Source organism: Stenotrophomonas sp. GZD-301, assembly GCF_049310345.1.
GTDB lineage: Bacteria > Pseudomonadota > Gammaproteobacteria > Xanthomonadales > Xanthomonadaceae > Stenotrophomonas.
In genome coordinates this window covers 54895-109206 of the sequence record NZ_JBMOWY010000028.1, presented here as the reverse complement: position 1 = coordinate 109206, position 54312 = coordinate 54895, and the positions used below count along the sequence as shown (strand labels likewise).

Annotated in this window: 54 protein-coding genes and 9 tRNA genes (2 of these 63 cut by a window edge); 29 read left to right on the top strand and 34 right to left on the bottom strand. The window is 68.1% G+C overall.

From position 1 onward, the window contains the following. Together ACO6VK_RS07785 and ACO6VK_RS07780 are read left to right on the top strand one after the other, a co-directional pair. Positions 1-2791 carry the 3' portion of an error-prone DNA polymerase gene (locus tag ACO6VK_RS07785; RefSeq protein ID WP_422506318.1) on the top strand. 311 nt of this gene lie to the left of the window's left edge, so 2791 of the gene's 3102 nt are visible here — the last part of the coding sequence; its start codon lies beyond the left edge, outside the window; the stop codon is at positions 2789-2791. 141 nt (positions 2792-2932) lie between these two features. Beyond that, positions 2933-3439 carry a hypothetical protein gene (locus ACO6VK_RS07780; protein ID WP_422506317.1) on the top strand — a complete coding sequence of 169 codons (507 nt, stop codon included), beginning with the start codon at positions 2933-2935 and terminating at the stop codon, positions 3437-3439. Here the strand turns inward: ACO6VK_RS07780 and ptsJ are convergent. After that, positions 3406-4728, bottom strand: coding sequence for a transcriptional regulator PtsJ (gene ptsJ / locus ACO6VK_RS07775; protein WP_422506316.1), 1323 nt, complete (start codon positions 4726-4728; stop codon positions 3406-3408). The genes ACO6VK_RS07780 and ptsJ overlap by 34 nt on opposite strands. Positions 4729-4786: 58 nt before the next feature. Between ptsJ and ACO6VK_RS07770 the strand changes: the two genes are divergently transcribed. Genes ACO6VK_RS07770 through ACO6VK_RS07760 form a run of 3 tightly spaced genes read left to right on the top strand, consistent with a single transcriptional unit; the run spans position 4787 to position 6503 of the window. Further along, the gene (locus tag ACO6VK_RS07770; protein ID WP_422506315.1) at positions 4787-5569 is read left to right on the top strand and encodes a YggS family pyridoxal phosphate-dependent enzyme; all 783 of its coding nucleotides are present in this window, start codon (positions 4787-4789) and stop codon (positions 5567-5569) included. Next, the gene (locus ACO6VK_RS07765) at positions 5566-6270 is read left to right on the top strand and encodes a glutamine amidotransferase (protein WP_422506314.1); all 705 of its coding nucleotides are present in this window, start codon (positions 5566-5568) and stop codon (positions 6268-6270) included. The genes ACO6VK_RS07770 and ACO6VK_RS07765 overlap by 4 nt, the downstream gene beginning before the upstream one ends. Next, positions 6267-6503 carry a hypothetical protein gene (locus ACO6VK_RS07760; RefSeq protein ID WP_422506313.1) on the top strand — a complete coding sequence of 79 codons (237 nt, stop codon included), beginning with the start codon at positions 6267-6269 and terminating at the stop codon, positions 6501-6503. The genes ACO6VK_RS07765 and ACO6VK_RS07760 overlap by 4 nt, the downstream gene beginning before the upstream one ends. 24 nt (positions 6504-6527) lie before the next feature. Here ACO6VK_RS07760 and ACO6VK_RS07755 read toward each other — a convergent pair whose 3' ends face one another. Further along, positions 6528-7430, bottom strand: coding sequence for a LysR substrate-binding domain-containing protein (locus ACO6VK_RS07755; RefSeq protein ID WP_422506312.1), 903 nt, complete (start codon positions 7428-7430; stop codon positions 6528-6530). A gap of 99 nt (positions 7431-7529) precedes the next feature. Between ACO6VK_RS07755 and ACO6VK_RS07750 the strand changes: the two genes are divergently transcribed. Further along, positions 7530-7709 (top strand): hypothetical protein, encoded by a 180-nt coding sequence (locus ACO6VK_RS07750; protein WP_422506311.1) that lies wholly within the window; start codon positions 7530-7532, stop codon positions 7707-7709. A 24-nt stretch (positions 7710-7733) separates the two neighbouring features. Here the strand turns inward: ACO6VK_RS07750 and ACO6VK_RS07745 are convergent, their stop codons facing one another. The 3 genes from ACO6VK_RS07745 to ACO6VK_RS07735 form a co-directional block, all read right to left on the bottom strand. Further along, a complete protein-coding gene (locus tag ACO6VK_RS07745; RefSeq protein WP_422506310.1) occupies positions 7734-9911 on the bottom strand; it encodes a hypothetical protein in 2178 nt (725 codons plus the stop codon). Between the two features lie 90 nt (positions 9912-10001). After that, positions 10002-10289: an AzlD family protein gene (locus tag ACO6VK_RS07740; RefSeq protein ID WP_422506309.1), complete on the bottom strand. Its 288-nt coding sequence runs from the start codon at positions 10287-10289 to the stop codon at positions 10002-10004. Positions 10290-10297: 8 nt separating this feature from the next. Next, on the bottom strand, positions 10298-11023 hold the full coding sequence (locus tag ACO6VK_RS07735) for an AzlC family ABC transporter permease (RefSeq protein WP_422506308.1): 726 nt from the start codon (positions 11021-11023) through the stop codon (positions 10298-10300). A gap of 130 nt (positions 11024-11153) precedes the next feature. Between ACO6VK_RS07735 and ACO6VK_RS07730 the strand changes: the two genes are divergently transcribed. After that, the gene (locus tag ACO6VK_RS07730) at positions 11154-11618 is read left to right on the top strand and encodes an Lrp/AsnC family transcriptional regulator (RefSeq protein ID WP_422506307.1); all 465 of its coding nucleotides are present in this window, start codon (positions 11154-11156) and stop codon (positions 11616-11618) included. A 15-nt stretch (positions 11619-11633) separates the two neighbouring features. On the opposite strand, the gene ACO6VK_RS07725 is transcribed toward ACO6VK_RS07730, so the two are convergent. After that, positions 11634-12029 carry a RidA family protein gene (locus ACO6VK_RS07725; protein WP_422506306.1) on the bottom strand — a complete coding sequence of 132 codons (396 nt, stop codon included), beginning with the start codon at positions 12027-12029 and terminating at the stop codon, positions 11634-11636. A 113-nt stretch (positions 12030-12142) separates the two neighbouring features. Here ACO6VK_RS07725 and ACO6VK_RS07720 point away from each other — a divergent pair, with 113 nt between their 5' ends. Together ACO6VK_RS07720 and ACO6VK_RS07715 are read left to right on the top strand one after the other, a co-directional pair. Further along, a complete protein-coding gene (locus tag ACO6VK_RS07720) occupies positions 12143-13087 on the top strand; it encodes a LysR substrate-binding domain-containing protein (RefSeq protein WP_422506347.1) in 945 nt (314 codons plus the stop codon). Between the two features lie 36 nt (positions 13088-13123). Continuing rightward, entirely contained in the window at positions 13124-13495 is a 372-nt protein-coding gene (locus ACO6VK_RS07715; RefSeq protein ID WP_422506305.1) for a hypothetical protein, read from the top strand. Positions 13496-13501: 6 nt separating this feature from the next. Here ACO6VK_RS07715 and ACO6VK_RS07710 read toward each other — a convergent pair whose 3' ends face one another. Then, positions 13502-13840, bottom strand: coding sequence for a hypothetical protein (locus tag ACO6VK_RS07710; RefSeq protein ID WP_422506304.1), 339 nt, complete (start codon positions 13838-13840; stop codon positions 13502-13504). A 185-nt stretch (positions 13841-14025) separates the two neighbouring features. Between ACO6VK_RS07710 and ACO6VK_RS07705 the strand changes: the two genes are divergently transcribed. Further along, on the top strand, positions 14026-15150 hold the full coding sequence (locus tag ACO6VK_RS07705) for a sensor histidine kinase (RefSeq protein WP_422506303.1): 1125 nt from the start codon (positions 14026-14028) through the stop codon (positions 15148-15150). Then, the gene (locus ACO6VK_RS07700) at positions 15147-15929 is read left to right on the top strand and encodes a LytR/AlgR family response regulator transcription factor (protein ID WP_422506302.1); all 783 of its coding nucleotides are present in this window, start codon (positions 15147-15149) and stop codon (positions 15927-15929) included. Before ACO6VK_RS07705 ends, ACO6VK_RS07700 begins: the two co-directional genes overlap by 4 nt. An 11-nt stretch (positions 15930-15940) precedes the next feature. Here the strand turns inward: ACO6VK_RS07700 and map are convergent, their stop codons facing one another. Further along, entirely contained in the window at positions 15941-16708 is a 768-nt protein-coding gene (map, locus tag ACO6VK_RS07695; RefSeq protein WP_422506301.1) for a type I methionyl aminopeptidase, read from the bottom strand. Continuing rightward, positions 16705-16917 carry a ParD-like family protein gene (locus ACO6VK_RS07690; protein ID WP_017357149.1) on the bottom strand — a complete coding sequence of 71 codons (213 nt, stop codon included), beginning with the start codon at positions 16915-16917 and terminating at the stop codon, positions 16705-16707. Before ACO6VK_RS07690 ends, map begins: the two co-directional genes overlap by 4 nt. Before the next feature lie 134 nt (positions 16918-17051). Here ACO6VK_RS07690 and ACO6VK_RS07685 point away from each other — a divergent pair, with 134 nt between their 5' ends. Further along, positions 17052-17435, top strand: coding sequence for a hypothetical protein (locus ACO6VK_RS07685; protein ID WP_422506300.1), 384 nt, complete (start codon positions 17052-17054; stop codon positions 17433-17435). A 16-nt stretch (positions 17436-17451) separates the two neighbouring features. On the opposite strand, the gene ACO6VK_RS07680 is transcribed toward ACO6VK_RS07685, so the two are convergent. The 7 genes from ACO6VK_RS07680 to ACO6VK_RS07650 all read right to left on the bottom strand — a co-directional run bounded on the left by ACO6VK_RS07680 (position 17452) and on the right by ACO6VK_RS07650 (position 26691). Further along, positions 17452-18354, bottom strand: coding sequence for a cation diffusion facilitator family transporter (locus ACO6VK_RS07680; RefSeq protein WP_422506299.1), 903 nt, complete (start codon positions 18352-18354; stop codon positions 17452-17454). A gap of 28 nt (positions 18355-18382) precedes the next feature. Beyond that, positions 18383-20671 (bottom strand): Orn/Lys/Arg decarboxylase N-terminal domain-containing protein, encoded by a 2289-nt coding sequence (locus ACO6VK_RS07675; RefSeq protein ID WP_422506298.1) that lies wholly within the window; start codon positions 20669-20671, stop codon positions 18383-18385. 21 nt (positions 20672-20692) lie between these two features. After that, complete coding sequence (gene adiC / locus ACO6VK_RS07670; protein ID WP_422506297.1) at positions 20693-22042, bottom strand: arginine/agmatine antiporter; 1350 nt, start codon at positions 22040-22042, stop codon at positions 20693-20695. A 51-nt stretch (positions 22043-22093) separates the two neighbouring features. Further along, positions 22094-23527, bottom strand: coding sequence for a DcaP family trimeric outer membrane transporter (locus tag ACO6VK_RS07665; protein WP_422506296.1), 1434 nt, complete (start codon positions 23525-23527; stop codon positions 22094-22096). Positions 23528-23886: 359 nt separating this feature from the next. Next, complete coding sequence (dsbG, locus tag ACO6VK_RS07660) at positions 23887-24708, bottom strand: thiol:disulfide interchange protein DsbG (protein WP_422506295.1); 822 nt, start codon at positions 24706-24708, stop codon at positions 23887-23889. A 39-nt stretch (positions 24709-24747) separates the two neighbouring features. Then, positions 24748-25551: a redoxin family protein gene (locus ACO6VK_RS07655; protein ID WP_422506294.1), complete on the bottom strand. Its 804-nt coding sequence runs from the start codon at positions 25549-25551 to the stop codon at positions 24748-24750. Between the two features lie 75 nt (positions 25552-25626). Next, positions 25627-26691 (bottom strand): GlxA family transcriptional regulator, encoded by a 1065-nt coding sequence (locus tag ACO6VK_RS07650; protein ID WP_422506293.1) that lies wholly within the window; start codon positions 26689-26691, stop codon positions 25627-25629. A 224-nt stretch (positions 26692-26915) separates the two neighbouring features. Between ACO6VK_RS07650 and ACO6VK_RS07645 the strand changes: the two genes are divergently transcribed. The 9 genes from ACO6VK_RS07645 to ACO6VK_RS07605 all read left to right on the top strand — a co-directional run bounded on the left by ACO6VK_RS07645 (position 26916) and on the right by ACO6VK_RS07605 (position 28654). After that, positions 26916-27314 carry a heavy metal-responsive transcriptional regulator gene (locus tag ACO6VK_RS07645; protein WP_422506292.1) on the top strand — a complete coding sequence of 133 codons (399 nt, stop codon included), beginning with the start codon at positions 26916-26918 and terminating at the stop codon, positions 27312-27314. Between the two features lie 149 nt (positions 27315-27463). Further along, a tRNA-Ala gene (locus tag ACO6VK_RS07640) sits at positions 27464-27539 on the top strand. Positions 27540-27592: 53 nt separating this feature from the next. Further along, a tRNA-Glu gene (locus ACO6VK_RS07635) sits at positions 27593-27668 on the top strand. A gap of 145 nt (positions 27669-27813) precedes the next feature. Further along, positions 27814-27889 (top strand) — tRNA-Ala (locus ACO6VK_RS07630). A 50-nt stretch (positions 27890-27939) separates the two neighbouring features. After that, a tRNA-Glu gene (locus ACO6VK_RS07625) sits at positions 27940-28015 on the top strand. Between the two features lie 124 nt (positions 28016-28139). Beyond that, positions 28140-28215 (top strand) — tRNA-Ala (locus ACO6VK_RS07620). A 48-nt stretch (positions 28216-28263) separates the two neighbouring features. Beyond that, positions 28264-28339, top strand: a tRNA-Glu gene (locus ACO6VK_RS07615). A gap of 114 nt (positions 28340-28453) precedes the next feature. Next, positions 28454-28529 (top strand) — tRNA-Ala (locus ACO6VK_RS07610). A 49-nt stretch (positions 28530-28578) separates the two neighbouring features. Beyond that, positions 28579-28654, top strand: a tRNA-Glu gene (locus ACO6VK_RS07605). A gap of 62 nt (positions 28655-28716) precedes the next feature. Here ACO6VK_RS07605 and ACO6VK_RS07600 read toward each other — a convergent pair. Next, complete coding sequence (locus tag ACO6VK_RS07600) at positions 28717-29133, bottom strand: GNAT family N-acetyltransferase (protein WP_422506291.1); 417 nt, start codon at positions 29131-29133, stop codon at positions 28717-28719. A gap of 104 nt (positions 29134-29237) precedes the next feature. Between ACO6VK_RS07600 and ACO6VK_RS07595 the strand changes: the two genes are divergently transcribed. Beyond that, the gene (locus tag ACO6VK_RS07595) at positions 29238-30194 is read left to right on the top strand and encodes an SOS response-associated peptidase family protein (protein ID WP_422506290.1); all 957 of its coding nucleotides are present in this window, start codon (positions 29238-29240) and stop codon (positions 30192-30194) included. A gap of 20 nt (positions 30195-30214) precedes the next feature. Here ACO6VK_RS07595 and ACO6VK_RS07590 read toward each other — a convergent pair whose 3' ends face one another. Then, the gene (locus tag ACO6VK_RS07590) at positions 30215-30595 is read right to left on the bottom strand and encodes a response regulator (protein WP_422506289.1); all 381 of its coding nucleotides are present in this window, start codon (positions 30593-30595) and stop codon (positions 30215-30217) included. Positions 30596-30720: 125 nt separating this feature from the next. Between ACO6VK_RS07590 and ACO6VK_RS07585 the strand changes: the two genes are divergently transcribed. From ACO6VK_RS07585 to ACO6VK_RS07575, 3 genes are all read left to right on the top strand, one after another. Continuing rightward, a tRNA-Leu gene (locus tag ACO6VK_RS07585) sits at positions 30721-30807 on the top strand. A gap of 171 nt (positions 30808-30978) precedes the next feature. Continuing rightward, positions 30979-31365, top strand: coding sequence for a hypothetical protein (locus ACO6VK_RS07580; RefSeq protein ID WP_422506288.1), 387 nt, complete (start codon positions 30979-30981; stop codon positions 31363-31365). Between the two features lie 130 nt (positions 31366-31495). Further along, positions 31496-31765 (top strand): hypothetical protein, encoded by a 270-nt coding sequence (locus tag ACO6VK_RS07575; protein ID WP_422506287.1) that lies wholly within the window; start codon positions 31496-31498, stop codon positions 31763-31765. 24 nt (positions 31766-31789) lie between these two features. On the opposite strand, the gene ACO6VK_RS07570 is transcribed toward ACO6VK_RS07575, so the two are convergent. The 11 genes from ACO6VK_RS07570 to ACO6VK_RS07520 form a co-directional block, all read right to left on the bottom strand. Continuing rightward, positions 31790-32434, bottom strand: coding sequence for a hypothetical protein (locus ACO6VK_RS07570; RefSeq protein WP_422506286.1), 645 nt, complete (start codon positions 32432-32434; stop codon positions 31790-31792). Positions 32435-32916: 482 nt separating this feature from the next. Continuing rightward, a complete protein-coding gene (locus ACO6VK_RS07565) occupies positions 32917-34770 on the bottom strand; it encodes a methyl-accepting chemotaxis protein (RefSeq protein WP_422506285.1) in 1854 nt (617 codons plus the stop codon). Between the two features lie 260 nt (positions 34771-35030). Then, entirely contained in the window at positions 35031-37223 is a 2193-nt protein-coding gene (locus ACO6VK_RS07560; protein ID WP_422506284.1) for a PAS domain S-box protein, read from the bottom strand. 427 nt (positions 37224-37650) lie between these two features. Then, positions 37651-40017, bottom strand: a complete 2367-nt coding sequence (locus ACO6VK_RS07555; RefSeq protein ID WP_422506283.1) for a Tex family protein — start codon at positions 40015-40017, stop codon at positions 37651-37653. A gap of 205 nt (positions 40018-40222) precedes the next feature. Continuing rightward, positions 40223-40438 (bottom strand): hypothetical protein, encoded by a 216-nt coding sequence (locus tag ACO6VK_RS07550; protein ID WP_017356979.1) that lies wholly within the window; start codon positions 40436-40438, stop codon positions 40223-40225. Between the two features lie 169 nt (positions 40439-40607). After that, entirely contained in the window at positions 40608-41048 is a 441-nt protein-coding gene (locus tag ACO6VK_RS07545) for a hypothetical protein (RefSeq protein ID WP_017356978.1), read from the bottom strand. Further along, positions 41045-41248 (bottom strand): PspC domain-containing protein, encoded by a 204-nt coding sequence (locus ACO6VK_RS07540; RefSeq protein WP_411851293.1) that lies wholly within the window; start codon positions 41246-41248, stop codon positions 41045-41047. The genes ACO6VK_RS07545 and ACO6VK_RS07540 overlap by 4 nt, the downstream gene beginning before the upstream one ends. 75 nt (positions 41249-41323) lie before the next feature. Next, complete coding sequence (locus tag ACO6VK_RS07535; RefSeq protein ID WP_422506282.1) at positions 41324-41695, bottom strand: DUF5329 domain-containing protein; 372 nt, start codon at positions 41693-41695, stop codon at positions 41324-41326. Then, the gene (gene phaC, locus ACO6VK_RS07530) at positions 41692-42756 is read right to left on the bottom strand and encodes a class III poly(R)-hydroxyalkanoic acid synthase subunit PhaC (RefSeq protein ID WP_422506281.1); all 1065 of its coding nucleotides are present in this window, start codon (positions 42754-42756) and stop codon (positions 41692-41694) included. The genes ACO6VK_RS07535 and phaC overlap by 4 nt, the downstream gene beginning before the upstream one ends. Continuing rightward, entirely contained in the window at positions 42753-43850 is a 1098-nt protein-coding gene (gene phaE / locus ACO6VK_RS07525) for a class III poly(R)-hydroxyalkanoic acid synthase subunit PhaE (protein WP_422506280.1), read from the bottom strand. Before phaE ends, phaC begins: the two co-directional genes overlap by 4 nt. Positions 43851-43896: 46 nt before the next feature. After that, positions 43897-44511, bottom strand: a complete 615-nt coding sequence (locus ACO6VK_RS07520; protein WP_422506279.1) for a CDP-alcohol phosphatidyltransferase family protein — start codon at positions 44509-44511, stop codon at positions 43897-43899. Positions 44512-44819: 308 nt separating this feature from the next. On the opposite strand from ACO6VK_RS07520, the gene ACO6VK_RS07515 reads away from it, so the two are divergent. Next, complete coding sequence (locus tag ACO6VK_RS07515) at positions 44820-45500, top strand: class I SAM-dependent methyltransferase (RefSeq protein ID WP_422506278.1); 681 nt, start codon at positions 44820-44822, stop codon at positions 45498-45500. A gap of 126 nt (positions 45501-45626) precedes the next feature. Here ACO6VK_RS07515 and ACO6VK_RS07510 read toward each other — a convergent pair whose 3' ends face one another. The 3 genes from ACO6VK_RS07510 to ppsR all read right to left on the bottom strand — a co-directional run bounded on the left by ACO6VK_RS07510 (position 45627) and on the right by ppsR (position 47607). Further along, positions 45627-46115, bottom strand: coding sequence for an NUDIX hydrolase (locus ACO6VK_RS07510; protein ID WP_422506277.1), 489 nt, complete (start codon positions 46113-46115; stop codon positions 45627-45629). Positions 46116-46173: 58 nt separating this feature from the next. Then, positions 46174-46686 carry a DUF1249 domain-containing protein gene (locus ACO6VK_RS07505; RefSeq protein WP_422506276.1) on the bottom strand — a complete coding sequence of 171 codons (513 nt, stop codon included), beginning with the start codon at positions 46684-46686 and terminating at the stop codon, positions 46174-46176. A 99-nt stretch (positions 46687-46785) separates the two neighbouring features. Then, positions 46786-47607: a posphoenolpyruvate synthetase regulatory kinase/phosphorylase PpsR gene (gene ppsR, locus ACO6VK_RS07500; protein ID WP_422506275.1), complete on the bottom strand. Its 822-nt coding sequence runs from the start codon at positions 47605-47607 to the stop codon at positions 46786-46788. Positions 47608-47751: 144 nt separating this feature from the next. Between ppsR and ppsA the strand changes: the two genes are divergently transcribed. After that, on the top strand, positions 47752-50130 hold the full coding sequence (gene ppsA, locus ACO6VK_RS07495; protein ID WP_422506274.1) for a phosphoenolpyruvate synthase: 2379 nt from the start codon (positions 47752-47754) through the stop codon (positions 50128-50130). A 155-nt stretch (positions 50131-50285) separates the two neighbouring features. Next, a complete protein-coding gene (locus tag ACO6VK_RS07490) occupies positions 50286-50786 on the top strand; it encodes an REP-associated tyrosine transposase (protein ID WP_422506273.1) in 501 nt (166 codons plus the stop codon). A gap of 860 nt (positions 50787-51646) precedes the next feature. Here the strand turns inward: ACO6VK_RS07490 and ACO6VK_RS07485 are convergent. Together ACO6VK_RS07485 and ACO6VK_RS07480 are read right to left on the bottom strand one after the other, a co-directional pair. After that, on the bottom strand, positions 51647-52762 hold the full coding sequence (locus ACO6VK_RS07485; RefSeq protein ID WP_422506272.1) for an alkene reductase: 1116 nt from the start codon (positions 52760-52762) through the stop codon (positions 51647-51649). Positions 52763-52764: 2 nt separating this feature from the next. Next, complete coding sequence (locus ACO6VK_RS07480; protein ID WP_422506346.1) at positions 52765-54066, bottom strand: SGNH/GDSL hydrolase family protein; 1302 nt, start codon at positions 54064-54066, stop codon at positions 52765-52767. A gap of 108 nt (positions 54067-54174) precedes the next feature. On the opposite strand from ACO6VK_RS07480, the gene ACO6VK_RS07475 reads away from it, so the two are divergent. After that, positions 54175-54312 carry the 5' portion of a LysR family transcriptional regulator gene (locus tag ACO6VK_RS07475; protein WP_422506271.1) on the top strand. The gene runs 771 nt beyond the window's last position, so the window shows 138 of its 909 coding nt (coding positions 1-138); its start codon is at positions 54175-54177; the stop codon falls past the right edge of the window.

The window sequence follows — 54312 nt, the reverse complement described above, 5'->3', positions numbered from 1 at the left end:
GACCAAGGGCACCTATCGCTGCCTGCGCGACGACATCCAGGCGCTGGATGCCACCCTGTTGTGCCTATGGGTCGACCGCAGCCCCGACCCGGCCGATGCCGACTGGCTGCAGACGTGCTTCCCGCAGCGGCTGTGGCTGGCGGTGGAGCTGCACCGCGAGGCCGACGATGAAGCGCGCCTGCGCGCGCTGCAGCAGTTCGGCCAGGCCCACCGGATTCCGCTGGTGGCCAGCGGCGATGCGCACATGCATGTGCGCCGCCGCCGCGCGCTGCAGGACACCCTCACCGCCATCCGCCACCACTGCACGCTCGCCGACGCCGGCTGGCGCCTGTTCCCCAATGGCGAACGCCACCTGCGCTCCCGCCAGGCGCTGGCCCTGCTGTACCCCACCGCGCTGCTGGAAGAAACCCTGCGCATCGCCGCCCGCTGCCACTTCGACCTGTCCCAGCTGCGCTACACCTACCCGCGCGAACTGGTGCCGGCCGGGCACGACCCGGCCAGCTGGCTGCGCGCGCTGGTCGAGGACGGCATGCAGTGGCGCTGGGGCGAACGCACCACACCGGCCCAACGGGCCCAGATCGAACACGAACTGGCCCTGATCGCGACCAAGCAGTACGAGTCCTACTTTCTCACCGTGCACGACATCGTGCGCTTCGCGCGCAGCCAGGAGATCCTGTGCCAGGGCCGCGGGTCCGCCGCCAACTCCTCGGTGTGCTACGTGCTGGGCGTCACCGAGATCGACCCCAGCCACATGGAACTGCTGTTCGAGCGGTTCATCTCCGCCGAGCGCGACGAACCACCGGACATCGACATCGATTTCGAACACGAGCGGCGCGAGGAAGTGCTGCAGTACGTGTTCAACCGCTACGGCCGCGAACGCGCCGCGCTGACCGCCGTGGCAATCAGCTACCGCGGGCGCAGCGCGGTGCGCGATGTGGCCCGCGCGCTCGGCCTGCCACCGGACCAGGTCAACGAGCTGGCCGCCTGCCTGGACCGCTGGAGCAGCCACGAACCGCTGCCCGACGCGCTGCGCGAACGCGGTTTCGACCCGGACACGCCGCTGATGCGGCGGGTGGTGGCGCTGACCGCCGAGCTGGTCGATTTCCCGCGTCATCTGTCCCAGCATCCGGGCGGCTTTGTGATCTCCGAACATCCGCTGTCCACCCTGGTACCGGTGGAGAACGCGGCCATGCCCGAGCGCACCGTGATCCAGTGGGACAAGGATGATCTGGATGCCACCGGGCTGATGAAGGTGGACTGCCTGGCGCTGGGCATGCTCACCGCCGTGCGCAAATGCCTGGCAATGCTGCAGGCGCATGGCGAACCGCCGATGAGCATGGCCACCATCCCGGCCGACGACGTCCCCACCTACGACATGATCTGCCGCGCCGACACCCTGGGCGTGTTCCAGATCGAGTCGCGCGCGCAGATGGCGATGCTGCCCCGGATGCAGCCGCGCTGTTTCTACGATCTGGTGATCGAAGTGGCGATCGTGCGCCCCGGTCCGATCCAGGGCGACATGGTGCATCCGTATCTGAACCGGCGGAAGCAGCTCAAGGAGAGCGGTGTCGAAGAGATCGATTACCCGCCGGCCCTGCAGAAAGTGTTCAAACGCACCCTGGGCGTGCCGCTGTTCCAGGAGCAGGTGATGCAGCTGGCCGTTGCCGCGGCCGGTTTCAGTGCCGGTGAGGCCGATGCGCTGCGCCGCTCGATGGCGGCCTGGAAGCGCCACGGTGGGCTGGAACCGCATCGGGACAAACTGCTCGCCGGCATGATCGGCAAAGGCTACAGCCGCGACTACGGCGAGCGCCTGTTCGAGCAGATCAAGGGCTTCGGCAGCTACGGCTTCCCGGAAAGCCATGCGGCCAGTTTCGCGCTGATCACCTATGTCAGCTGCTGGCTCAAGTGCCACCACCCGGCCGCGTTCGCCGCCAGCCTGGTCAACAGCCAGCCGCTGGGGTTCTATACGCCCGACCAGATCCTGCAGGACGCGCGCCGCCACGGCGTGCCGGTACTGCCCGTGGATGCCTGCCACAGCGCATGGGACTGCACGCTGGTGCCGGCGGCCGTGGCCGGTGCCGGGTTCGGCATCCGCCTGGGCCTGCGCATGATCGACGGCTTCAGCGAAGCGGTCGCCACCGCACTGGTGCAGGCACGTCAACGCGGGCCGTTCGAGAGCGTCGCCGACCTCAGCCAACGCGCCCGCCTCGATCGGCGCCACCAGGGCCTGCTGGCCGATGCCGGTGCGCTGAAGGGACTCAGCGGCCACCGCCATCGTGCGCGCTGGGATGTCTCCGGTGTTGAAACGCCGCTGCCGCTGTTCGCGCAGGCGCGCGCCACCGACGAAGCCGAGGTGGCACTGCCCGCTCCCACCGCGTTCGACGACATGCAGGCCGACTACAACAGCACCGGCACCACGCTGGGCCGGCACATGGTGTCGTTCGTCCGCCCGCAGCTGCAGCAGCAGCGCTGCCTGCGTTCGGATGAGCTGGCCGCGCTGCCGCACGGGCGCAACGTGCGCTTCGCCGGGCTGGTGCGCATGCGGCAGCGCCCGCAGACCGCCAGCGGCGTCACCTTCCTGACCCTCGAAGACGAATGCGGCATGGTCAATGCCGTGGTCTGGCGGCGCATCGCCGACCGCCAGCACCGCGTGCTGGTGGAAGCGCGGCTGATGCAGATCGATGGCCGGCTCGAACGCGTGGACGGCGTGCAGCACCTGATCGTGCGGCAGATGCACGACATCGGTGGTCTGATCGACGGTGTGCGCACGCACAGTCGCGACTTCCACTGACGCCTCCACGCGGCATGCTGCGATACATCGCGATACATTCGCTCATAACGTGACGTCCATCGTCTCGATGCGGCATTTTCCGACTGGTCGGCGCGCGAAGCTTTCGGTATCGTCGGCGCTTTCCAAGGACCCGGAGAAGCCATGTCGCGCGCGCTCACCTTTACCACCCTGGTGGTTGCCAGTCTCGCGCTGGTCGTGTCCAGCTGGACGGCGTACGCGCTGCACAGGAGCCAGGCGAACGACCGTGTCATCACCGCGCGCGGGCTGATCATCGAAGATGGCACCGGCCAGGCCCGCGTGATCCTTGGCGCACCGGTGCCCGATCCGCTCAGCAAAGGCGTCTCGCAAGGGCCACGCGCCTCGCCGCTGTCCGGTCTGATCCTGATCGGCGCGGACGGTTCCGAGCGCGGCGGCTATGGCACGGCCGATGTCGGCGACGAAGCCATCCTGACCCTGGACGATGCCACCGGCACCACGGAAGTGTTCAAGGTCACCGCCAATCCCGACCGTGGCGCCACGCTGGTGATCAAACACCAGAACAGCACCGGCGCGATGCTGACCTCGTGGCAGGGCAGACCCGAACTGATCTTTGTGGGCGACAACGGCCAATCGCACTACGTGCGGCCGAACGCCCCCAGCGCGCCCTGAGCCTGCAGCACCTGCTGCAGGTCCACCGCCAGACGCCGCGCATCGGCGGCGCCCAGGCTGGCCGTGGTGATACGCACGCCATGCACACCCGGCTGCACCGCAAACACCTCGCCGGCGCGCAACTGCCACCCACGCTGGGCCATCGCCAGTACCAGCGGCTGGCTGTCCTGTGCCAATGGCAGCCACAGATTCAGGCCATCCATCACCGCCGGTGTCGCGATGCCGCGCTCGTGCAGCGCGGCCTGCACCCTCTGACACCGCTGCGCGTAATCGCGCCCGGCCTTGGCCACGCGGGCCAGTACCCGGGCCGAGCCCAGCGCCGCCGCCGCCGCATCCTGCAGCAGATGGCTCACCCAACCGGTCCCCGGCGCCAGCCGCAGGCGCAACCGGGCCGCGGTATCGGCATCGCACCCCAGCAGCGCCAGGCGCAGGTCCGGCCCCAGTGATTTGGACAGCGAGCGCACCAGCGCCCAGCGCTGCGTGCCCGGTGGCAGCACCGAGTGATACGGCTGCTGCGACAATCCGGCGAAATGATCGTCGATCAGCACCAGCACCTGCGGATACCGCTCCAGCACCTGGCGCAACGCGCGGGCGCGGCGCGCGCTGATGCAGGCACCGGTGGGATTGTGCGCGCGCGGGGTCAGCAGCACCGCGCGGGCGCCTGCCGCCAGCGCATCGGCCAGCGACGCCGGCTGCATGCCTTCCTCATCGATGGACACCGCAACCGTGGCGTGCCCGGCCGCCCGCAGCGTATTGAGGCTGCCGAGAAAGCACGGATTCTCCACCGCCACGCGGTCGCCGGGCAGCAGCCAGCCGGCCAGCACGCGCTCGATGGCGTCCACCGCGCCGTGGCTGAGCTCCAGCGCATAGCCGGCCGGGCAATCCGGGTCCAGCTGCGCCCGCGCGAGCTGGGCCAGGGTGGGATCGAGCGTCGGCGTACCGTACAACCGCGGCGCACGCGCGGGCAGCAGCGCGCGCAGATCCGGCAGCCACTGCGGATCGGGATTGCCGCTGGACAGGTCGAACAGCGTCGTCCCGGCGGCACTTCCCTCCTGTGCCGCCGCCACCGGACGGGCAGCCACCACGGTGCCACGGCGCCCCTGGGTAACGGCCAGTCCTGCGGCATCCAGCCGCTTGTAAGCGGCCGCCACCGTATTGCGGTTGATCTCCAGCTGCGTCGCCAGCTCGCGCACCGGCGGCAGGCTGCAGCCCGGCGGCAGCCCGCCGCTGAGGATCTGCTGGCGGATGCTCTCGAAGACCGCAGCGGCAGTCTGGCCGGTGATTTTCATTTTGTCCTATGTCAATATAACGTTTGTCCCGTGACAGTTTCGCACACTGGAGTCCCCCATGCCCCTCGCCCCACCCGACTGGCCCCAGGCCACCACCGTTGAGGAGATCGCCCACAACCTGGACGTGGTCCGTCAACGCATCGCCCGCGCCTGCGCGCGCGCCGGTCGCGACCCGGCGGGCGTCCGGCTGCTGCCGGTCAGCAAGACCGTCGATGAAGCCCGCCTGCGGCTGGCCTGGCAGGCCGGCTGCCATGAGCTGGGTGAGAACAAGGTGCAGGAAGCCCAGCGCAAAGCCGCCGCGATGGCCGACCTGGCCGGGCTGCGCTGGTCGGTGATCGGCCATCTGCAGACCAACAAGGCGCGCGACGTGGCGCGGTTCGCCAGCGAGTTCCAGGCACTGGACAGCCTGCGCGTAGCCCAGGCGCTGGATCAGCGCCTGGCGGTGGAACAGCGCACCCTGGACGTGTTCGTGCAGGTCAACACCTCCGGCGAAGCCAGCAAGTACGGGCTGGACCCGATCGCGGTCGCCGACTTCGTGCAGCAGCTGCCCGCCTTTCCGAACCTGCGCGTGCGCGGCTTGATGACCCTGGCGGTGTTCTCCCCCGACCCCGCCCAGGTACGGCCCTGTTTCGTGCGCCTGCGCGAGCTGCGCGACCGGTTGTCGCCGCAGCTCCCGGCCGGGGTCAGCCTGGATGCCCTGTCGATGGGCATGTCCGGCGATGTCGAGATCGCCATCGAGGAAGGCGCCACCGTGGTCCGCGTCGGCCAGGCCATCTTCGGCGCGCGCAGCACGCCGGACAGCGTTTATTGGCCCACGCCTGCGACGGAGCCTGGCCGATGAGTGCCGCGCCCCACCGCCGCGCCGTCGCCATCCAGCACGTCGCCTTCGAAGACTGCGGCACACTCGGCACGGTACTGGCCGAACGGGGGTGGCAGCTGCAGACCCTGCAGGCCGGCATCGATCCACTCGACGCCGCTGAAACCGCCGACCTGCTGATCGTGCTTGGCGGGCCCATCAGTGCCAATGACACCGATACCTACCCGTTCCTGCGCCTGCAGCTGGCGCAGCTGCAGCGCCGCCTGCAGCAGCAGCGGCCGACCCTCGGCATCTGTCTGGGAGCGCAGCTGATCGCGCGCGCACTCGGTGGGCAGGTCGCGCCGATGGGCGCCAAGGAAATCGGCTTCGCCCCGCTCTCGCTTACCGATGCCGGCATGGCCTCGCCGCTGCGTGCGTTGGCCGGCATTCCGGTGCTGCACTGGCATGGCGAAGCGTTCACGCTGCCGCCCGGCGCGCAGCGTCTGGCCGCCACGGCGGCCTGCGCGCAGCAGGCGTTCGCCGTCGGCACGCACGTGCTTGGCCTGCAATGCCATCCGGAGGTGGATGCACGCCGCATCGAGGCCTGGCTGATCGGCCATGCCCACGAGCTGCACGCCGCCGGCATCGATCCGCGCGTGCTGCGCGAACAGGCGGCCCGTTACGGCGCACCGCTCGCCGCTGCCGCACGCGACCTGTTCACCACATGGCTGGAGACGTGCGCATGAGTGGCTACCGGCTGATCATCCATTGCAACGGCGTGCGCTGGGGCCAGTTCGACAGCGACGGCCCCGGTGCCCGCGACCACCTGGTGGCACTGGCCGGCCGCCTGCCCGCGCAGGATGGCTTCCAGCTGCAGTGGCAACAGGCCGTGGGCGAGCAACGGGTGCTGCACAGTGGCCCGGACGGGCTGAAGGTCCTGAGCAGCGCGGCCGTATATCGCGACATGACGGCGCCCTGAGTTCCCCCGCCGGTTGCGGGGCACTCAGGCGCTGGCCATCGCCTGCATGTGGCCAGCGTGCTCCACGGCCTGCGCGTGCAGCCAGGCACGGAACGTCAGGAAGCCCTGGTGCGATGCCGAGCGCGGCGGATACACCAGCCAGTGCGACCAGCGCGTCCGCAGCCGGTGCGGCGACAGCGCGATCAACTGCCCGGAATCAAGCAGCAGGCGCGCCCGCGTCACCCGCCCCAGCGCCACCCCGACGCCCTCCAGCGCGGCGCGATGGTGCGCCTCGGAATCATTGAGCATGGCCACGTAGCGGCCCGGCGGCGCATCGCCGGCCAGGGCAAACCAGCGCTGCCACTCGCCGTCCGGGTCGCCGAGCAACGGCCAGTGCGACAACGGCCTGCCCGTCACCCCGCCCATGCGGTCGACCAGCGACGGGCTCGCCATCGGCACCAGCCACTCGTCGAACAACGGCTCGGCCACCAGACCCTGCCACTGCCCCGCGCCGACCCGCAGCGCGGCATCGATCTGCAGTTGGCGCTCGAAGTCGATGAGGCGCTCGCTGGATTCCAGACTCAGCTCGATCTGCGGGTGCGCGGCCACGAACGAACCCAGCCGCGGTACCAGCCAGTTGGACGTCATCGACGGCAGCGCGCTGACGGTCAGCACCCGGTCGTGGCGCGCGGCAAACGGCTGCACCGCCTGGCCGATCGCATCCAGGTGCGACCCGATCTGGTCAAGCAGCCGCAGGCCCTCGGCGGTGACGGCCACGCCGCGGGGCTGGCGCAGCAGCACCGGATAACCAAGCCGCTGCTCGAGCTGGCGCATCTGGTGACTGAGCGCGCTGACGGTCAGGTTCAGCGTTTCCGCCGCCCGGGTGAGGTTGCCCAGCCGCGCGGCGATGACGAAATTCTGCAGCGCCTGGAGGGGGATGCGGGACATGTGGACTTGAATCCAATTCAAGACAACGTTGCGGAAAAGTCGCTTTTTCGGCTCTCATCCTGCACCTATCGTCAACTCCACTCAAGTGGAGGACCGGACATGAACATCTTTGGTGCGCTGTTGTTTCTGCAGGGCCATATCACCAACGTCGACCTGGCCCGCCAGTTGGCCGCCGGGGCCGAGGGCGACGGGGTGACCAACCCGCGTGCGCAGGACACACCGCCACAGGACGTGCGGCCGACCACGCCGGGTTCCACCCTGCCCTGCCGCAGCGCCTGACCCCGGCGCCCCGCCAGCTCTGCGCTACGGCGATGGTCCGACCGCCGGCAGCACGCGCGGCTGCTGCTCGTACCACTCGCGCGCGCCGGCCAGGTGCCACCTGCGCTGCTGGCCGTCCAGCTCGATCCCCGCCCCCAGCACGCCCCACCGCAGGTACAGGTTGCCGCGCCGCTGCGCACGGGCAAGGTCCAGCCGGGCGCGCAGCGACAACCGTTCGTTCTCGGCCTGCAGGTCATCCACCCACAGCTCGCCACTGCGCCAGCGCAGTTGGCCGCTGGCCTGGACCTCGCCCGAATCCAGCAGGCCCAGCACCCAGCGCGGGTAGGCACTGCGTTCGGCGAACACGCCCAGCAGCGGGCCTGCATCACGCAGGCGCAGGTCGGCCTGCGCGGTCACCTCGAACGGTGCGGCCGCATCGATGTGGCCCTGGCGCAGCGCCACGGTGCCCCACCAGTTGGCCGGCGCGGTGGCGTCGCCGACGCGGATGTTGCGCAGATCCACCGTGGTACCGCCCAGGTCGAACTGCCGGGCGTCGAAGTCGGCCCGCTGCACCCGCGCCTTCAACTGCGCGTCACCGCGCATCGCCATGCCGGCCACCTGCAGCTGTGCACCCCGGCCGCGCAGGTCGGCGCGACCGGTGCCCACCCGTCCGGCCGAATCCAGCTCGACATCGCCGCTGAGCAGGCCGGTGCCACCGAGCAGACGCACGTTGTCACCGCCCAGGTAGCGGTTGTACGCGGTCAGGTCCGGTACCCGCGCATCGTTGAAGCGCAGGTGCGCGCGCATGCCGTCGCGCAGTTGCTGCAGCCGCGCATCACCACGCAGGGTCAGCGCCATGTCGCGGCCGTCGAACAGCAGCGCCTTCGGCGTGGCCGTCGGTGCCGCGCGGAACCGGGGAATGGCCACGTCCAGTTGCGCCTGCGCGGGAGCACCGGCCACGATCCGGCCGTGCGCGTTGGCGTCGCCCTGCAGGCGGACACCGGCCACCTCGGCCACCGCAGCCACCTGCGGAATATCCAGCGTACTGCCCGGCGCGAGCTGACCCTCGGCAATCTTCAGGTCGCCTTCCAACAACCCTCCTCCGTCCAGATGGAACCACGGCTTGCGCACGAACAGGTCCGCGATCCAGTTCAGGGACTGGAACTGCCAGGCGCCACTTACCTGCCCGGACAGCCGCGGCAGCAGGTCCGCCGGCGCCTGGAATGGAATGCGCCGCCCGGTCACGCGCAGATCGGCGTGCAGTTCGCTGCCGGTGTCCGGGTCGCGCGGCAACCGCGCCTGCACGCGCATGTCCTGGGCCACATCCAGCTGCAGCGACAGCAGACCGCGATCGGTGGCATGCACGCCGGCATGCACCGGCACCCGCCAGACCACGCGACTGCCCGGCTGGAGTACGCCGCGGTCCATCGTCACGTCGGCGTTGAGCCGGGCATTGGAGGGCACGCTGCCCACCTTGATGTGCGCGCCGGCCGTATCCAGGCGCAGCCCCTGGCTGCGCGCATCGATCCTGAGCTGCGCCCAGGTGATGTCGAACTTGCGCAGCCCGGGCGCCTCGTCGCGGTAATGGCGCGGGTAGCGGAAACGTGCCTCCAGGTGCGCGTCGTCCAGCACCTTGACGCCATCGAAGGTCACCACCGCCTGGTCGAACGCGGCCGTGGAATCGAACAGCTCCGACGGACCGCCGCGCAGCTGCTTGAGGAACCCGACCGTGCCACTGCCCTGGCCGGTGACCAGCAGCTTGCCGAAGCGCCCGCTGCGGATGCTGTCGCTGTGGATCGCATCAAACCGCAGGGTCCAGCCGCGATCGCTGCGGGGTGGCGGCGGAATCGGCTGATCCACGCGCTCCACTTCCGATTCCACGCCGCGGGCGTCGATCCGCGGAATACGTACTTCGCGGCGCAACAGCGCCGGCAGCGCGATCCATGCGCTGGCCCGGTCGGCACGGAAGATGTACACGGTGCGGTTGGCCTGGCCACGCATGCGCACGTTCCAGACGATGGCATGGCCCGGCACCAGGGTCAGCGCCGCGCCGGTCTGCATGGCGAACTTTTCCGGCTTGCGGTTGGTGACCGCATCGAACAGGGGCGTGTTGAGGAAGACGTTGCCGGCCACCAGGTACAGGGCATACACCACCAGCAGCGACAACAGCGCCACGCGCCACGGCCGGGGCCAGCGCCGGACGCGCTCGGGAATCAATGGCATGGGCAACGGCAACCAGTAGCATGAACAGCCCCTACTATCGGCACCCGGCGTGCGGCGGCACGTGAAGGCCCGCCGCGCTGCGCCGTCGCGTCAGCCGATCAGATGGCGCAGCACACCGGCTGTTACCACGCCGATGACCACCGTGGGCAGCATCGACAACCGCGTGGCCGCCAGCAGCGTCACCGCCAGCGCGACCAGGTCGGCAGGACGTTCGGCAACGAAATGCGGCGCGATCACCGAGATCAGCACGCACCCCGGCGCCGCCTCCATCACCGTCACCGCGCGTGCGCCGAGCGTGCGGTTGCGCAGCGCGAGAAAGCCCAGCACACGGGTCAGGTAGGTGGCCAGCGCCATGCCGACGATGGTCAGTACGGTCATCGCATCGATCATGACTGCTTCGCCCAGAACCAGGCGGCGATCAGGCCGGAGACCGCACCTGCCGCCACGTACCACGCACCCGGCACCAGCAGGTGGGTGCCGGCGGCCACCACCAGACTGACCAGCCACGGCCGTGCCGCCCCCAGGCCTTTCCACATGCCGCGCAACAACACCAGGAACACCGCGGGGAACGCCATGTGCAGACCCCATGCCTCGATATCACCGATCAGCGGCCCCACCAGCGCGCCCACCGCCGTGGAGACAATCCAGGTCAGGTACAGCGCCAGCGATACGCCCATGTAGTAGCGCAGGCTGAACACACCGCTGCGGCGCGCATCGGCCAGGCCCATCGCCCAGCTTTCGTCGCACATGAAGAACAGCGCCGGCAGCACGCGGCGCTTCGGCAGGCGCTGCAGGAACGGCGCCAGGATCGCGCCCATCAGCAGGTGGCGGCTGTTGACCAGCAGGGTCATCGCCACGATCAGCAGCAGGTGCGGCGGCGAGGTCCACAAGGCCACGGCGGCGAACTCCGAGCCGCCGCCGAAGTTCAGCCCGGTCATCAGCGAGACCGCCAGCGCGGGCATGCCCTTCTGGGTGGCCTGCGCGCCCAGCACCAGCGCGAACGGCACGAAGCCGGCCATCACCGGCAGCGCATCGACCATCCCCCGCCACAGCTCACGACGGGGCGGTGCGGTGGTGGACAGCAGTAAGGGGGTATCGGAAGAAGCGTCCATGAGCCGGAAACGACAATGTGGGAGTGACGCTATTTTCGTCCATCCCCTTCGGCATTTGGTTGCGTTCATGCCCCTTCTTCACGCCCTGATGGCATCATCTGCCAATATTCATTCACTTCAGGCCATCTCCATGCCACTGGTACTGGACGCCATCGACCGCCGGATCCTCGCCGCCCTGCAGCAGGACGGGCGCATCCAGAACGTGGAGCTGGCCAAGCAGGTGGGTCTGTCGCCCTCTCCGTGCCTGCGCCGGGTGCGCCTGCTCGAGGAGGCCGGCATCATCAGCGGGTACGTGGCCCTGCTCGACGCGGCCAAGGTGGGCATGGGGTTCACCGTGTTCGCGCGGGTCTGGCTGACGGGCCAGGACGAAGACACCACCAACCGCTTCGTCGACGCGGTGCGGCAGTTCCCGCAGGTGCTGGAGTGTTACCTGATGGCCGGCGACTGCGACTTCCTGCTGCGCATCGCGGTCGCCGACCTCGACGCCTACCGCCAGTTCCAGGTCGACCATCTGAACCGGATCAAGGGCGTGCAGAGCGTCAAGACCGAGATCCCGATGCAGAAGATCAAGCAGTCCTGGCGCCTGCCGATGTAACGCCGGCGCGCGGCATCAGTCCTTCGGCAACCGCGCGATGACCTTGATTTCCACATCGAAGCCGTACAGCCACGTCACCCCGATGCCGGTCAGGGCCGGGTACGGCGCCTGGCCCCAGTAGGTCGGCACGATCGCCCAGACGCGCTCGAAGATCCGCTCCGGATCGACCAGGAACACAGTGACATCCACCACATCGTCAAAACTGCAGCCCGCCGCAGCCAGGACGGCGTTGAGGTTGGCGAACGCGCGGTGCACCTGGGCCTCCACCGTCGGTTCCGGCGACCCGTCCTCACGGCTGCCGACCTGCCCGGAAACAAACAGGAAGCCGTCGGCGCGCACCGCCGGCGAGTAGCGGTTGCGTTCGTACAGGGCCTGCCGGCCCGGCGGGAAAACCACATCGCGTGTTGCCATCGTCTGCTCCAGGGCCGCGGCGGGCCGTTCGGGGGGAATGGCCCCACGTTAGGCGGCCGCCGCCCCTTGATAAACCGGCAAAACTGACCATCACTGTTTGTGGATTCCAAACAATCGTGACGGGAGTGCAGATGGACCGGTTCGACGCAATGCTCGCCTTCGCCCGCGTGGTGGAGACCGGCAGCTTCACCAAGGCCGCCCAGACCCTGCACATGAGCCGGACCACGGCGACCCAGCTGGTCCAGCAACTGGAAGCGCGGCTGCGTGTGCGTCTGCTCAACCGCACCACCCGGCGCGTCAACGTCACCGCCGACGGCGCGGCCTACTACCAGCGTGTGCGACGGCTGCTGGCCGACCTCGACGATGCCGAGACCAGCCTGTCCAGCGCTGCGGCGGTGCCGCGCGGCCGACTCCGTGTCGATGTCCCCGCGCCGTTCGCACGCCTGCTGCTGGTGCCTGCCCTGCCCGACTTCCACGCGCGCTATCCGGACATCCAGCTCGACCTCGGCGTCAGCGACCGCGACGTGGACCTGATCGACGAGAACGTGGACTGCGTGATCCGCGGTGGCGGCATCGCCGATCCATCGCTGGTCGCGCGCCACATCGGCGACCTGCATGCCGGCATCTTCGCCGCACCGGCCTATCTGCACCGCGCCGGCGTGCCCACCCATCCGCTGGACCTGCAGGACGAACCCCACCGCATCGTTGGCTACCTGCGCTCGCGCAGCGGCAGCGTGCGGCCGTACGCACTGCACCGTGGCGAGGAACAGGTCAGCGTGCGCGGTCGCCATCTGCTGTCGGTCGACGATGGCAATGCCTACCTCGCCGCCGGCGTGGCCGCGCTGGGTGCGCTGTGGCTGCCCGACTACATGGCCGCCCCGCATGTGGCCACGGGCGACCTGGTGCGCCTGTTTCCCGAGTGGCGGATCGACCCGATGCCGATGCATGTGGCCTTCCCGCCGAACCGGCACGTGAGCGCCAAACTGCGCGCCTTCATTGAATGGGTCGCCGCACGGATGGGACACTGGGCGCCGGTCGATCGCCCGGGTGCGTCCTGACCGCGCCCGCCACGACCCACCTCGACAGGAATCCCCATGCATCCCCGCCTCCGCATCGCCCTGCTCGCCCTGTTGGGCACCGTACCGGTCCTGGCACAGGCACAGCAGGCCGCACCCGCGCAGGACCTGCCCCTGGCAGCGCTGCTGGGTTGCCACTTCGGCTACGCGCAGCAGCACCACCGCAGCACCGCCAGCGCCACCGAGATCGCGTTGGCGGCGGCCTCGCACTGCGACGCCGCACTGCAGGCGGCCGGTCTGGATACCTACCGGCGCGCGCTGGAAGCAGGCCTGCCGGTTGACGGCGCCGAGGCCTCGCGCCAGGCGATGATCGAGGAACTGCGCGCGATGCTGCCCGGCTTCACCATCGACAAGGTCATCCAGGCCCGCGCTGCGGCCGGCGACCCCTGAGCCCGCTCAACGCGGCAGCGGGGCGATGACCAGGGTATCGCCCCGGCACACGTCCACGCCGTGGTAGACCGCGCGGCGGCCATTGCGGAATCCCAACCGCAGATCGAACCGGCAGCCCTGCCCGGCCAGCGTCACGGTGGTGCTGCCGCCGCCGCCGGGCAGCGGGGCGATCACTACGGGCGCGAATGCCGCCGTACCGGCAGGGGCCACCTCGATGGCGGTGATGCTGTCGTGGGCGCGGTTGAGCAGGCCGAGGTAGGGGGTCGCGTCGGCGGCGGCCCGCATCGGAACGGCGAGCGGAACAAGCGTCAGCGCGATCATCAGAACGGGACGGATCAGGTACATGGCGGTGTCTCCGGAGCGGTGAAGGAGACTTGCATCAGGCGCCGTGACAGCACCGCCGCCAATCGATCCGGGACCAATCGTCGCCCCGCGCGGACCAATCGTAATGGGCCGTCATGGCGCTTCCCGCACGCGCGGTGCCTGCCTAAGATGGCGCTCGCCATACACGCGTGGCCCGGAATCCCCGCATGAACGTCCGCCTCGGCACTACCCAGATCCGCCTGTCACGCTACATCGCCCTGTGGACGCTGGTGGCGGTGGTGTTCGCCGTGCAGAACTCGGTCAACAGCGGCATGCCCGGCACCGACTGGCCGCTGTGGGACCTGACCCGCTGGTCGCTGATCCAGTGGTACACCTGGGCCGCCCTGGCCCCTGCCGTCTTCCGTCTCGCCGAACGCTTCCCGGTCCGCGGCGCCCAGCGCTTCCACGGGCTTGGCGCGCAGGTGGTCGCCAGCGTCTGCATGACGTTCGCCGCGATGGTCGTCGGCGCGCTGGTCTCCACCCTGTTCGAGCCCAGCGGGTTTGTCGAACAGCTGGGATACTTCCTGGAACAGCACTTCGCCATCGGGCTGCTGACCTACTGGACGCTGTTCGCCATCCAGCAGGCCCTGCATTTCCATGCCGAGAAGGCCCGGCGGGAACTGGAAGCCAGCCAGCTGGCCACCGAGCTGGCGCAGTCGCGCCTGCTGGCATTGAAATCACAGCTGCAGCCGCACTTCCTGTTCAACACGCTGCACGCCATCATCACCCTGCTCGACGAAGACACCGTGTCGGCCGAGGACATGCTGCTGCGCCTGAGCGATCTGCTGCGTGCGTTTCTGGAAGACTACGACGGGCAGGAGATCCGCCTGCGCCAGGAGCTCGACCTGATCGAGCTGTACCTGGGCATCCAGCGCATCCGCTTCAAGGACCGCCTGACCACCCGCACCTACATCGCCCCCGACACACTGGACTGCGCGGTGCCCAGCCTGATCCTGCAGCCGCTGGTGGAGAACGCGCTGCGCCACGGCATCGGCCAGCGCGTGGGCAGCGACACCATCGACATCGAAACGCGGCGCGACGGCGATGCGCTGTGCATCGAGGTGCGCAACCGCAACAGCACGCTGTCTGCCGAGCCCACCGCCTCGGCCGGCCACGGCATCGGCATGTCCAACACCCGCCTGCGCCTGCGTGAGCTGTACGGCGACGCAGCGGACGTGCGGCTGGACATGATCTGGCCCGAAGGGGTGGTCTGCCGCATCCGCGTCCCGTTCCGCGAACTGGACGGCGCCGATGACGCGCCCGAGTTCGATCCCGGCGTGTCGCCCGCATGACCGTGACCACGCTGGTGGTGGACGATGAGCCGATCGCGCGCCACGCCATCGTGCGCCTGCTGCGCGACGATCCGGAGATCGAGATCGTCGGCGAGTGCGGTGACGGGGTGTCGGCGGTGGCGGCGATCCGCAGCCACTCGCCGGATCTGGTGTTTCTGGACATCCAGATGCCGGCGATCAACGGCATGGATGTCGTGGCCACCATCGGGGCCGGGCGGATGCCGGCCACCGTCTTCGTCACCGCCTACGAGCAGTACGCGGTCAAGGCATTCGAGGCCAATGCGGTGGACTACCTGGTCAAACCGTTCAGCCGCGAACGCTTCGCGGCCACGTTGCAGCGGGCCAAGGCGCGGCTCGCCGCGGCGATGGCCACTGCGGGCGCCCCCGCCTCGACGCAGATCCTGCAGGCGCTGGATGCGCTGCGCCAACGCGACGACTACCTGCAGCGCATTCCGGTACGCGTGGACGAGCACGTGGTGTTGATCGCGGTGGACGATATCGTCTGGATCAAGGCGTCACGCAACACCGTGGAGATCCACCTGGCCGACCGCATGCATGAACTGCGCGAGACCATGACCGCGCTGGCGGCGCGGCTGGACCCCCGCCACTTCGCGCGCGTGCACCGTTCGGCCATCGTCAACGTGCGCCGGGTCAAGGCGATCCACCCCTGGTTCAACGGCCATCACGTGGTCACGCTGGACACCGGCCAGCAGCTGCGCATGAGCCGCTACCAGAACGAGGCCTTCCTCAAACTGGTGTCCACCCGCAGCGACGGTTGACGGCCCTGCCGTCAGTGCGCCCCCCGTTCATCGGTCCGCAACGTCAACACCTCCACTCCGTCGGCGGTCACCAGCACGGTGTGTTCGGCCTGCGCCGACAACCGGCCGTCGCGCGTGGTCACCGTCCAGCCGTCCTCGCTGATGTCGATGCCCGCCCGGCCCTGGTTGATCATCGGTTCGATGGTGAAGGTCATGCCTTCCTCCAGCACCAGGCCATCGCCCCGCCGGCCGTAGTGCAGCACCTGCGGTTCTTCATGCATCTCGCGCCCGATGCCGTGGCCGCAGAACTCGCGCACCACGCTGTAGCCATGCGCCTTGGCGTGCTGCTGGATGGCAAAGCCGATATCGCCCAGTGTCGCGCCTGGCCGTACCACGCCGATGCCTTTCCACATCGCCTCGCGGGTCACCCGCACCAGTCGACGCGCCGCGTAGTCCACCTCGCCGATCAGGTAGGTCTTGCTGGAATCGGCGATGTAACCGCCCTTTTCCAGGGTGATGTCCAGGTTGACGATGCTGCCGGCACGCAGCACCTCCGTCGGCGACGGCACGCCATGACAGACCACGCTGTCGATCGAGCTGTTGAGCACGTACGCGAACCCGTACTGGCCTTTGCTGGCCGGGCGCGCCTGCAGTTCGTCCACGATGAAGCGCTCGACCCAGTCGTTGACCTGCAGCGTGCTCATGCCTTCCAGCGGCAACCGGTCCAACGCCTCGAACACCGACGCCAGCAGCCGGCCGGCCTCGCGCATGCGCTGCTGTTCGTCCGGCGTCTTGATCATGCCGGCACCGCCGGCAACAGACCCGGGTCGACCCCGGCGGCGCGCAGCTCGCGGCTGACGATCTCCTGGTAGCTCAGGCCGGGGTTCATCTCGCACAGCATGCCGATGCGGATCCAGAAGCCGGCCTGGGCGTTGATCGAGCGGCCGGACACGCCGCTGGCGCGGCGCAGGTTGTCGTGCAGCGCGTCATCGATGTTGACGATGCCCATGCGGGTGCTCCAATACGGTCAATATATACACCATATATGTTGTGTATATTCCATGCAAGCGCGCCGCCGGCGCTGTCGCCGTGGCGGCCGGTCGTGCGAGGATGCCGGCGAAGGCCCCCGCACGGAGGAACGCAATGCGCACGATATTGCTGGTGTCCTCGGCCGCCGTGGCGGCGCTGGTGGCGGGCGTGGCGCTGGTCGGCTATTCGCCATCGGCCTGCAGTTGCGTGACGCCGATCGACACGCTCACCCACAGCGCAGGACTGGACCTGCCCGGCGTTGCGGTGCCTGCGGAAACGATAGAGGCTGGCCTCAACCGCACCATGCGCGGCCGCTCGGCCGATCCGACGTCAACGGACTTCCTCTACTACCGCTGCCAGCCACCGTTGCCAGATCGCCTGGTGTGCAGGGTGCCCGTCGAGGAATCGCCCCTGCTCACACGCGGGCTGGACGTGACCTACCACACCGTCCAAGGCCGCATCAGCCACGTCAGCGTGCGCCGTTCCGTCTGGCTGTAGCGGTCGCTGCAGCCGCTCAGGTCCACGCCGGGTCGGCGGTGAAATCGATGGTCAGCCAGAACTCGCTGCCGCGCGCGTCCAACCGCTGCGCGATCTCATCGCGCAGCGCATCCACGCTGCCGATGGTGCCGATCACGGTGTCCGGGTGGGTCAGGATGTGGATCTCGACAAACCGCATGCGCCCCATCTTGGCGACGTGGCTGGTGAAATCCAGATAGCCGTGTTCGGCCACGAACGCCTTCATCACCGCCTGCACGCGCGCATCCAGCGTGTCCGGCGCCACCTGCAGCACCTCGCGCATCGCCTTCCAGGCACTGCGCAGCGGCACCGGCAGCACCGCCAGGCTGATCGCGGCCAGCACCAGCGGGTCCAGGTAGGGAATCCAATGCGCGTGATCGCCACCACGCAGCAGCAGCGCCAGCGCGAAGGCCACCACCACCGCCAGGCTCATCAGCCCGCTGAGCAGCCAGGCGCGCACGTCCAGCCACAACAGCGCCGACTGCAGACGCATCGCGCGCGTACGCACGAATGCGGCCATGCCCAGGTTGCTCACACACAGCACGGCCGCCCACACCAGGGCAGGCCCTGCTTTCACTTCATGGCCGCCGGTGGTCACGCCGATCACCGCATTGGCCAGCGCGTAGATGCACGCCAGCGACAGGATCGCCCCGCCCAGGGCTTCCACCATCGGCTCCAGGTGCCAGTAGCCGTACTGGAAGCGCGGGCTTTCCTCCCGCGCCACCAGCCGCAGCACCGACAGCGCCACCAGGGTCAGCGCCACATCCACCAGGCTGTAGACGCCGTCGAACAGGATGGCCTGCGATCCCACCAGCAGGCCACCGCCGAAACCGACGGCGCTGACCGCCATCGTCACCCCGATGGAGAGTTTGAGGACCCGCTGCTCGCGTGCTGTATCCATCGCTTGCCGAGGGTCCGTCGCGCGGGCGTCAGACCTTCAGCACCTCCACCTTGTAGCTCGGCGTATCGCCGTCGCGGTCGATGATAAGCCCGTGCACGTCCGACTCGAAGCCCGGGAACCGCGCATTCTGTTCGCGGGCGATGCGCAGCGACTGGATGATCGGCTCGTCGGTGGCGCCGAACCGCTCGCCCGGCATGATCGTCGGGATGCCCGGCGGGTACGGCACCAGCATGGTGCCGGCGATGCGCCCGCTGATGGCCTCGATGTCGACCCGCTCGATCTCCCCGCGCACCAGATGGTCGTAGGCCTCGGCCGGGGTCAACACCGGTTCGGGCAGGTCCACGTACATCTCGCGCATCACCTGCGGCACGGCGAACTCACCGTTGAAGGCGTGCAGTGCCTGGCAGAGGTCGCGCAGGCCCCAGCCGGCGTAGGCCGCCGGGTAGTCGGCCGCCAGCTGCGGCAAGGCGCGGCTCAGCGGCGCGTTGCTGTCATAGAGCTCCTTGAATGCCATCAACTCGGTGACCAGCGTGCTCCACTTGCCCTTGGTGATGCCCATCGAGAACAGGAACAGCACCGAGTACAGGTTGGTCTTCTCCACGGTGATGCCGCGCGTCCACAGGAACTTGCTCAGCACCGCGGCCGGAATGCCGCGCTCGCCCATGTCCCCGTCCATCGACAGCCCCGGCGTGAGCAGGGTCACCTTGATCGGGTCGATCAGCACGTAGTCCTCGACCAGCCCGTCGAAGCCATGCCAATGCGCGTTGGGCTGCAGATACCACTCCTCGCGCTTGGCCACCAACGGTGCCGGGGCATCGCCCTTGGCCAACGAGCGCTCCAGCTTGTCCGGCTGCCACACGCTGAACCACCAGTCGTCGCGACCGAGATCTTCGCGCACGTGCAGCATCGCGCGGCGGAAGGCGATGGCCTCGTCGTGCATTTCCTGCACCAGCGATTCACCGGCGGCGCCTTCCATCATCTTCGACGCCACGTCACACGCGGCGATCACCCCGTAGTGCGGGCTGGTGGTGGTGTGCATCATGAACGCTTCGTTGAAGCGCTCGGCGTCCAGCTCGCGGGTGGCGGCGTTGCGCACGTGGATCATCGATGCCTGCGAGAACGCGGCCAGCAGCTTGTGCGTGGAATGCGTGGTGAAGATGATCGCATCCTGCTCGCGCGGCTTGCCCTTGGCCATGCCGTAGTGGTTCTCATAGAACGGGTGGAACGCCGCGTAGGCGTACCACGCCTCATCGAAATGCAGGAAGTCCACCGCGCTGCCGATCTCCTCGGCAATCTTCTCGGCGTTGTAGCACAGGCCGTCGTAGGTGGAATTGGTGACCACCGCGATGCGCGGCTTGGAGCCGGCCTTGTAGGCCTTGCTCGCCAGCGGGTTGGCGGCGATTGCCTGCTGCAGCGCTTCGGGGGTGAACTGGTCCAGGCTGATCGGCCCGATGATGCCGTGCGCGTTGCGGCTGGGGGTGAAGTAGACCGGGATGCCACCGGTCATGATCAGCGAGTGCAGCAGCGACTTGTGGCAGTTGCGGTCCACGAAGACCACATCGCCGCGGCCGACGGTACCGTGCCAGACGATCTTGTTGGCGGTGGAGGTGCCGTTGGTGACGAAGAAGGTGTGGTCGGCACCGAAGTTGCGCGCCGCCTCGTTTTCGGCTTCCTTGATCGGGCCGCTGTGATCGAGCAGCGAGCCCAGCTCGGGCACCGAGATCGACAGGTCGCTGCGCAGCGTGTTCTCGCCATAGAACTGGTGGAAGGCCCGTCCGACCGGCGACTTGGTGAAGGCCACGCCACCGGCATGGCCGGGGGTGTGCCAGGAGTAGTTCGACTCGGCGGTATGGTGGATCAGCGCCTTGAAGAACGGCGGCAGCAGGTTCTGCATGTAGTCTTCGGCCGCGCGCATCACCTGCCGCGAGATGAAGCTCTTGGTGTCCTCGAACAGGAACACGTAGCCGTGGACGTACTTGAGCAGCTTGCTCGGCACCTTCTCGATGGTGCGGCGTTCGCCGTACAGGAACACCGGCAGATCGCCGCGCCGCGCGCTCTGCTCGCGCAGGAAGCCCAGCAGCCGCTGGAACTGTTCCGGCTTGTCCTCGGTGCCGTCGATGGAGATCAGCACCGCCGAGGCAGCCACGTAGGTACGTGCGCCCGCCTGGGCATCGGCCAGGGTCAGGCCACAGAGCACGCGCTGGTCATTCTTGCGCAGCTCGTCGACCAGGGCGCGGATCAGGATGCCACCGATGCGCGGGGACTCGTAATCGTCGTCGATGACGATGATGGGGTAATCAAGCGACTTGAAGTACACAGGCATTCTCCTGGGGCAATGTCACGAAAGCTTGGGATTGCTCACCGCGTTCTGCGTCGGCAGCAGGCCGCGCTGGCGGCGGCGCTCCTCGCTGAAGAACGGGTAGAACACGGTGATGAACAGCACGAACAGGAAGGCGTACTGCACGATGCTGCCGGAAGAGCCGAAGATCGCCCACAGGCAGTACACGACGGTGATGCTGGTCAGCACCCAGAACGCGCCGGTATGCACCAGCGTGTGCGAGCGCTCGACCACGAAGTAGCAGGCCACGCAGGAATAGATGTACGGCAGCAGGGTCAGCACCACGGCCGCCGAGGTGATCACGTCGAACTGCGCCGACGCGGTGGCCGAGGTGGACGTCACCAGCACCGCCAGGGTCATCAGCACCGCCACGATCAGCACGCCCTTGACCGGCACGTCATCCTTGTTGGTGCGGCTGAAGATGCTCGGGAACAGGCCATCGTCCGACGCCGCCTTGGCGCTCTGCGCGGTCAGCAGGATCCAGCCACCGAGCGAACCGGCTGCGCCGATGAAGGCGCACAGGCTCACCGCCGCCCCACCCCACCCGCCGACCGCCTTGGCCGCGGCCAGCGCGAACGGCGCATCGGACACCTGCAGTTCGCCATTGGGGACCATGCCCATGATCACCGAGGAGCTGGCGATGTAGGCCACGGCCGCCAGGAACACGCCGGCCAGGGTGGCGCGGGCCACGTTCTTTTCCGGGTTCTCGACCACGCCGGCGGTGACCGACGCCGACTCCACGCCGATGAACGCCCACAGGGTCAGTGCCGCTGCGCTGGACACCGCGCCGAAGTTGGACTCGCCCGACACGTTGTAGGCGCCCTTGAAGATGGTCGGGTCGAAGAAGAACCAGCCGAAGATCGCGATGCCCAGGATCGGCACCAGCGCGAAGCTGGTGGTCACCGTCTGCAGCCGGCTGACGAAGGACGGCCCGATCACATTGGCGAAGCTCAGCGCCCACACCAGCGCGAGCACTGCCAGGCAGCGCGGCAGCGGCTCGGACAGGATCGGGAAGAAGTAGCTGAAGTAGCCCACCGCCGCGATCGGAATGGCCACGTTGCCGATCCAGTTGGCGAACCAGTAGATGGTATTGGTCTGGAAGCCCATGTACGGGCCGAACCAGTCGCGCGCGTAGGCGTATGGACCGCCGGCCTTGGGCGCCAGCTTGCCGAGCTTGGCGAACACGAAGGCCAGCAGCAGCGCGCCGGCGGTGGTGATCAACCAGCCCCAGATCGACGCGGTGCCGATCTTGGCCAGGCTGGAGGGCAGCAGAAACACCCCCGAACCCATCATGTTGCCGGCCACCAGGAAGGTGGCACCGACCACCCCGATTTTCTTCGCTTCTGCCATGACGGTTTCTCCTTTGCCAGGCATGGGCCCGGTCGCGCCGGGCGTGAGGGTTTACTTGATGAAGTTGTATTGCAGGCTGCCCTGCAGCCGCACCGTGTCCGCGCGTTGTCCGCTCTGCTGTTCCAGTTGGCCGTACAGCAGTTCCATGCCCATCGTCCAGGACGGGGCCGGGCTCCACAGCAGGTTGAACACCCCGTAGCGGCTCTGCCGGAAGGCGTCGGCCGCCAGCGCGGCATTGCGACCGCCGGTGAGCTGGCCGTAGATCAGGTTGGACCGCCACAGCGGCGACCAGTAGTGCGTGTAGCCCACGAAGCCGCCGTACAGCGACAGCGCCTGCAGGCGTCCGTCGGCCGTTACCACCGCATCCATGCCCGACCCGGTGAGGTCGGCGGTGTAGCGTCCCAGGCCCTTGCCGCCCAATGCGCCGAACAGCAGTAGATCCTGCTCGCCCACCGACGCAGAGCCGCTCAACTGCACGCCACCGCCGAAACGACGGCCATCGCCGTCATCGCCGTCGTAGCCCAGACTGCGCGCAACCGCCCCCAGCTGCAGGTGGCCCCAGTCGCGTTCCATGCGCGCGGTAACGGTGACATCGGGCAACCGGTCCACCGCCATCACGCCGTCGGCCGGTGCGCTGAGCTGCGTGTCCGGGTCTTCGGCGGCCACGGTCAGGGTGTTGCCCTTGCCCAATGCGAAGCTGTGATGGATGCCGGCCACCAGCAGATAGCCCGCGCCGCCCGGCCCGGCAAAGTCCAGCGTGTCGGGCAGGCTGTCGGCATCCATGAACGTGGAATAGCCGTACCCGGCGTAGGTGTTGCCGAGCTGGCCATAGGCATGGCGAAGCCTGAACTGGTAGCTGTCGCTGCTGCCGAAGAAGTCGTTCTCCAGGTAGAAGCGCAGGTTGCCGTGCGTGGTCGGGCGCCGCGCTTCGAAGCTGAAGCGGGTCTGCTTGGCATGCAGGGTGAAGTTGGACACATCGCGGTGCGCGCTGCCTACCGGGATCGACGAGGTGACGAACTGTTCCTGGTCACCCGCTGCGCGCGCGTCGGCGATTGCATCCAGCTTGGCGTAGCCACCGATGCGGATCAGCGTATCGGTGCCGGGCACGGCGAAGAAGCCTTTGAGATCGGGATCGGTCGGTCCGGCAGCACTGTCCGGGCGCGAGGCGGCACTGGACGGATCGGCCACCGAATCGCGCTGCGGCAGAATCGCCTGGCCGCTGCCGGGGACATGCGCTGCGCTGCCGGTGGGTGCGGAAAGCGAGGCAACCTCGCCTGGAGCCGGGATTACGCGTGTGGGCGTTGCTGCTGCGGAGGGGGTCGTTGTCTGCCCCGACTCGATGGCATCCAGGCGCTTTTCCATCGATTCCAGCGTCTGCCGCAGCGACCGGATCTCCTGACGCAGCGCCTCGGCCGAATCCTGTGCATGCGCCGGAACAGCCACCAGCGCGAGCGAACCTGCCAACGTCAAGACAGCCAGGCGCATTGCATCCTCCATGAATCACAGACAGTGCTGCCCGTCGACGTCGCGAGGCGACGACGCAGGTACCGGCGTGGGATTCCCTCCTCATCCCGGATCGCATGTCGCGTTCGGCATGCATACCAGCGGCTTGAGTACCAATGGCGAGGTGAGAGGTTCGTGAACGTTTGCGGGCGAATCGATGACCGACCCGCCGTGCGACGTGGAACCAGTAGAACTACTGAGGAATCCCGCATGCGCTACAGGCTAGTGCGCGCCGGATTTTCTTCCTTGATCCAGATCAACCGGCGCTGGCGATACCACGGCGCGGCGGTTCGGCGCGCCGGCATTGCACCGGCGCGCGATATGTAGTTGGGCTGTGCGACTCAGCGCGGGCCCATTACCACGTCCATGTCCGGCCCCTGCGGCATGCCGGCACGACGCTGCAGCATGCCCTTGTCATCCTTGAACAGAATGCCCGGCGTGCCCTGGAAGCCCATCTCGATCATCAGCACCTGGTTGGCGTCGAGCTTGTTGGCCACTTCCGCGGTCAGGTTCGCCACCGGCTTGATGCCGCCCTGCTCAAACCGATGCTCGTTCTCCAGCAGCGCCGCACTCGGGTTCGGCGCGGTGAGGATCGCCGCCGCCTTGGCCGGGCTGTCCTCGCGGATCACGCCAACCATCACGTGGCGCAGCTGCACCTTGCCGCTGTCCACCCACGGCCGCGCCGCTTCCCAGAACCGATGGCAGTACGGGCAGTTGGCATCGCTGAAGGTGTACACCACGCGCGGCGCGTCGGCGCGGCCATCGCGCACCCAGGCGCTGGCATCGAGCTTGGCCCACTGGCGCGCGGACATCGGCGCGGCCACCAGGCGCTCCACCGGCTCGGTGCCGATGTCCTTGCCCTGGGCATCGAACAGGCTGCCGACCAGGACGTGCGTGCCATCGGCGGTGACGTACGCGGCGGCCGGCTGCTGCCCGCCCACCACGCCGGCGAAGCCGCGCAGGCCGCCGGGCGCATCGAACTCGCCCATCACCTCGAAGCCCTGTTGTTCGATGCTCTTGAGCACGGCCGGCCGCTCGCCCGGCTTGCCGGCAGTGGCGGCGGCAGGCGCCTTCGGCGCCTGGGCCTGGCTGCAACCGGACAGGCCCAGCAGCAGCGCGGCGCTCAGCACGGTACCCAGCGCAGGGAAGGATGTGGACAACATGGCAACTCCCGGGATCAAAAGACAAAAGAACCCGCGCGGCTATCGCAGCCGCACGAGCTTGGATTCCAGACCGGCGGCACTGAGTTCCCCCAGGTGCACGTCACGCAACCGCCCGTCGCGATCAAAGAACAGGGTAGTCGGATACGCCTGTACCTGCAGCGCGGCGGCGGCATGCATCGGCTCGTCCAGCAGCACATTGTGCAGCGACAGGTGTTCAGCCTTGAGGAACGCCTGCACGTCTTCAGCGGTCTCGCCCTGGTTGGCGAACACGAAGCGCAGGTCGGGATGGCGTTGCTGGGCGCGGGCCAGCACCGGCATTTCGCGCCGGCACGGGCCGCACCAGGTGGCCCAGAGATTGACCACCGTGGGTTGTGCGTGTGCGCCGCCCAGCGTGTCGGCGGTACCGTCCAGGCGGGTCAGCGCCAGCGTGGGGAGTGCGATGCGATCGCGCTGCAGCCAGCCACTGCCCACCGACAGCGCGGCCCAGCACAGCACGCCGGCCAACGCGCCGGCCGCGACCGGGCGGCGCAGGTGCGGCCAGCGCCGCAGGCGCCATGCGCCCCAGCCCAGGCCGACCAGGATGGCTGCCCATGCCAGGAAACCACCATCGCCCAGGCGCAGCACCGCCCAGCCATCGTGGCGGTAGTCGGCCCAGTAGCGCAGGATGAAACCGAGACGGCCGGCCAGCAGGCCGACCAGCAGCATGTCGAACAACACACTGCGCGGCGTGGGCGCGTTTTCCTGCGGCGCACCGCGCAGCGCGCGCGCCACCAGCATCGCCACACCCATCGCAACCAGCACCCACACCACCACCAACGGCACCGGGCCGACACTGCTGATCATCGTTTCGCTTTCGGTATCGGGCCGACCCGCATGGTCCCAGCATGCGCCGATGCGATCAAGCCGCAGCGCCGCACGTCATGCCGCGCGCATGGTCTCCACGACGCGCGCCGGGGCGGTTGCGATGCGTTCGCGTCGCTGGCTGACGATCTGACGCCGGTAGCGCGCCGGTGTGGTCCCGACGATGCGCAGGAACAGCCGCCGGAACGCGCTCTGGTCCGAATAGCCGACGTGCCAGGACACTTCGTCGATCGCCCCGCCCGCCTGGAACAACATCTGCGCCTTGGCGATGCGCAGCCGCTGGCAGTACTCGATGGGCCGCATGCCCGTAGCGCGCAGGAAGCGGCGCTGCAGGGTACGCGGCTCCAACCCCGCCGAATCACAGATGTCCTGCAGGCTCACCCCACGCGCTGCGATGCCGTGCAGCCAGCGCTGCGCCTTGAGAATGCAGCGGTCGCCGTGGGCGAAGTTCGGGCTGAAGCGCTCCAGATCGTCCTGCACGGTGCGCGGAATCACCAGCTGCAGCTGTTGGGACACGGACGACATCACGCTATGCCCATACACCCGGGCGAGCAGGCGCAGGCTCAGGTACTTCCAGGCATCGGTGCCGGCGGCGGTCAGCAGATCGCCATCGTCCACCAGGGTGCGTTCGCTGGGCAGCCAGCTGGGCACGATCGCGTTCAGTGCCGCATAGCGGTCAAGGCTGGGCAGGCGCACCGGCCGCCCGGCCAGCACGCCGGCACGGGCCAGCAGCAGCGCGCCCTCCTCGCACCCGGCCAGCAGGCTGCCGGCATCGTGGCAGTCGCGCACCCAGGCCAGCAGTTCCTCGCCGGCCACCGCCATCGCCCAACCCGGTTCGTTGCCCGGCAGCACCACCACCGCCGGCAACGCCTCGCCGAACAAGGTGGCACCGGCCATGCGCTGCATTCCGCCGCCCCGCGGACACAGGGTCCAGCGGGTGACGAGCATGCGCGCGCCGGGTCGCCGCCCGGCCGCCGCAACCCGGTTGGAGAGCTGGGCCAGCTCGGAAAGCACCGTCGCCGCACCGCGGATGCTGCCGGCGTACTCGAGCACGGCCACTTCCATCAGCGTTGGCGCAGCCGGCTTGCGCCGCGGCGGAAGGGAGTTCAACGAGGTGTTCATGCAACCTTGCTCCAGCAGCGTTACCCGTCATGGGGGGGCGGGAGGCGCTTCCGCGCACGCCCGATCAACAGTTCGCTGGAGGTTACGGACGGCATCGCGGGCCATCCATGAAACTAATTGCATATTTGCAGGCAACCGTGCGCAGGGCCGCCCAACGACCAGACCCTTGACCCTTGACCCGACTCCAGGGTCCACAATGGCCGCGATCTTCTTCCGAGGTGGTCATGAACATTGGACAGCTCGCGCGCCAGGCCGGCGTGCCCATCGACACCGTGCGCTACTACGAGCGGCAGCAGCTGCTGCCGACCGCGCGCCGCAGCGCCGGGGGCTACCGGGTGTTCAGCGACGACGACCTGACCCGGCTGCAGTTCATCCGTCGCGCCAAGTCATTGGGTTTCAGCCTGGAGGAAATCGGCGAACTGCTCTCGCTCAGCGACCAGCACGGGCAGGACATGGCGCAGGTCCGCATTACCGCGGTGCAGAAGCTGCAGGACATCGAACAGCGCATCGGCGAGCTGCAGCGCATGCATGGCGCACTGAAGCAGCTGGTGGACGCGTGCCCCGGCCACGGCGAACGCGGCCAGTGCCCGATCCTGGCCGCATTGACGGCGCCGCACCAATAGCCGCCCTGCCCTCCTGCACGGCAAGGGTGATGCTTCGCGTTTTCGGCGCGACCGGCGTGAATGCAGTTCAAGCAATGGATGAGAAATTTCGTGCAGTTTTCTCTTGCCAATCGAAAACGTCGTCGCTATGATTTCGCTCCTCACGACGTGGGGCCATAGCTCAGCTGGGAGAGCGCCTGCATGGCATGCAGGAGGTCGGCGGTTCGATCCCGCCTGGCTCCACCACTTCAATCATTAGGCCGATTGAAGCAACGTGGGAAAAAATTCGGTTTTCGTGCGTCCCCATCGTCTAGAGGCCTAGGACATCACCCTTTCACGGTGGCGACCGGGGTTCGAATCCCCGTGGGGACGCCAATTGAAACGCAGAACGCCCCGGTCTTGGCCGGGGCGTTTTGTTTGACACGAATGCTGTCGCGATCCAGATTTTTTTCAGGGTTGTGTCAGAGAAAAGACTTGGCGAATGCATCGCACACGCGTAGAATTCCGCCTCCAGCATCGTGGGGCCATAGCTCAGCTGGGAGAGCGCCTGCATGGCATGCAGGAGGTCGGCGGTTCGATCCCGCCTGGCTCCACCACTCCGGACATTAGGCCGTCAGGAGCGCTGAAAAATTTGATGAGTTTATGCGTCCCCATCGTCTAGAGGCCTAGGACATCACCCTTTCACGGTGGCGACCGGGGTTCGAATCCCCGTGGGGACGCCACTTATCAACGAATACCGAGGCCCGGCATGCCGGGTCTTTTTATTCACCGCCCTCTGCGGGTTTCGAATGTGGTCTTCCACAAACGTGAACAGGCAGGTATACTAGGCGGCTCGCGGTACAACGTGGGGCCATAGCTCAGCTGGGAGAGCGCCTGCATGGCATGCAGGAGGTCGGCGGTTCGATCCCGCCTGGCTCCACCACTTCTCCGGACACAGGCCGTCCGATAGAAGAAAAATTCGGTTTAACGCGTCCCCATCGTCTAGAGGCCTAGGACATCACCCTTTCACGGTGGCGACCGGGGTTCGAATCCCCGTGGGGACGCCAGCTTCAACAGACAGCCCTGACTTCGGTCGGGGCTTTTTGTTGGCGCCAGCCTCAAAAAAAAGCTTCCCATCCGGCAAAAGCATCGCTATGATAGGCGGCTCGCAGCATCAACGTGGGGCCATAGCTCAGCTGGGAGAGCGCCTGCATGGCATGCAGGAGGTCGGCGGTTCGATCCCGCCTGGCTCCACCACTTCTCCGGACACAGGCCGTCCGACAGAAGCAAAAATTCGGTTTAACGCGTCCCCATCGTCTAGAGGCCTAGGACATCACCCTTTCACGGTGGCGACCGGGGTTCGAATCCCCGTGGGGACGCCAGCTTCAACAAACAGCCCTGACTTCGGTCGGGGCTTTTTGTTTGTGCAGGTTTCTCCGCGTGGTCAGCACACCACCTTGGCCATGCCCACCGACCTGGGGGCGGTCTGGGCGAATCCGAACTGCGCGTACAGCCGATGCGCCTGGCCATCGGCGATCAGACTGACGTACGCGCCGACCGCGTTCGCGCGCAGCCAGACATCCAGCGCGCCCATCACCGCCTTGCCCAGCCCCTGCCCCTGGCGATCCGGAACCACCGCGATATCCACCACCTGCAGGAAGCAGCCGCGGTCGCCGACCAGTCTGCCCATCGCCACCAACCGTTCGCCGTCACGGATGCTCACCCCGAAGACCGTGTTGGGCAGGCCCAGCGTGGCCGCCTCCAGCGATTTGGGGCTCAGGCCGGCGAGCACGCGCAGTTGGCGGTACTCCTCGACAGTCGGTGGTACGGGATGGAGCTGCAGGCCGGCAGGCAGGGACATGGGCGATTCCTCGGGATGAACAGGGCGGTAGCATGACGCACCCCATGCGCACCGGGTGAGACTCACCCGCCTATGCTGTTCCCCTGCCCGCCACCGCCATCGCCATGTGCTACTCCGCCCTGATCCGTGCCGACTACACCAAGCTTGTCCGCGAGTACGGCGCCGTGATGTCGCTGGACGAATTCGCGCAGCTCTACGCGCACGATCCGGGCAAGGCGAGGCCCAAGACACCCAAGGCGATGGACGACGGGTTTGCCGGCGCACGCACGTCGCAGGGTCAGGACATCGTGGCGAAGATCCAGCAGTGGCACGCCGAGGAAATGCGCGCGCTCGACGAGGAGATCCGGCTGCAGTCGGCGCGCCTGGCAGCGGCCGACGCCCAGTTCGCCGCCCGTCCCTCGCAGAAGGCGCGCAACGAGATACGCATTGCCGGCAACCGGATCGAGCGCGCCCAGGCGCGCCTGGATGACCTGCACCGCACCGGGCTGCTGCCGCGCGACAGCCGCATCTTCCCCGGCGTGTATGCGCCGGTGATCGTGTCGGAGGGCGGCCAGCGCGTGATCAAGCCGATGCGCTACCAATGTCGCCTGCCGGACGTGCCGGCCCGCAACGACGTGCTCTACCCGGGCACCTACAATGCGCGCCGCGACAGCCTCGGCGGCTACTGGAAGCCCGCATTCGGTCATCGCCACGGCGTGGTGGTGGTGCAGGCGTTCTACGAACACGTTCCGCGCCATGCGCTCGAGCACCGTGCGCTGGCACCCGGCGAGCGCGCGCAGAACGTCGTGCTGGAGTTCCGCCCGCAGCCGCCACGCGACCTGCTGGTGGCGTGCCTGTGGTCGGAATGGGAAGGACCGGAAGGCCGGCTGCTGTCGTTCGCGGCGATCACCGACGAACCACCGGTGGCCGTGGCCGCCGCCGGGCATGACCGCTGCATCGTGCCGATCCGGCCGGAGCACCTGGACGCGTGGCTCAATCCAGACCCGGCCGATCTGGCCGCGCAGTACCGCATCCTCGACGACCGCGAACCGGTCGACCTGGGCTATCTCGAAGCGGCGTGACGCATGCCGCTGCCGGCGCATCAGCCGGCGACTGAATCGCCTTGGCGTGCTCGCTCGAGCGCGGCCGTCAGTTCAGCGGTCAGGTACGGCTTGCTGAGGACGACGCCGGTGCGGAACGTGGGCGGCAGATGATCCGGCGACATGCCGGTTGCCAGCACGAAGGGAATGCCACGCGCGGTCAGACCGGCAGCCACCGCCTCGCTGGTTTCGTTGTTGGCCAGGCGGTAGTCGAGCAGCGCGACCTGCGGCGCGGTCTCGCCCAGCAGGCGCAATGCCTCGGACACCGATGCCGCCAACCCGACGACGACCGCGCCGGACTGTACCAGCTGCATCTGCAGCAGGGCCGCGCTCATCTCATCGTTTTCCACCACCAGCACCCGTAGATCCTGCAACGCGCTCATCCCCGGCTCCCTGTATGGTTCAGCACGGTGATTATAGCGTCCCACCCCGATGAAGGCGGCCGTCACACTGAAGCGTTCAGGTCTCCCCACAGCACCGGGTTTTGTATACACTACGCGGCCAGCCAGCCGAAGTGGCGGAATCGGTAGACGCAGCGGACTCAAAATCCGCCGCCCTTAAAAGCGTGTGGGTTCGAGTCCCACCTTCGGCACCATTGGAACGATACGCTCCGCACTTGCCGGAGATGAGACCCCGCCTCGGCGGGGTTTTTCGTTTACGCCGGACGACCCGCACAACGGCGGCTGGAAACAGCAGGATCACATGGACAACCCGCGTCACCCGTTCGACATCAACGAGCGTGTGCGCCAGATGGGAGCTGGGAAGCATGACATTACGCATTACCGTGGCGCTGGCCTGCCTGCTTGGCACGGCATCTGCTCACGCGATTACGGTGGAGAGCTACGAACAGCTCAAAAAGAAGGCCGACAGCGATATCACGGTGAGGATGTCGCTCTTCAGCTACTTCCAGGGCGTCTCCGAAGCCTTCCTGGCGACCACGAATGCCACCACCGGGCAGATCAGGCTCCGCTCCGGCGACACGATCTGCATGCCCGCCGGGGTCAAGCTCAGCGCCGACCTGATGGAAGCTGCCGTGCGGCAGGAGATCTCCGACCACCGTGCGGTCCACATGCAGACGCCCGAGTGGGACCAGATCTACGTGTCGATCTACGCCGGCTATGGCCTGGCCCGCATGTTTCCCTGCACCCGGTAAGCACCGGGACCAGGCATCCGTCTACGCCGGGGCGTTCGCTGCCGCCGGCGGCACCGCCCCATGCAGGGCACTCACATCCCGGGGACTAGCTTGATGGCCGGATGCATCCCACCTGCCAGAGGCGACGACCGTGCCGGACACCGGCCTGTTCCACCTGTTCGAGGTCAGCCGCATCCCCGGTGCGGCGACGCAGACCACGATCAACGCGATCCTGTGCGTTCGTGCCGAGTGCCTCAACTGCCATCAGACCCTGCACGCCACGGCGCCGCCGGCACTGTTGAACATTTCAGGTGGCGGGGCGGTGCTGGAGTGTCCGGTCTGCTTCAGCCGACAGCCCATCTCCGGCGCCCGCTTCGTCGACTTCCTTGACCGCTATCCGCACGGCTGCCCGCCGCGCTGAGTACACCCCACACGCGTCACCCGGTCAGGGCTGCAACACGCGCGAACAAAACGTGCTCGATGGGGAGAGGCCGTTGAACCCCTGGTACCGCTCGCAGCAGCAGAACGCACGCACCATCTCGCGCCCGATCGGATCGTGGGAGCGGATCTGCGCCTGCCGCAGCAGCGCGGAGACGGCCGGTCGTCCGTCATCGGCAAGAATGTGGCCCACCGCATCGGCAGCGATGGCCATCTCCAGAGCCAGGGTGTCCTGCGTGCGTCGAGCACCATCGCCATCGCTGGTGATCACATCCACGCGCAGAAGAAAAACGAATGCCGGGGACGCCCCCTTTGGCGGGTTCCGCGTGACCTTTGCCAGGATGCGCACACTGTCCTCACAGAACGCGTGGAACGTGGCTTGCGCGTCCGGCCCGACCTTTTTCAACGTCAGCGTCGCGCACGGCGCGCGAACGTCATTCCGGTAGTCGACTGCCATCAGGTGCCGGCTCATCTTCCGCAGTCGCGTCTCGACAACCGCGCGATCCGCGCCGTCCCTCGCCGCCGCCGCGTCCGTCTGATCACCGCGCTTGCGGTTGCCGCGACGTACGAATCGCAAAGGGCGCAAAAGGAACATCGCTGCACCCGCAGCCGCGATGCCCAGCAGGATCGCAATCACCACCACCACCTGCATCGCCCTGCCCCGCCGCTGTCTATCCCAAACGGCGGATTCTAGGCCGCGCATGCACGCGTATTACGCCGGTGGACAGAAAGTGCGTGCCAGACTGCAGCAGGACATGCAGTAGCGGGGCGTTCCGTCGACCGCGCAGATTCCGCGCGGCGTCGTGATCGGCTCATCACGTCCTCTCGCACGCGTTGCCCGCACGCCAACTTCATCAACCAGTGTTCTTCCGTGCGCTTGTTTGCACTGCTTTTCCTTCTGCTCCTCTCCATGCCCGCTTCTGCTCGCGGTCGTTCGGCGAACCGCGTGCGCACCCAGCCAGCGCATCCTGCAGCGCGCTGCTGACCGAGCGCCTGTTCAGAGGCCCAGCGCCAGCACGACCGCCCACACCCATCCCTGTTGCATTCGCGCGCTCCCGTCCCTCCGTTGGACGCAGGAGCATCCCAGAGGCGCGCGCGATGTGCAGCCGGTTCAGCTGCGCATCGCGCGGGCGCTCACACCAGCCGCAGTACCGGCTGTCCGCCCTGCATCGCCTGCCGCTGCGTCTGCGCCACCGCCGCATCCACGCGGAACCCGGCCACGGTCTGCAGCAGCTGGGACGCCTGCTCCTCCATGCTGCGTGCGGCTGCCGATGCTTCCTCGACCAGCGCCGCATTCTGCTGGGTGCCTTCGTCGATATGCTCCACGGCGCGGTTGATCTGCTGGATGCCTTCGCTCTGCTGCTGGGCGGCAGCGCTGATGTCGCTCATCAACGCGCTGACGCGCTTCACGTTGACCACGATTTCGGTCATCGTCCGCCCGGCGCTTTCGACCTGTGCGGTTCCCGCGCCGACCTTCTCCACCGAGTCGCCGATCAGCTGCTTGATCTCCTTGGCCGCATCGGCCGAGCGCTGCGACAGCGAGCGGATCTCCGAGGCAACGACCGCGAAGCCACGGCCATGCTCGCCGGCCCGGGCCGCTTCCACTGCCGCGTTGAGCGCCAGGATGTTGGTCTGGAACGCGATGCCGTCGATCACGCCGATGATGTCGACGATGCGCCGCGAGGAGTCGTTGATCAGCGCCATCGTCGCGACCACTTCGTGCACCACATGCCCGCCCTGGTCGGCGACATCGACCGCGCCGCTGGCCAGCGCGCTGGCCTGGCGGGCGTTGTCGGCCGTGCGCTGCACGGTCGCGGTCAGCCCCTTCATCGACACGGCGGTTTCCTCCAGCGACGCGGCCTGCTGCTCGGTGCGCACCGACAGGTCGCTGTTGCCTTCGGCGATCTCGCTGGCACCGACCGCGATGGTGTCGGCAGCGAACTTGATCTGCCCGATGATCGAGGCCATCGCCTCGACCAGCGCGTTGATGCCCTCGCACAGCTCGGCGATCGGGCCGCTCTTGTCGGTCGTGGGAATGTGGCCGGCGAGGTCCCCGCCCTGCGCCGCCGCCACCACTTCGCGGGTCTGCGCCACTGCCTGCTCCAGGGCAAGGCTGGCGCGTACCTGTGCGGTGACATCGGTGGCGTACTTGACCACTTTGAACGGCCGGCCGTTCATGTCGAAGATCGGGTTGTACGACGCCTGGATCCACACCTCGCGCCCATCGCGCCCCAACCGCTTGTACTGGCCGGCGTCGAACTCGCCCCGCCCCAGCTTTTCCCAGAAGCGCTGGTACTCGGCACTCTGGCGGTAGGCGGTCTCGGCAAACATCGAATGGTGCTGGCCGCGCACCTCTTCCAGGCGGTAGCCCATCACCGCCAGGAAGTTGTCGTTGGCGGCGAGGATGCGCCCGTCCATGTCGAACTCGATCACCGCCTGGGATTTGCTGATCGCCGCCAGCTGGCCGGCGAAATCGGCCGCCTGGAACTTCTGCGCGGTGATGTCGGTGGCGAACTTCACCACTTTGTAGGGCCGGCCATCGCTGTCGAACACGGGGTTGTAGGACGCCTGGATCCAGATCTCGCGACCGCCCTTGCCGACCCGGCGATACTGGCCGGCATCGAACTCGCCGCGCCCGAGCTTGGCCCAGAACGCGCGGTACTCCTCGCTCTGCGCCTGCGCCGGGTCGACGAACAACGCGTGGTGCCGGCCCTGGATCTCCGCCAGGGTGTAGCCCAGCGTCTGCAGGAAGTTGTCGTTGGCCTCCAGGATGGTGCCATCGAGGTCGAATTCGATCACCGCCTGTACGCGGTGCAGGGCCGCGACCTGCGCCTCCAGCGCCGCCTGGTGGCGGGCGGCCGCCCCGGTCCGGGCCTCCGTGTGGCTGCGGCGGGCGCTGAACAGGCCGCGCAGGGCGCGCCAGGGCGAATCGACGGCGGTGACCGACAGCGGTGCGGGCACCGGCGTATGCAAGCCTGAAGTAAACATCGTATGACCTCGTGTCCGATAAGCGATGGCGACGCCGGACGGGATGCCCGGCGCGGGTGATCAGCTGGCTTGGGACGCACGAACATCGTCAGTGGAAATGACGCGACTTCTAGTGGCATTGCACGACCGGTACACGGTCGAGTGGATCTGTCGATCAGATAGGCTGCCAGGCCCCCCTGCCACGCAGGGGGCAACTCCGACCGATATAGCGGCCCTTCGCCGGGAACCTTTAGGGTGACCGATCAATCGGCATGGCGGGCTCAGCCCTCCCCGGCCTCGCTGGTATCGCCACTGTCGAGCGGGTCGAACGGCCCCTCGCCCAGCGCCTCTACCTGCACGTTGTCGCGCCCCGCGGCCTTGGCCCGATAGCACTGCGCATCGGCGGCCGCCACGGCGTCATCCACGCTCATGGCGCCGCCCAGAGCGGCAATGCCGATGCTGGCCCCCACCGCCAGACGCTGCCGGTCCCACGGGATGGACAGCGCGCGCAGCGCGTCAAGCAGGTCACTGGCAATGCGCCGCGCCCGCTTGAGCGAACAGCCCGCCAGGATCACCGCGAACTCGTCGCCACCGAGCCGGGCGACGATGTCTGAATCGCGTACGCCATGCCGCAGCAGGCTGGCCACCGCCCACAGCACGGCATCGCCGGCGAGGTGGCCATGCGTGTCGTTGACCGGCTTGAAGTGGTCCAGATCGATGTACATCAGCGACGCCTGCTGCCCGGTGCGGGCCACGTGGGTGATCGCCTGCTGCAGGTGCGCTTCGAACCCGCGGCGGTTGCTCAGTTCGGTCAACGGATCGACCTCGGCCAGATGGCGCGCTTCGCGCTGGCGCGCGCGCTGCTGGGTCACATCGCGGATCACCCACACCGCGCCGCTGATCTCGCCATCCTCGCCACGCAGCCAGGCGCGGGTGAGGTCCACCGGCACCCGTTGGGCACCCACCGCCAGCAGCAGGTCCGAATGCAGGTCCACGGCATTGCTGTCCGGGTCCAGGAGCACGGCCAGCTCCAGCGGCGAGCGTGGCGCGTACTCGGTGGTCAGTTCCATCAGCTCGGCCAGCCGGCCACCGGTAAGCGCCTCGGCACCCGCCCCGGCCAGGGCCCGGGTCGCGGCCGCGTTGGCGTACTGGACGGTGCCCTGCAGATCCAGGGTCAGGACCATGTCGGCCACCGCATCCAGGGTGATCCGCGTGCGCTGTTCGGACTCGCGCAGCTGCTGGCCGCTCTGGCGCTGCGCGGTGACATCCTGGATCTGCGAAACGAAATGCAGCGGCTCGCCGTTGCCGGCGCGCACCAGCGACACCGACAGCCGCCCCCAGACAATGTTGCCGGCCTTGCCCAGGTAGCGCTTGTCCATGTGGTAATGATCACGACGGCCGGCCAGCAGGTCGCCGACCAGGGTCAGATCGGCGTGCAGGTCTTCGGGATGGGTCAAGGTCTGGAAGTCGATCTGCAGCAGTTCGGCCCGGGTGTAGCCGAGGATGCCGCAGAGGGCGTCGTTGACGTCCAGCCAGCGCCCTTCCAGCGACACCAGCGCCATGCCAAGTGCAGCCGAGGAGAACGCGCCGGCAAACTTCTCCGCCGCCACATAGGCCTGCTCGCGGATCGCCAGCAGCGGGGTGATGTCCACCGCCATGCCGACGTAGCCGATCCGCGTGCCGCTGGCACAATCCAGCGGGCTGATCGACAGGCGCACCTGGCGGCGCTCGCCATCCTTGCGCACGAAGGTCCACTGGTGCGACCAGGTGCCCCGCGCGGCGCGCGCGGTCAGCGCATCAAAGATGCTGGGCAGCGCTGCGCCGTCGCCGGCATCCTGCTGCAGGTAGGCGCGCATTTCCTCGGCATCGTGGAAGAGGCCGGGGTTGACCCGCCCGATCACTTCTTCGGCACTGTAGCCCAGCAGCTTCTGCGCGCCGGTGTTGAACAGGTTGACCACGCCATCGACGTCGGTGGCGATCACCGCCACTTCGTCGGATGCATCCACCACCGCCTGCAGGCGCTGGCGCATGTTGGCCGCATCCTGGCGCGCGTTCTGGAGGTCGGTGACATCGGCATGCGCGCCGGCCATCCACACCGGCAGGCCCTGCGCATCCCATTCGTAGATGCGTCCGCGGTCCTGCACCCAGATCCAGTGCCCGTCCTTGTGGCGCATCCGGCACAGGCTCTCGAAACGCGGCGAGCGTCCTTCCAGGTGCTCCTTCAGCAGTGCGTTGGAGGTGGCCAGGTCGTCGGGATGGACCAGCTGGAAGAAGGTCTCCGATGTGATCGGTGCCAGTTCCTCGCGGGTGTAGCCGACGATGTCGGCCCAGCGCTCGTTGACCCGCATCTGCCCGGTCTGGATGTTCCATTCCCAGGTCCCGGCGGCGATGCCGTCGATGATCTTTTCCATGCGGCGATGCTGGTCGGACAGATCGTCCGGCGGGGTGGGAACGCTGCCCGGCTCGCGGCTCATGGCGCCCCCCGGGGGCCGGGGGCCGACGCGGCAGCTGCGTGCGCGGCCCGGGCATCTGCCCGGCCGTACGCCCTGTTCCTGATGTCCGCCATGTCCCCTCCCCGCGACCGCGCGCCACGCCGTGCGGCCATTCAACGGGAAGTGTGCTTAAACCGGAGTCAAACCAGAAGTACCCCGGTCAGCAGGCACGCCTGCGGCACGGCGGCGCAACGGCCAGCCGTGGCCCCGCAGCGGCCGGCACCCCACAAAAACAGGCCTGCGCGCTGCCCATGCCGCCTGCCCGGGACCGCGGTCGGCGGGGGGCAGTCCAGGGCGGGTGGCCTACCCCGAGGCACTCACCACTCGGTTTCGCGGCCCCCCCCCGTCCTCTGGCCGGGGATGGGGGTGGGGTTGGCCACCCCCGCGACCGGCGCCGCCCCCGGGGCACTCAACCGCCGCGTTTTGCGCGGGCGAAGGCGTCGGCCAGGGCATTGTTGGCCGGCGGCGCGGCGCTGCCCGGGCGCGGGCCGGACGGGCCACCCCGGCCGCCGGGGCGCGGACCACCGCCGTCGCGACGGGGGCCGCCGGCCGGACGCGCATCGCGCTCGCCGGGGGCCTTGGCCGGTGCCGGGGTGTCGTCGAGGCGACGGGTCAGCGCGATCCGCTTGCGGGCCACATCGACTTCCAGCACCTTCACCTTGACGATGTCGCCGGCCTTGACCACGTCGCGCGGGTCCTTGACGTAGGTGTCCGACAGCGCCGAGATGTGGATCAGGCCGTCCTGGTGCACGCCGATGTCCACGAACGCGCCGAACGCAGCCACGTTGCTGACCACGCCTTCCAGGATCATGCCGACCTGGAGGTCCTTCAGCTCTTCCACCCCGTCGGCGAAGCGCGCCGCCTTGAACTCGGGGCGCGGGTCGCGGCCGGGCTTTTCCAGCTCCTTGAGGATGTCGCGCACGGTCGGCACACCGAAGGTGGCATCGGTGAACTGCTCGGCCTTCAGGCCGCGCAGGAAACTGCCGTCGCCGATCAGCGCCTTGATCGGGCGTGCGGTGGCCGCCACGATGCGCTCGACCACCGGATACGCTTCCGGGTGCACCGACGAGGCATCCAGCGGCTGGTCGCCGTCGGCGATGCGCAGGAAGCCGGCACACTGTTCAAAGGTCTTGTCGCCCAGGCGCGGCACCTTGAGCAGGTCCTTGCGGCGCTTGAACGGACCGTTGTCGTCACGGTGGCGCACGATGTTCTCGGCCACGGTGGACGACAGGCCGGACACCCGCGAGAGCAGTGCGGCCGACGCGGTGTTGACCTCCACGCCCACCGCGTTGACGCAGTCTTCCACCCGCGCATCCAGCGCGCGCGCCAGGCGGTACTGGTCCACATCATGCTGGTACTGGCCCACGCCGATCGCCTTGGGCTCGATCTTGACCAGCTCGGCCAGCGGGTCCTGCAGACGCCGCGCGATCGACACCGCACCGCGGATCGACACGTCCAGCTCGGGGAACTCCCTGGCCGCCAGCTCCGAGGCCGAATACACCGACGCACCGGCCTCGCTGACCACGATCTTCTGCAGCCGGGTGTCGCCCAGCGCCTTGATGACATCGCCGGCCAGCTTGTCGGTCTCGCGGCTGGCGGTGCCGTTGCCGATCGCGATCAGCTCCACGTTGTGCCTGGTGCACAGCTGCCGGATTGTGTTCAGCGACTGGTCCCACTGGCGACGCGGCTCGTGCGGGTAGATGGTGTCGGTGGCGACCAGCTTGCCGGTGGCATCGACCACGGCGATCTTGCACCCGGTGCGGATGCCCGGGTCCAGGCCAAGCACGGTCTTGGGGCCGGCCGGCGCGGCCAGCAGCAGGTCCTTGAGGTTGTCGCCGAACACCGCGATGGCGTCGGCCTCGGCTTTTTCGCGCGCCTGGTTGAACAGGTCCAGCAGCAGGTGCATATGCAGCTTGGCGCGCCAGGTCAGGCGGCAGGCGTCGAGCAGCCAGCGGTCGCCCGGGCGCCCGGCATCACGGATGCCGGCGTTGTACGCCACGCGACCCTCGGCGTACTGATGCCCGGCCTCGGCATCGCTGCCCGGGTCCAGTTCCAGGAACAGGATGTCTTCGCGGCGCGCGCGGAACAGCGCCAGCAGGCGGTGCGAGGGAATCTTCGCCAGCGACTCGGCGTGCTCGAAATAGTCGCGGTACTTGGCGCCCTGCTCTTCCTTGCCCTCGGCGACACGGGCGCGGATCACGCCGTGCTCGCCGAGCCAGCTGCGCAGCTCACCGACCAGCGCCGCGTCCTCGCCCCAACGCTCCATCAGGATCGCACGGGCGCCTTCGAGGGCTGCCTTGACGTCGGCCACACCCTTGTCGCCATCGACGAAGGTCGCGCCGAACACCTGCGGGTCCAGGCCGGGATCGGCCAGCAGGCCATCGGCCAGTGGCTCCAGCCCGGCCTCGCGCGCGATCTGCGCGCGGGTGCGCCGCTTCGGCTTGTACGGCAGGTACAGGTCTTCCAGGCGCGACTTGGTGTCCGCGCCCAGAATCTCCAGGCGCAGTTCGTCGCTGAGCTTGCCCTGTTCGTCGATGCTGGACAGCACGGCAGCACGGCGGTCTTCCAGCTCGCGCAGGTAGGTCAGGCGCGTTTCCAGGTTGCGCAGTTGGGTGTCGTCCAGCCCGCCGGTGACTTCCTTGCGGTAGCGGGCGATGAACGGGACGCTGGCGCCTTCGTCCAACAGGGCGATGGCGGCACGCGCCTGGGCAGGCTGGGCGCCGATTTCGTCGGCGATGGTCTGGGCGATCTGCTGGGCGAGCTTGATGTCAGGCATTGCTTCCGGCCGGAGCCACGTTACGGAAACCCCGATTGTGGCAACGCAGGGCGGCGGGGGAAACCCGTTGACAGCCGCCCTCCAACCTGTCGCCGATGATCTGTAGCGGTAGGTACCGATGCACGGCCGCGGTAGGTACCGATGCACGGCCGCGCCAGGTACCGATGCACGGCCGCGGTAGGTACCGACCGTTGGTCGGTACCGCTCAGCGGTAGTGCTGCGCCGCGCGCACCTTCACCGATTCATCCAGCAGGGATTCCAGGGCCATCACCCGCACCCGGCCCACGCCCTGCAGTTCCATGAACCGCTCGGTGTAGATCTCCGGCCCCTGGGCGGTCTCGGCGCGGGATTTGCTGAAGCCGTGGGGCACCAGGCCCTTGTCGCCATCCTTGCTACCACCGACATAAAGAACAATTGCCATGTGATGTACTCCTCCAAAAAGCATCGTGCATGTCCAACAGCGTGCAGCTTACCGCGCCAAACCTGACTGATACGTCATTCAGCGTAATAACGTTTGTTTGCATGCAGATGACGTCGCGTTACCGACGTTTTACTTACATCAAATTAACGTATCACTAACATTGCGACCCTCACGGCCACCAGCCGCGCCCGGTCATTGCGTACACATCGGCCGCACGCTCGAAGGGATTGCGCGCACTCACGCCGCCGCACAGCAGGTACACCGGCAGGTACAACGGCCCCAGCACCATGTACTGGTAGACATGTGCGCGCTCATGGTCATGCAGGCCGATGACCGGCTCGGTGCAGTGACCGGCCTGATGCGCGTAGGTGCGGCACGGCACGTCCAGCACCGGGCCGGTATGCAGGATCACGTTGCCCAGGGTGATCGCGCCGCCCGGTCCCCACGGCCAGTCACGGAACACCACCGCGCGGTCGCGCGCATTCCACGACGGACGCGCGCCCGCCACCATCCCCAGCAGGCCACCGAGCAGACCGATCAGGGTGTTGGGCGCGGTCCAGAGCGCGCCCAGCCCCTGCAGGACGCGCAGCGCCAGTGGCGGCAGGATCAATCGGCCTCGTTGGGAATCAGCAGCCAGAGGATGAGGTACACCAGGATGCCGGGAAAGGCAGCCGAGGCCAGCGAGACCACCACGAACACGATCCGCAGCAGCGTCGGGCTCCAGCCGAAACGGTGCGCGATGCCGCCCATCACGCCCGCGATCATGCGGTCGTTGAGCGAGCGCGAGAGCGTACGGGGCGTGGCGTTCATGGCAGGGTCCTCCAACGGTATGAGGGGAATGCTAGCGCGGGCCGGTGTGTATGCGGCGCATGCGACGCCAGACGGTCAGCGTCCGCGCAAGGCCTTCAGGCGCGCGCCGAACCACACCGCTGCGGTCTGCTCGGGCTGGCCCGGGCAGGCGATCCGGTAGGGCTTGCCGCTCATGCTGCTCTGGCTGGCGGCGCGTTCGATGAACTGTTCGGCGGTATCCACCTTGTCCTTCCTGAGCAGGTAGTCGTACTTGCGCTGCAGGTGCGCGCGCGCCTCTACGGCATCGTGCCAGCTCCCGTTGCGCTGGAAGCGGCAGGACGAGCCGTCCAGCGCGCCAATCAACGCGGCGATCTCACGGCGCGCGGTCTCGCTGGGCGCGGCGGAGGCGCCGCCGGCAGCAGCCAGAAGCGCCAGCAGCAGCGCCGTCGACACGCGAAAGTGGGTCATGTGCGGTCCTTCAGCCACTGCGAAATGGTGGCGGGCACCTCGCGCTGGGCGCGGCCGGAGACGTAGATGCCGATGTGACCGCCACGGAAACTGCTTTCGGTGTAGTCGGTGCTGCCAAGCCGGTCGCGCATCGCGCGCGAGGCATCCGGCGGCACCAGATGGTCCTGTTCGGCGTAGATGTTGAGCACCGGCAACGTCACCTTGCGCAGGTCCACATGCTCCTCGCCGATGCGCACGCCGCCGTGCATCAGCCCGTTGCCCTGGTAGAACTGCTTGATGAAGTCGCGGAAGGCTTCGCCCGCGAGATCGGGCGAATCGAAGATCCACTTTTCCATGCGCAGGAAGTCCTCCAGTGCGACCTTGTCATCCAGGATGTCGAGCAGGCCGACGTACTTCTGCACGTTGAGCCGGAACGGCTTGAGCATCAGGTAACTGGCATTCATCAGGTCGGCGGGGATGTTGCCCAGCGTGTCCACCAGCAGGTCAACATCCACATGCCGCGCCCAGTGCGACAGCATGTTGTCGGCGGTGTGGAAGTCCACCGGCGTGACCATCGTGACCAGGGTGGCCAGCTTGTGCTGGCGCAGCGCGGCGTAGCACAGCGCGAACACCCCGCCCTGGCAGATGCCGAGCATGTCGATGGGGCCGCCGGACTGCGCACGCAGGTGGTCCACCGCACCGTCGACGAAGCGCAGCAGGTAGTCCTCCAGCGTCTGGTAACGCTCGGAGCGGTCCGGATAGCCCCAGTCCAGCACGTACACGTCATGGCCCAGCGCCAGCAGCTTCTGCACCAGCGAGCGGTCGGCCTGCAGGTCGACCATGTACGGCCGGTTGACCAGCGCATACACGATCAGCAGCGGGGTGGAACGCACCGGCGCTTCGGTGCCGATGAACCGATACAGCGCAACCTTGCCGTCCCGCCAGACCTCTTCGCGCGCGGTGACGCCGTAGTCCACGTCCTCCACCGACGGCAGCAGCGTCAGCCCGTCCATCAGCTTGCGCTGCATGGCGAGGGTTTCCTGCAGCAGGTCCTCGGCGTTGAATCCCAGCGGGCCTTTCATGGCTTGCGCGTCCGTCGCGTGGGGGCGGCCGGGGCCGGCCTGGCGGTTTTGGCAGGCTTGGTGGTCGCGGTCGCCTTGGCGGCTTTGGCCGGCTTGGCCGGCTTGGGAGCCTTGGGAGCCTTGGGAGCCTTCGGAGCCTTGGGGGTCTTCGGAGCCTCTGCGGGGTTGGTGGGCGCTGTTGGCCTGGCCGTCGCGGCCTTCGCCGGGGCCGCCTGCATCATCCGTCGCACCAGCCGCTCCAGCTCGGCGATGCGCCGGTGTGCGGCATCCATCTCCGTGCGCGTGGGCAGGCCCAGGCTTTCGGTCACGCGCTCGATTTCATGCTGGGTGGCCGCGCGCAGGCGCATCTGGGCATTGCCCAGCGCCGCGTACACCTGCTGGAACGGTTCGGACAGGGCGACCTTCGCATAGGCCTCTTCGGCCGCTTCGATCCACAGGTCGAACATCGCCCGGGCACTGGTGAGCTGGTTGCCCGGCTGCTCGTGCTCGGCCAGGCGCTGCTCGAACAGGGCGAATGCATCGTCCAGCGCCTGCTTGATCTGGTCCACGTAGGCGCTGGAGTGCGTCTGGAACTCCTGCTGGGCACGCAGCAGGGCCTGCCAGCGTGCCTGGTGTTCGCGGCCGGGGCCGAACGCCGGGCTCTGCATCCACGGCCCGAGGTCGCGCTGCAGCGACTCCAGCAGCTTGAGCAGGTCCGGGCCGCCGGCATGGGTGTGGCCTCGCGCGGCCTGCAGCATCCACTGCAGCAGGCCATCGCCCTGCCCTTCGACCGCCGCGCGCCAAGCCTGGGCCACATCGGCGCTGCTGGCGTCGCGGCCGGCAAACTGCGCGGCCACCTGCTGCATGGTCCCGTACCAGCCGCCGGCCTGCTCGCGGAAGCGGCGCACAGCGTCGTCGGCCGGACCGCTGCCCGCGTTGGGCATCAGCTGCGTCCACGCCTCGATCGCCTGCTGCCAACCGCCCGCGCGGCCGGGATCATGGCTGTCGCCAGCCCCCCCGGCGGCATGGCGCAGGGCATCGCCCCAGGCACCGAAATACTGGCGTGCGAGCGCCTCGATATCGTCCGCGCTGCCACCACGGCCCGCGGTACTCATCGGCGGTCTCCAGCCAACGGGCGATTCGACAGGGGCACGGTCCGGCTCACGGCTTGGGGATGCGCAGGGTCTTGCTGATCATCAGCGACCCGGACAGGGCGAACAGCAGCACCATCGGGTGCAGCTGCCACGGCCCCAGCTGCCAGCGGCCCAGCCACAGGTCCGGCCCGATCGCCCCCATGCTGGCCGCGATCGCCAGCACCACCACCAGCGCCAGGCTGGTGGGAATCGGCGTGCCTTCGAAGTACGGCACCTTGTCGCCCTCGCCGGCCAGCGACTCGGCGGTGACGTTGTAGCGCGCCAGACGGCTCACGCCGCAGCAGACAAAGTAGCTCAGCACCAGCCAGTCCCAGCCGCCCTGCATGCCGCAGGCGTAGGCCAGCGCGGCCGGGGCGACGCCGAAGGAGATGATGTCCGACAGCGAATCCAGCTCGCGGCCCAGCGTGGAACTGGACTTGCGCCAGCGCGCGATGCGCCCGTCCAGGGCATCGAAAATGAAGGCCAGCGGGATCAGCGCCATCCCGAACAGCAGATAGCGGTGCTCGCCGTCCTGCAGGAAGCGCATCGCCGCAAACACCGCACCGGTGCCACAGAACGCGTTGGCCAGGGTGAACCAGTCGGCCAGCTGGAATTCGCGCAGCATCGAGAAGTGACGTTTCATGGGATTTCGGTTGACGGCAATCGCAAGAGAGTACCGCGAGCGGCCCGAACGAGGACAGAGCATCCGGACGCGCCCGGCCTTCCCGCCACCTTCACCGGCCCACGACGTGCGGTGAATTTTTGGCCACCCATCTTGACAGCCAAGGTGGGCGGGGGCTGACGGCGCTTATCCACAAAGTTGCGCACCAGTCATCCACACCCCCTGTGGACAAGTCGTCCGCAGCCGGGCGCCGCGTGTGGGTGCGACGCAATGGGACATGCACCTTCCAGCCGCGACGCGCTATCCTGCCAGGTGGACTCGCCGCCGCCATGTCCTGCCCGCCCGCCGCGACAGGAGTCACGCGCTTGCTTTCCCCCGAACACCTGGCCGCGCAGCTGCGGCACCCGCATGGCGAACACGCCCTGGCGATCGCCGATTCGATGAACCACAGCAACGGTGCGCTCAACCGGGCCGCGATCGCGCTGCTGGCGGTTGGCCCCGCCGAACGGGTGCTGGAAATAGGTCCTGGCAACGCCGCCTTCGCCGGCGACCTGCTGCATGCCGCGGGCAGCCGCTACCTGGGCATCGAGGTGTCCAGCGACATGGTCGAGGCCGCGCAGGCCCGGCTGCACGCCACCGGGCTCCAGGACCGCGCCGAAGTGCGCCTGGGCGATGCCCATGCCCTGGCATTGCCCGACGCCTGCATGGACGCGGCACTGGCGGTCAACACGCTGTACTTCTGGGAGGACCTGCGTACGCCCCTGGAAGAGCTGGCGCGGGTGCTGCGCCCCGGCGCACGGCTGTGCCTGGCCTTCGGCGATGCGGCGTTCATGCGCACCCTGCCCTTCGCCGCCCACGGCTTCCAGCTGCATGAGCTGGCCGAGGTGGAGCTGGCCCTGCGCAGCGCCGGCCTGCGCGTCTGCGGGTGGCGCAGCCATCGCGAAACCGGCACCAGCAACGATGGCCGTCAGATCGACAAGCACTTCCATCTGCTGCTCGCCCGACGGTAGTGCCGGCCGCTGGCCGGCATTCGCACCCCGCACTGCCGGCCGCTGGCCGGCATTCGCACCCCGCACTGCCGGCCGCTGGCCGGCATTCGCACCCCGCACTGCCGGCCGCTGGCCGGCGCGGCCGCCTTACAACCGGGTATACGACCAGGACTGCATCGCGCCGTCACGATAGGGCATCACGCCGTGGAACGGGCGCGGGTCCTGGTCGAACACCAGCGGCAGGAAGCGGCGGTCGCCTTCCCACAGCGGCAGGTCTTCGAGCTTGTCCACGTCCACCCACTCCAGCGTGCCTTCCGGGTTGGCGGTCAGCGGGGTGCCGGTGTAGTCCTCGATCACGAACACGAAGCCGAACCAGTCCTCGCCGTGCTTGCCGAAGCCAGGCCAGCTGATGGTGCCGCGCATGCGCATGGTGCCGCATTCGATGCCGGCTTCCTCGCGGATCTCGCGGCGCATGCCGGCGGCGACATCCTCGTCGCGTTCGACCTTGCCGCCCAAGCCGTTGTACTTGCCCAGGTGCTGATCGCCGGGACGGGCGTTGCGGTGGATCATCAGCGCTTGCTTGCCGTCCGCTGACAGCACGTAGCCCAGGGTGGCCACGATCGGGGTATAGGGCATCTCACACACGCTCGGGTTGCAGAGCCCGATTATGCGGGATCGACCACGGTCGCGTCGCTTACGGCACCGCGCTGGCGCGCCGGGTGTCGCGCGCCGGTGCCGCGGCATCACCGTCGCGGCGCAGCGTGGCCACGCCGTGCCCGCGCTCGGCCAGGTATTCCAGCCACTTGCCCAGGAAGGTGTTCATCCGCATGCGGTGGCTGATCAGCTCGGCCGGCGGCGGGTACATGCCCATCACGTCCTGCCAGCGGCGGCCGACATAGCAATGGGTGGTCTCGGCCTGGCGGGCGTCACGGTAGAGGCGCACATAGGCCGAGGGGTCGGGCTGACCGGTCACCGGATCGGCGAAGTCGTAGGTCAGCCGCAGCTCGACGGTATAGCGGTGGCATTCGATGACATCCAGGCGCACGTCCAGCCCATCGCCGATCGATGACACGTAACTGCCGGCCACCAGCTCGGCCGGTGCGAACAGGCGTACCAGGTGCTGGTAGTTCTCTGCGTACAGCCCCATCAGCCAGCTCAGGCGGCTGAGCCGGGGGATGCGTTCCAGTCGGGGGGATGCCTGGGCCATGTCTCGATCCTACACGTTGATCCTCCAACGTGGGGGCGGCGGCGCCCCGGCCAAAGGGGCGGGCCGCAACCGGTTCACGCCCCCGCCCGGCATCCTGCCTCAGTACATTTCCCGCTGCAGCCCCAGGGTGCCCAGCACCTTGCTGGAGATTTCCTCGATCGAGGTGTGGGTGGTGCTCAGCGTCGGGATGCGCTCCATGCGGAACATGGTCTCTGCGGCGGCCACTTCGCGGCGGCAGGTCTCCAGGTTGGCGTAGCGCGAATTCGGGCGGCGCTCCTGGCGGATCTGCTGCAGGCGGTCCGGGTCGATGGTCAGGCCGAACAGCTTCTTGCGGTAGGGGCGCAGCCGCGGCGGCAGCCGGTCCTGCTCCAGGTCCTCGTCGGTCAACGGGTAGTTGGCCGCACGGACCCCGTAATGCAGGGCCAGGTAGATGCAGGTGGGGGTCTTGCCGGCCCGCGACACCGCTACCAGGATCACGTCGGCATCGTCGTAGTTGATGGCGATGCCGTCGTCGTGGGTCAGCGCGAAGTTCATCGCGTTGATGCGCCGGTGGTAGGTTTCGAAGTCCACCATGCCGTGCGCCTGGCCGACCCGGGAATGGCGGTTCACGGCCAGTTCGCGCTCCAGCGGCTCGATGAAGGGGGCGAACACGTCCAGCATCAACCCGCCGCTTTCGGCCAGGATCACGCTCAGCCCGCTGTCCACGCAGGAGCTGACCACGATCGGCCGGACCTGGTAGCGCTCGCCCGCCGCGCGGATCCGTTCACACGCCTCCCGGGCCTTTTCGGGGTCATCGACGAATGACATGCGGTCGGTAATGAAGCTGAACCCGGAGAACTGGGTCAGGAGGCTATGCCCAATGGTTTCAGCGGTGATACCGGTTCCATCGGACACGTAGAACACCGGACGGATCGTCGACATGCGCCTTTTACCCCCTCTGAAGCCTAAAAAGGCCGTCGATACAAGCTTGTGCCGACGGCGGTCTGCCCGGCATCATATCGGCTTCTTCCTACGGACGTGGCCATTCCAGCCCGCCTCGGGCGATGGCCAAACGGAGCATCGCGCTTGAACGAGAATATCCTGTGGTTGCACGAACTGCGCCTGGCCGATCTGGCCCGCGTAGGCGGCAAGAATTCGTCGCTGGGCGAAATGATCGGCAATCTTGCCGGTCTGGGGGTTTCTGTCCCCGGCGGTTACGCAACCACCGCTGAAGCCTTCAAGGACTTCATCGCGCACAACGATCTGTCCAAGCGCATTTTCGACAAGCTGGCCACGCTGGACGTGGAAGATGTCGCCGCCCTGACCGTGGCCGGCAAGGAAATCCGTGGCTGGGTGATCGACGCGCCGCTGCAGCCGCAGCTGGACCAGGACATCCGCAGCGCCTACAAGCAGCTGTGCGATGAGAACGGCGGCGGCGACGTGGCCGTGGCCGTGCGCTCCTCGGCCACCGCCGAAGACCTGCCCGATGCCTCCTTCGCCGGCCAGCAGGAAACCTTCCTCAACGTGACCGGTGCCGACGACGTCGTGCACAAGGTCAAGGAAGTGTTCGCCTCGCTGTACAACGATCGCGCCATCGCCTACCGCGTCCACCACGGTTTCAAGCACGAAGACGTGTTCCTGTCCTCCGGCGTGCAGCTGATGGTGCGCTCGGGCGTGGGCTCGTCGGGCGTGCTGTTCACCCTGGACACCGAATCCGGTTTCCGCGACGTGGTGTTTGTCACCTCCAGCTTCGGTCTGGGCGAAATGGTCGTACAGGGCGCGGTCAATCCCGACGAGTTCTACGTCTACAAGCCCACGCTCAATGCCGGCAAGCCGGCGATCCTGCGCCGCTCGCTGGGCAGCAAGGCGATCCGCATGGTGTATTCGGATGTCCCCGGTGAGCGCGTGCGCATCGAAGACACCCCGGTCGATATCCGCAACACCTTCTCGATCAGCGACGAGGACGTGCAGGAACTGTCCAGGCAGGCGCTGATCATCGAAAAGCACTACGGCCGCCCGATGGATATCGAGTGGGCCAAGGACGGCGTCAGCGGCAAGCTATTCATCGTGCAGGCACGCCCTGAAACGGTGAAGTCGCGTGGCCATGCCACCCAGATCGAACGTTTCGCGCTGAACCAGAAGGACGGCAAGGTGCTGGCCGAAGGCCGCGCCGTGGGCGCCAAGATCGGCGCCGGCACCGCGCGCGTGGTCAAGTCGCTGGAAGACATGGCCCGCGTGCAGCCCGGCGACGTGCTGATCGCCGACATGACCGACCCCGATTGGGAACCGGTGATGAAGCGCGCCTCGGCCATCGTCACCAACCGCGGTGGCCGCACCTGCCATGCCGCGATCATCGCGCGTGAGCTGGGCGTGCCGGCCGTGGTCGGCTCGGGCAACGCCACCCAGCTGATCCAGGACGGCCAGGAAGTCACCGTCAGCTGCGCCGAAGGCGACACCGGCTTCATCTACGACGGCATCCTCGCGTTCGAACGTACCACCACGGACCTGGGCAACATGCCGCCGGCGCCGCTGAAGATCATGATGAACGTGGCCAACCCGGAACGTGCCTTCGACTTCGGCCAGCTGCCGAACGCCGGCATCGGCCTGGCCCGTCTGGAGATGATCATTGCCAGCCACATCGGCATTCATCCCAACGCGCTGCTGGAGTACGACCGCCAGGATGCAGCCACGAAGAAGAAGATCGACGAGAAGATCGCCGGTTACGCCGATCCGGTCAGCTTCTACGTGAACCGTCTGGCCGAAGGCATCGCCACCCTGACCGCATCGGTGGCACCGAATCCGGTGATCGTGCGCCTGTCGGACTTCAAGTCCAACGAGTACGCCAACCTGATCGGCGGCAGCAACTACGAGCCGCACGAAGAGAACCCGATGATCGGCTTCCGCGGCGCCAGCCGCTATGTCGACCCGAGCTTCTCGGCCGCCTTCGCGCTGGAATGCAAGGCCGTGCTGCGCGTGCGCAACGAGATGGGCCTGGACAACCTGTGGGTCATGATTCCGTTCGTACGCACCCTGGAAGAAGGCCGCAAGGTCGTCCAGGTGCTGGAACAGAACGGCCTCAAGCAGGGCGAGAACGGCCTGAAGATCATCATGATGTGCGAAGTGCCGTCCAACGCACTGCTCGCCGATGAATTCCTGGAGATCTTCGACGGCTTCTCGATCGGCTCCAACGACCTGACCCAGCTCACCCTGGGCCTGGACCGTGACTCGTCGATCGTCGCGCACCTGTTCGACGAACGGAACCCGGCGGTGAAGAAGCTGCTGTCGATGGCGATCAAATCGGCACGCGCCAAGGGCAAGTACGTCGGCATCTGTGGCCAGGGCCCGTCGGATCATCCGGATCTGGCCGAATGGCTGATGCAGGAAGGCATTGAATCGGTGTCGCTGAATCCGGATACCGTGGTCGACACCTGGCTGCGCCTGGCCAAGCTGAAGGCCAACGGCTGATCCCGCCGTTCCGGTAGACGACAGAACCCCGCGCAAGCGGGGTTTTGTTTTATGGGCCGGGGGCGGGCGTTGCTGGACGTGATTGGCAGTTCTCCGACCCGCCATGCAACCTTCGCCCGATAGCCCTACCCTGCAGCGGCGGCCACAGTGCAGCCATGCCAAGCCCCCGCCTCCATGTCGGCCGCTGGTCCAGCGTCGGCAGCATCTATGCGTTGACCAGCATCACCGACGCGCGGGCGAGATTGTTCGTGCAAGCGGATCTGGCCGCGCTGGTCGAGCAGGTGTTGCAGGCGATGGAGCAGGAGCAGCGGGTGCGCAACCTCGCCTGGGTCATCATGCCCGACCACATGCACTGGCTGATGCAGCTCCGCCGGGGAACGCTCGACAACTGCATGCAGCGCGTCAAATCCCGCAGCAGCCTGCTCATCAACCGGCAGCTCAAGCGCAGCGGGCGCATCTGGCAATCAGGCTATTTCGACCACGCACTGCGCAGGGACGACGACCTGCGTCGCCACGCCACCTACATCCTCGCCAATCCGATCCGTGCCGGCATGAGCCGGGCACTGGGCGAGTACCCGTTCGCATGGTGCCGGTGGCCGATGGAGGACCTTCCGTGCAGCACCAGGGCATCCGGGGGCGGAACGGAGAGCAGCTGACCAACGGTCAGCTCTACCGGCGGGGGCCCGCATTCCTCCACCCCGCACCGGACCGGCGGGGTGCATGCACCCTTCCATCCGCACCGTTGGTCGGCTGCCGCGCTTCCACCCGCACCGGACCGGCGGGGTGCATGCACCCTTCCATCCGCACCGTTGGTCGGCTGCTGCGCTTCCACCCGCACCGGACCGGCGGGGTGCATGCACCCTTCCATCCGCACCGTTGGTCGGCTGCCGCGCTTCCACCCGCACCGGACCGGCGGGGTGCATGCACCCTTCCATCCGCACCGTTGGTCGGCTGCCGCGCTTCCACCCGCACCGGTAGAGCCGACCGTTGGTCGGCTGCCGCGCGCACGCGCGGCGAAGGCGATGCGGTCCTGCCCGGGCTACGGGTGGCGGAACGGAGAGCAGCTGACCAACGGTCAGCTCTACCGGCGGGGCCCGCATTCTTCCACCCCGCACCGGACCGGCGGGGTGCCCGCATTCTTCAACCCGCGCCGTTGGTCGGCTGCCGCGCGCACGCGCGGCGAAGGCAATGCGGTCCCGCCGGCATGACGGGTGGCGGAACGGAGAGCAGCTGACCAACGGTCAGCTCTACCGGCGGAGTTCCCGCATTCCCCCACCCCGCATCGGACCGGCGGTGTGCCTGCATTCCTCCAGCCCGCATCGGACCGGCGGGACGCCCACATTCCGCCACCCCGCACCGGTAGAGCCGACCGTTGGTCGGCTGCCGCGCGCACGCGCGGCGAAGGCGATGCGGTCCTTCTGGTACAACGGGTGGCGGAACGGAGAGCAGCTGACCAACGGTCAGCTCTACCGGTGAGGGTCCACGTAGAGCCGACCGTTGGTCGGCTGCCGCGCAATCAGGCGACCACGGCTGCTTTGGCCACGGGGTAATCGGTGAACCCCTCTGCCGCGCCGCCGAAGAACGTGGCCTTGTCCGGGGCGTTCAATGGCAGCCCCTGCTGCAACCGCAGCGGCAGGTCGGGATTGGCGATGAACGGACGGCCGAATCCAATCAGGTCCGCCCAGCCCTTGGACAGGGCCTCCTCGGCGCGCTCGACGGTGTACTTGCCGGCATAGATCAAGGTGCCGCGGTAGACCATGCGCAGCGCTTCCTTGAACGCCACCGGCATCACCGGCGCATCGTCCCAGTCCGCTTCTGCGATATGCAGGTAGGCCACGCCGAGGCCATCGAGCAGATGCGCAGCGGCCAGATAGGTCGCCTGCGGGGTGTCGTCTACGGCGCCCTGCAGCGTGGTCAGCGGCGCCAGGCGCACGCCCACCCGGTCCGCGCCGATGGCCGCCACCACCGCCTCGACTACCTCGCGCAGGAAACGCAGGCGGTTCTGCAGGGCGCCACCGTAGGCATCGGTGCGCGCGTTTGCCTGCGAATCGATGAACTGGTTGATCAGATATCCGTTCGCGCCATGCAGTTCGATGCCATCGAAACCGGCGTCGATGGCATGCCGGGCCGCAGCGGCGTAGTCGCGGACGATGCCCGGAATCTCCTCCAGTGCCAGCGCGCGCGGGAGCGAGTGCTGCACCATCTCGCCGACGCCGCCCTGCGGCCCCCTGCCCTGCGGATCGACGAATACCTTGACGCCGTCGGCCAGCAGCGCCGAGGACGACACCGGTGCCGCGCCACCCGGCTGCAGCGCCACGTGCGACACGCGGCCCACATGCCAGAGCTGGGCGAAGATGCGCCCGCCGGCGGCATGCACCGCATCGGTCACGCTGCGCCAGCCGGCGACCTGTGCTTCATCGTGGATGCCCGGGGTCCAGGCATAACCCTGGCCCTGCGGGCTGATCTGGGTGCCCTCGCTGACGATCAGGCCAGCCGAAGCGCGCTGGGCGTAGTACTGCGCCATCAGCGCGGTGGCGACATTGCCGTCGCCGGCGCGAGAGCGCGTCATCGGCGGCATCACGATCCGGTTGGGCAGCGTCAGCGCGCCCAGGCGGTAGGGGGTGAACAACATGATCAATCCTTATGGGGGGAAGAGGAAAGCACCGGCTCGGCAGCGCGCAGCAGCAGGTCGAGGTCGACAGCGTCGGCCAGCGCGCGGTTGCCGTCGTCACCGGGATGCAGGTGGTCGCCGGAGTCGTAACGCGCCAGCAGGCGGCTCGGGTCAGCGGGATCACGCAGCACAGCGTCGGCATCGATCACCGCATCGAACGCACCGCCAAGCCGGATCCAGTCGTTGAGCTGCAGGCGCAGCGCGTCCTTGTCAGGCTGGTAGTAATTGTCCAGCGGCGTGCCAGGCAGCGCGCCGGCGAACGGCGCGACGGTCATGCCGATCACGCGCACGCCCTGATGGTGCGCCTGCGCCACGAGCTGCCGATAGCCGTCACGCAGCGCATCCAGCGTGGGGCGCGGCCGGGTCGGCTCGAATGCGGTGCCGGGCCAGGCGATATCGTTGATGCCGATCAGCACGATCACGGTACGCACGCCGGGCTGGCCGAGGACGTCGCGCGGCAGTCGCGACAGCGCGCTGCTGCCCATGCCGTCGCTGAGCAGGCGGCCGCCGGAAATGCCGGCATTGATCACCGCCACCCCACGTGGGGCCAGCCGCTCGGCCAGCAGATCCGGCCAGCGCGTGTCGCGGTCCAGGCTGGCGGTGGCGCCGTCGGTGATCGAATCACCGATCACCGCGACCGCCGGCGCGGCGTCCGCCGTGTCCACCTCGATCCCGGCCAGCCACGGCCGCGCGGTGGTGCTGAGGCTGCCGCCCCCACTGCGATCCAGCACGGCGGCATGGGTCTGGTCGCCGGCCACGATCCAGCCGGTCTGGCGCCCATCCCAATGGAAGGTGGTGATCGGGCTGGGCGCAGGCAGGTACAGGCTGACCGTCACCCGGCCCAGCGCCGGCACCGGCAACGCCACCGCATCGCTGCGCAACGGCGCGCCGGCCGCGATCCGCGCCTCGGGGTGCCCATCGAAACGAAGCTCGCGCACGCTGCCCGGCACGACCGCACCGTCCGCATCGGACACCGCCACCGTCGCCCGCCCGATGTGCAGGGGCCGATCGCCATAGGCGTTGGACAGCACGACGCGCAGGCGCGCGCCGCCCAGGCTCACCCGGGCCACCTGGCGGACGGTCTGGTCCTGCAGCTGGGCCGGCACGTTGCTGGGGAACAGGAACGCCGGGCCCCAGACCGGCTGCGGGCTGGCTGTCCAGCTGGCGACCCACCCCGCATCCCCTGCGGCGGCGTTCCCGGTGGACGCGAGCAGCAGTGCGGACGCGAGCAGCGCGGCGGCGGAGAACGGGTATGGGGAGGACATCGGCAGTGCCAGGTGGCGGGGGGAGCCCATGATGAATTCCCGATGGTTCGTGTACTAGACTGCCCGCCGGAACAACATTTGTGACTCCAACTCAATAAGGAGCAAAGCATGGCCCGGCTGGACGTCAACAGATCCGGCGAACTGGACGTGTTCGTCCGCGTCATCGAACTGGGCGGCTTCTCCGCTGCTGCGCGGGCCTTCGGCATGACGCCGTCCGCGGTCAGCAAGCTGGTCGCCCGGCTGGAG

Excerpts from the sequence above, each read along its gene's own strand:
- ACO6VK_RS07780 (WP_422506317.1), top strand. The coding sequence starts at position 2,933 with ATGTCGCGCGCGCTCACCTTTACCACCCTGGTGGTTGCCAGTCTCGCG.
- ptsJ (WP_422506316.1), bottom strand. The coding sequence starts at position 4,728 with ATGAAAATCACCGGCCAGACTGCCGCTGCGGTCTTCGAGAGCATCCGC.
- ACO6VK_RS07770 (WP_422506315.1), top strand. The coding sequence starts at position 4,787 with ATGCCCCTCGCCCCACCCGACTGGCCCCAGGCCACCACCGTTGAGGAG.
- ACO6VK_RS07765 (WP_422506314.1), top strand. The coding sequence starts at position 5,566 with ATGAGTGCCGCGCCCCACCGCCGCGCCGTCGCCATCCAGCACGTCGCC.
- ACO6VK_RS07760 (WP_422506313.1), top strand. The coding sequence starts at position 6,267 with ATGAGTGGCTACCGGCTGATCATCCATTGCAACGGCGTGCGCTGGGGC.
- ACO6VK_RS07755 (WP_422506312.1), bottom strand. The coding sequence starts at position 7,430 with ATGTCCCGCATCCCCCTCCAGGCGCTGCAGAATTTCGTCATCGCCGCG.
- ACO6VK_RS07750 (WP_422506311.1), top strand. The coding sequence starts at position 7,530 with ATGAACATCTTTGGTGCGCTGTTGTTTCTGCAGGGCCATATCACCAAC.
- ACO6VK_RS07745 (WP_422506310.1), bottom strand. The coding sequence starts at position 9,911 with ATGCCATTGATTCCCGAGCGCGTCCGGCGCTGGCCCCGGCCGTGGCGC.
- ACO6VK_RS07740 (WP_422506309.1), bottom strand. The coding sequence starts at position 10,289 with ATGACCGTACTGACCATCGTCGGCATGGCGCTGGCCACCTACCTGACC.
- ACO6VK_RS07735 (WP_422506308.1), bottom strand. The coding sequence starts at position 11,023 with ATGGACGCTTCTTCCGATACCCCCTTACTGCTGTCCACCACCGCACCG.
- ACO6VK_RS07730 (WP_422506307.1), top strand. The coding sequence starts at position 11,154 with ATGCCACTGGTACTGGACGCCATCGACCGCCGGATCCTCGCCGCCCTG.
- ACO6VK_RS07725 (WP_422506306.1), bottom strand. The coding sequence starts at position 12,029 with ATGGCAACACGCGATGTGGTTTTCCCGCCGGGCCGGCAGGCCCTGTAC.
- ACO6VK_RS07715 (WP_422506305.1), top strand. The coding sequence starts at position 13,124 with ATGCATCCCCGCCTCCGCATCGCCCTGCTCGCCCTGTTGGGCACCGTA.
- ACO6VK_RS07710 (WP_422506304.1), bottom strand. The coding sequence starts at position 13,840 with ATGTACCTGATCCGTCCCGTTCTGATGATCGCGCTGACGCTTGTTCCG.
- ACO6VK_RS07705 (WP_422506303.1), top strand. The coding sequence starts at position 14,026 with ATGAACGTCCGCCTCGGCACTACCCAGATCCGCCTGTCACGCTACATC.
- ACO6VK_RS07700 (WP_422506302.1), top strand. The coding sequence starts at position 15,147 with ATGACCGTGACCACGCTGGTGGTGGACGATGAGCCGATCGCGCGCCAC.
- map (WP_422506301.1), bottom strand. The coding sequence starts at position 16,708 with ATGATCAAGACGCCGGACGAACAGCAGCGCATGCGCGAGGCCGGCCGG.
- ACO6VK_RS07690 (WP_017357149.1), bottom strand. The coding sequence starts at position 16,917 with ATGGGCATCGTCAACATCGATGACGCGCTGCACGACAACCTGCGCCGC.
- ACO6VK_RS07685 (WP_422506300.1), top strand. The coding sequence starts at position 17,052 with ATGCGCACGATATTGCTGGTGTCCTCGGCCGCCGTGGCGGCGCTGGTG.
- ACO6VK_RS07680 (WP_422506299.1), bottom strand. The coding sequence starts at position 18,354 with ATGGATACAGCACGCGAGCAGCGGGTCCTCAAACTCTCCATCGGGGTG.
- adiC (WP_422506297.1), bottom strand. The coding sequence starts at position 22,042 with ATGGCAGAAGCGAAGAAAATCGGGGTGGTCGGTGCCACCTTCCTGGTG.
- ACO6VK_RS07665 (WP_422506296.1), bottom strand. The coding sequence starts at position 23,527 with ATGCGCCTGGCTGTCTTGACGTTGGCAGGTTCGCTCGCGCTGGTGGCT.
- dsbG (WP_422506295.1), bottom strand. The coding sequence starts at position 24,708 with ATGTTGTCCACATCCTTCCCTGCGCTGGGTACCGTGCTGAGCGCCGCG.
- ACO6VK_RS07655 (WP_422506294.1), bottom strand. The coding sequence starts at position 25,551 with ATGATCAGCAGTGTCGGCCCGGTGCCGTTGGTGGTGGTGTGGGTGCTG.
- ACO6VK_RS07650 (WP_422506293.1), bottom strand. The coding sequence starts at position 26,691 with ATGAACACCTCGTTGAACTCCCTTCCGCCGCGGCGCAAGCCGGCTGCG.
- ACO6VK_RS07645 (WP_422506292.1), top strand. The coding sequence starts at position 26,916 with ATGAACATTGGACAGCTCGCGCGCCAGGCCGGCGTGCCCATCGACACC.
- ACO6VK_RS07600 (WP_422506291.1), bottom strand. The coding sequence starts at position 29,133 with ATGTCCCTGCCTGCCGGCCTGCAGCTCCATCCCGTACCACCGACTGTC.
- ACO6VK_RS07595 (WP_422506290.1), top strand. The coding sequence starts at position 29,238 with ATGTGCTACTCCGCCCTGATCCGTGCCGACTACACCAAGCTTGTCCGC.
- ACO6VK_RS07590 (WP_422506289.1), bottom strand. The coding sequence starts at position 30,595 with ATGAGCGCGTTGCAGGATCTACGGGTGCTGGTGGTGGAAAACGATGAG.
- ACO6VK_RS07580 (WP_422506288.1), top strand. The coding sequence starts at position 30,979 with ATGACATTACGCATTACCGTGGCGCTGGCCTGCCTGCTTGGCACGGCA.
- ACO6VK_RS07570 (WP_422506286.1), bottom strand. The coding sequence starts at position 32,434 with ATGCAGGTGGTGGTGGTGATTGCGATCCTGCTGGGCATCGCGGCTGCG.
- ACO6VK_RS07565 (WP_422506285.1), bottom strand. The coding sequence starts at position 34,770 with ATGTTTACTTCAGGCTTGCATACGCCGGTGCCCGCACCGCTGTCGGTC.
- ACO6VK_RS07560 (WP_422506284.1), bottom strand. The coding sequence starts at position 37,223 with ATGAGCCGCGAGCCGGGCAGCGTTCCCACCCCGCCGGACGATCTGTCC.
- ACO6VK_RS07555 (WP_422506283.1), bottom strand. The coding sequence starts at position 40,017 with ATGCCTGACATCAAGCTCGCCCAGCAGATCGCCCAGACCATCGCCGAC.
- ACO6VK_RS07550 (WP_017356979.1), bottom strand. The coding sequence starts at position 40,438 with ATGGCAATTGTTCTTTATGTCGGTGGTAGCAAGGATGGCGACAAGGGC.
- ACO6VK_RS07540 (WP_411851293.1), bottom strand. The coding sequence starts at position 41,248 with ATGAACGCCACGCCCCGTACGCTCTCGCGCTCGCTCAACGACCGCATG.
- ACO6VK_RS07535 (WP_422506282.1), bottom strand. The coding sequence starts at position 41,695 with ATGACCCACTTTCGCGTGTCGACGGCGCTGCTGCTGGCGCTTCTGGCT.
- phaC (WP_422506281.1), bottom strand. The coding sequence starts at position 42,756 with ATGAAAGGCCCGCTGGGATTCAACGCCGAGGACCTGCTGCAGGAAACC.
- phaE (WP_422506280.1), bottom strand. The coding sequence starts at position 43,850 with ATGAGTACCGCGGGCCGTGGTGGCAGCGCGGACGATATCGAGGCGCTC.
- ACO6VK_RS07520 (WP_422506279.1), bottom strand. The coding sequence starts at position 44,511 with ATGAAACGTCACTTCTCGATGCTGCGCGAATTCCAGCTGGCCGACTGG.
- ACO6VK_RS07515 (WP_422506278.1), top strand. The coding sequence starts at position 44,820 with ATGTCCTGCCCGCCCGCCGCGACAGGAGTCACGCGCTTGCTTTCCCCC.
- ACO6VK_RS07510 (WP_422506277.1), bottom strand. The coding sequence starts at position 46,115 with ATGCCCTATACCCCGATCGTGGCCACCCTGGGCTACGTGCTGTCAGCG.
- ACO6VK_RS07505 (WP_422506276.1), bottom strand. The coding sequence starts at position 46,686 with ATGGCCCAGGCATCCCCCCGACTGGAACGCATCCCCCGGCTCAGCCGC.
- ppsR (WP_422506275.1), bottom strand. The coding sequence starts at position 47,607 with ATGTCGACGATCCGTCCGGTGTTCTACGTGTCCGATGGAACCGGTATC.
- ACO6VK_RS07490 (WP_422506273.1), top strand. The coding sequence starts at position 50,286 with ATGCCAAGCCCCCGCCTCCATGTCGGCCGCTGGTCCAGCGTCGGCAGC.
- ACO6VK_RS07485 (WP_422506272.1), bottom strand. The coding sequence starts at position 52,762 with ATGTTGTTCACCCCCTACCGCCTGGGCGCGCTGACGCTGCCCAACCGG.
- ACO6VK_RS07480 (WP_422506346.1), bottom strand. The coding sequence starts at position 54,066 with ATGTCCTCCCCATACCCGTTCTCCGCCGCCGCGCTGCTCGCGTCCGCA.